Annotated in this window: 56 protein-coding genes and 1 pseudogene (2 of these 57 cut by a window edge); 26 read left to right on the plus strand and 31 right to left on the minus strand. The window is 63.9% G+C overall.

Annotation, left to right across the window (positions count from 1 at the left end; translation table 11 throughout):
• A protein-coding gene (locus GSQ90_RS10075) for a biotin-dependent carboxyltransferase family protein (protein ID WP_158814699.1) crosses the window boundary here: on the plus strand, positions 1-256 show its end. The gene continues 758 nt to the left of window position 1, outside the view; only the last 256 of its 1,014 coding nucleotides appear in the window; its start codon lies off the left edge, out of view; it ends in the stop codon at positions 254-256.
• A gap of 54 nt (positions 257-310) precedes the next feature.
• Here the strand turns inward: GSQ90_RS10075 and GSQ90_RS10080 are convergent, their stop codons facing one another.
• The 7 genes from GSQ90_RS10080 to ehuB form a co-directional block, all read right to left on the minus strand.
• Positions 311-1,543: a hydantoinase/carbamoylase family amidase gene (locus GSQ90_RS10080; RefSeq protein ID WP_158814700.1), complete on the minus strand. Its 1,233-nt coding sequence runs from the start codon at positions 1,541-1,543 to the stop codon at positions 311-313.
• An 84-nt stretch (positions 1,544-1,627) separates the two neighbouring features.
• Positions 1,628-2,776: a Xaa-Pro peptidase family protein gene (locus GSQ90_RS10085; RefSeq protein WP_158814701.1), complete on the minus strand. Its 1,149-nt coding sequence runs from the start codon at positions 2,774-2,776 to the stop codon at positions 1,628-1,630.
• A gap of 25 nt (positions 2,777-2,801) precedes the next feature.
• Positions 2,802-3,977 carry a Xaa-Pro peptidase family protein gene (locus GSQ90_RS10090; RefSeq protein WP_158814702.1) on the minus strand — a complete coding sequence of 392 codons (1,176 nt, stop codon included), beginning with the start codon at positions 3,975-3,977 and terminating at the stop codon, positions 2,802-2,804.
• A gap of 17 nt (positions 3,978-3,994) precedes the next feature.
• A complete protein-coding gene (ehuA, locus tag GSQ90_RS10095) occupies positions 3,995-4,765 on the minus strand; it encodes an ectoine/hydroxyectoine ABC transporter ATP-binding protein EhuA (protein ID WP_305848676.1) in 771 nt (256 codons plus the stop codon).
• Complete coding sequence (gene ehuD / locus GSQ90_RS10100) at positions 4,762-5,427, minus strand: ectoine/hydroxyectoine ABC transporter permease subunit EhuD (RefSeq protein ID WP_158814703.1); 666 nt, start codon at positions 5,425-5,427, stop codon at positions 4,762-4,764. The genes ehuA and ehuD overlap by 4 nt, the downstream gene beginning before the upstream one ends.
• 2 nt (positions 5,428-5,429) lie before the next feature.
• On the minus strand, positions 5,430-6,089 hold the full coding sequence (gene ehuC, locus GSQ90_RS10105; RefSeq protein ID WP_158814704.1) for an ectoine/hydroxyectoine ABC transporter permease subunit EhuC: 660 nt from the start codon (positions 6,087-6,089) through the stop codon (positions 5,430-5,432).
• A gap of 91 nt (positions 6,090-6,180) precedes the next feature.
• Complete coding sequence (ehuB, locus tag GSQ90_RS10110; protein WP_158814705.1) at positions 6,181-7,050, minus strand: ectoine/hydroxyectoine ABC transporter substrate-binding protein EhuB; 870 nt, start codon at positions 7,048-7,050, stop codon at positions 6,181-6,183.
• Between the two features lie 387 nt (positions 7,051-7,437).
• Here ehuB and GSQ90_RS10115 point away from each other — a divergent pair, with 387 nt between their 5' ends.
• The 6 genes from GSQ90_RS10115 (at position 7,438) to GSQ90_RS10140 (ending at position 14,254) form a co-directional block, all read left to right on the plus strand.
• Entirely contained in the window at positions 7,438-8,715 is a 1,278-nt protein-coding gene (locus GSQ90_RS10115; protein WP_158814706.1) for a gamma-glutamyl-gamma-aminobutyrate hydrolase family protein, read from the plus strand.
• A gap of 32 nt (positions 8,716-8,747) precedes the next feature.
• Positions 8,748-9,653: a GntR family transcriptional regulator gene (locus GSQ90_RS10120; RefSeq protein WP_158814707.1), complete on the plus strand. Its 906-nt coding sequence runs from the start codon at positions 8,748-8,750 to the stop codon at positions 9,651-9,653.
• 207 nt (positions 9,654-9,860) lie between these two features.
• Entirely contained in the window at positions 9,861-11,024 is a 1,164-nt protein-coding gene (locus tag GSQ90_RS10125) for a M20 family metallopeptidase (protein WP_158814708.1), read from the plus strand.
• Positions 11,025-11,028: 4 nt separating this feature from the next.
• Positions 11,029-12,129 (plus strand): mandelate racemase/muconate lactonizing enzyme family protein, encoded by a 1,101-nt coding sequence (locus tag GSQ90_RS10130; protein WP_158814709.1) that lies wholly within the window; start codon positions 11,029-11,031, stop codon positions 12,127-12,129.
• Positions 12,122-13,294 carry a Xaa-Pro peptidase family protein gene (locus GSQ90_RS10135; RefSeq protein WP_158814710.1) on the plus strand — a complete coding sequence of 391 codons (1,173 nt, stop codon included), beginning with the start codon at positions 12,122-12,124 and terminating at the stop codon, positions 13,292-13,294. Before GSQ90_RS10130 ends, GSQ90_RS10135 begins: the two co-directional genes overlap by 8 nt.
• Positions 13,295-13,330: 36 nt before the next feature.
• Entirely contained in the window at positions 13,331-14,254 is a 924-nt protein-coding gene (locus tag GSQ90_RS10140) for a dihydrodipicolinate synthase family protein (protein WP_158814711.1), read from the plus strand.
• Here the strand turns inward: GSQ90_RS10140 and GSQ90_RS10145 are convergent.
• The 6 genes from GSQ90_RS10145 to GSQ90_RS10170 are packed head-to-tail and all read right to left on the minus strand — an operon-like array spanning position 14,231 to position 20,383.
• Entirely contained in the window at positions 14,231-14,506 is a 276-nt protein-coding gene (locus GSQ90_RS10145; RefSeq protein WP_158814712.1) for a hypothetical protein, read from the minus strand. The genes GSQ90_RS10140 and GSQ90_RS10145 overlap by 24 nt on opposite strands.
• 25 nt (positions 14,507-14,531) lie before the next feature.
• Entirely contained in the window at positions 14,532-16,130 is a 1,599-nt protein-coding gene (locus tag GSQ90_RS10150) for an ABC transporter ATP-binding protein (protein WP_158814713.1), read from the minus strand.
• Between the two features lies 1 nt (position 16,131).
• Positions 16,132-16,947: an ABC transporter permease gene (locus tag GSQ90_RS10155; protein ID WP_246731508.1), complete on the minus strand. Its 816-nt coding sequence runs from the start codon at positions 16,945-16,947 to the stop codon at positions 16,132-16,134.
• Positions 16,944-17,888 (minus strand): ABC transporter permease, encoded by a 945-nt coding sequence (locus tag GSQ90_RS10160; protein ID WP_158814714.1) that lies wholly within the window; start codon positions 17,886-17,888, stop codon positions 16,944-16,946. The genes GSQ90_RS10155 and GSQ90_RS10160 overlap by 4 nt, the downstream gene beginning before the upstream one ends.
• Positions 17,889-17,924: 36 nt before the next feature.
• The gene (locus tag GSQ90_RS10165; protein WP_158814715.1) at positions 17,925-19,472 is read right to left on the minus strand and encodes an ABC transporter substrate-binding protein; all 1,548 of its coding nucleotides are present in this window, start codon (positions 19,470-19,472) and stop codon (positions 17,925-17,927) included.
• 59 nt (positions 19,473-19,531) lie between these two features.
• Entirely contained in the window at positions 19,532-20,383 is an 852-nt protein-coding gene (locus tag GSQ90_RS10170; RefSeq protein ID WP_158814716.1) for an alpha/beta hydrolase, read from the minus strand.
• Positions 20,384-20,590: 207 nt separating this feature from the next.
• Between GSQ90_RS10170 and GSQ90_RS10175 the strand changes: the two genes are divergently transcribed.
• Positions 20,591-21,271, plus strand: coding sequence for a GntR family transcriptional regulator (locus GSQ90_RS10175; RefSeq protein WP_158814717.1), 681 nt, complete (start codon positions 20,591-20,593; stop codon positions 21,269-21,271).
• Positions 21,272-22,063: 792 nt separating this feature from the next.
• Positions 22,064-23,056, plus strand: coding sequence for a tRNA dihydrouridine(20/20a) synthase DusA (gene dusA / locus GSQ90_RS10180; protein ID WP_158814718.1), 993 nt, complete (start codon positions 22,064-22,066; stop codon positions 23,054-23,056).
• A 7-nt stretch (positions 23,057-23,063) separates the two neighbouring features.
• On the opposite strand, the gene GSQ90_RS10185 is transcribed toward dusA, so the two are convergent.
• From GSQ90_RS10185 to GSQ90_RS10200, 4 genes are all read right to left on the minus strand, one after another.
• Positions 23,064-23,759, minus strand: coding sequence for a TIGR02281 family clan AA aspartic protease (locus tag GSQ90_RS10185; protein ID WP_158814719.1), 696 nt, complete (start codon positions 23,757-23,759; stop codon positions 23,064-23,066).
• A gap of 1 nt (position 23,760) precedes the next feature.
• Positions 23,761-23,994 carry a DUF1289 domain-containing protein gene (locus tag GSQ90_RS10190; protein WP_158814720.1) on the minus strand — a complete coding sequence of 78 codons (234 nt, stop codon included), beginning with the start codon at positions 23,992-23,994 and terminating at the stop codon, positions 23,761-23,763.
• 10 nt (positions 23,995-24,004) lie between these two features.
• Positions 24,005-24,826 (minus strand): adenosylcobinamide-GDP ribazoletransferase, encoded by an 822-nt coding sequence (gene cobS / locus GSQ90_RS10195; RefSeq protein ID WP_158814721.1) that lies wholly within the window; start codon positions 24,824-24,826, stop codon positions 24,005-24,007.
• 274 nt (positions 24,827-25,100) lie between these two features.
• Positions 25,101-26,858, minus strand: a complete 1,758-nt coding sequence (locus GSQ90_RS10200; RefSeq protein ID WP_158814722.1) for a DEAD/DEAH box helicase — start codon at positions 26,856-26,858, stop codon at positions 25,101-25,103.
• Between the two features lie 239 nt (positions 26,859-27,097).
• On the opposite strand from GSQ90_RS10200, the gene GSQ90_RS10205 reads away from it, so the two are divergent.
• Entirely contained in the window at positions 27,098-27,472 is a 375-nt protein-coding gene (locus GSQ90_RS10205; RefSeq protein ID WP_158814723.1) for a DoxX family protein, read from the plus strand.
• A 42-nt stretch (positions 27,473-27,514) separates the two neighbouring features.
• Entirely contained in the window at positions 27,515-28,234 is a 720-nt protein-coding gene (locus GSQ90_RS10210) for an SDR family oxidoreductase (RefSeq protein ID WP_158814724.1), read from the plus strand.
• Positions 28,235-28,263: 29 nt separating this feature from the next.
• On the opposite strand, the gene GSQ90_RS10215 is transcribed toward GSQ90_RS10210, so the two are convergent.
• Positions 28,264-29,538 (minus strand): D-arabinono-1,4-lactone oxidase, encoded by a 1,275-nt coding sequence (locus GSQ90_RS10215; protein WP_158814725.1) that lies wholly within the window; start codon positions 29,536-29,538, stop codon positions 28,264-28,266.
• A 155-nt stretch (positions 29,539-29,693) separates the two neighbouring features.
• Here GSQ90_RS10215 and GSQ90_RS10220 point away from each other — a divergent pair, with 155 nt between their 5' ends.
• The 6 genes from GSQ90_RS10220 to mug all read left to right on the plus strand — a co-directional run bounded on the left by GSQ90_RS10220 (position 29,694) and on the right by mug (position 34,918).
• Entirely contained in the window at positions 29,694-30,092 is a 399-nt protein-coding gene (locus GSQ90_RS10220) for a PaaI family thioesterase (protein ID WP_158814726.1), read from the plus strand.
• Between the two features lie 85 nt (positions 30,093-30,177).
• Positions 30,178-31,518, plus strand: coding sequence for an MFS transporter (locus GSQ90_RS10225; protein WP_158814727.1), 1,341 nt, complete (start codon positions 30,178-30,180; stop codon positions 31,516-31,518).
• A gap of 46 nt (positions 31,519-31,564) precedes the next feature.
• Positions 31,565-32,557, plus strand: coding sequence for an ABC transporter substrate-binding protein (locus tag GSQ90_RS10230; protein ID WP_158814728.1), 993 nt, complete (start codon positions 31,565-31,567; stop codon positions 32,555-32,557).
• A gap of 184 nt (positions 32,558-32,741) precedes the next feature.
• On the plus strand, positions 32,742-33,707 hold the full coding sequence (locus GSQ90_RS10235) for a homoserine kinase (protein ID WP_158814729.1): 966 nt from the start codon (positions 32,742-32,744) through the stop codon (positions 33,705-33,707).
• Positions 33,704-34,168, plus strand: coding sequence for a ribonuclease HI (gene rnhA / locus GSQ90_RS10240; protein WP_158814730.1), 465 nt, complete (start codon positions 33,704-33,706; stop codon positions 34,166-34,168). The genes GSQ90_RS10235 and rnhA overlap by 4 nt, the downstream gene beginning before the upstream one ends.
• Positions 34,169-34,315: 147 nt before the next feature.
• Positions 34,316-34,918: a G/U mismatch-specific DNA glycosylase gene (gene mug, locus GSQ90_RS10245; protein ID WP_158814731.1), complete on the plus strand. Its 603-nt coding sequence runs from the start codon at positions 34,316-34,318 to the stop codon at positions 34,916-34,918.
• Here mug and GSQ90_RS10250 read toward each other — a convergent pair.
• The 3 genes from GSQ90_RS10250 to GSQ90_RS10260 all read right to left on the minus strand — a co-directional run bounded on the left by GSQ90_RS10250 (position 34,899) and on the right by GSQ90_RS10260 (position 37,375).
• Positions 34,899-35,840 carry an aldo/keto reductase gene (locus GSQ90_RS10250; protein ID WP_158814732.1) on the minus strand — a complete coding sequence of 314 codons (942 nt, stop codon included), beginning with the start codon at positions 35,838-35,840 and terminating at the stop codon, positions 34,899-34,901. The genes mug and GSQ90_RS10250 overlap by 20 nt on opposite strands.
• A gap of 126 nt (positions 35,841-35,966) precedes the next feature.
• Positions 35,967-36,452 (minus strand): peroxiredoxin, encoded by a 486-nt coding sequence (locus GSQ90_RS10255; protein WP_158814733.1) that lies wholly within the window; start codon positions 36,450-36,452, stop codon positions 35,967-35,969.
• 89 nt (positions 36,453-36,541) lie between these two features.
• Entirely contained in the window at positions 36,542-37,375 is an 834-nt protein-coding gene (locus GSQ90_RS10260) for a protein-disulfide reductase DsbD domain-containing protein (RefSeq protein ID WP_158814734.1), read from the minus strand.
• A gap of 115 nt (positions 37,376-37,490) precedes the next feature.
• On the opposite strand from GSQ90_RS10260, the gene GSQ90_RS10265 reads away from it, so the two are divergent.
• Positions 37,491-38,099 carry a YqgE/AlgH family protein gene (locus GSQ90_RS10265; protein ID WP_158814735.1) on the plus strand — a complete coding sequence of 203 codons (609 nt, stop codon included), beginning with the start codon at positions 37,491-37,493 and terminating at the stop codon, positions 38,097-38,099.
• A gap of 243 nt (positions 38,100-38,342) precedes the next feature.
• On the opposite strand, the gene GSQ90_RS10270 is transcribed toward GSQ90_RS10265, so the two are convergent.
• Both GSQ90_RS10270 and recF read right to left on the minus strand, forming a co-directional pair.
• Complete coding sequence (locus GSQ90_RS10270; RefSeq protein WP_158814736.1) at positions 38,343-38,861, minus strand: c-type cytochrome; 519 nt, start codon at positions 38,859-38,861, stop codon at positions 38,343-38,345.
• A gap of 352 nt (positions 38,862-39,213) precedes the next feature.
• Complete coding sequence (recF, locus tag GSQ90_RS10275; RefSeq protein WP_246731510.1) at positions 39,214-40,383, minus strand: DNA replication/repair protein RecF; 1,170 nt, start codon at positions 40,381-40,383, stop codon at positions 39,214-39,216.
• A 102-nt stretch (positions 40,384-40,485) separates the two neighbouring features.
• Here recF and GSQ90_RS10280 point away from each other — a divergent pair, with 102 nt between their 5' ends.
• A complete protein-coding gene (locus GSQ90_RS10280; protein WP_158814737.1) occupies positions 40,486-41,466 on the plus strand; it encodes a 2-hydroxyacid dehydrogenase in 981 nt (326 codons plus the stop codon).
• A 354-nt stretch (positions 41,467-41,820) separates the two neighbouring features.
• Here the strand turns inward: GSQ90_RS10280 and GSQ90_RS10285 are convergent, their stop codons facing one another.
• Positions 41,821-42,933 carry an alpha/beta fold hydrolase gene (locus GSQ90_RS10285; RefSeq protein ID WP_158814738.1) on the minus strand — a complete coding sequence of 371 codons (1,113 nt, stop codon included), beginning with the start codon at positions 42,931-42,933 and terminating at the stop codon, positions 41,821-41,823.
• Positions 42,934-43,139: 206 nt separating this feature from the next.
• On the opposite strand from GSQ90_RS10285, the gene GSQ90_RS10290 reads away from it, so the two are divergent.
• The gene (locus GSQ90_RS10290) at positions 43,140-43,490 is read left to right on the plus strand and encodes a YciI family protein (protein WP_158814739.1); all 351 of its coding nucleotides are present in this window, start codon (positions 43,140-43,142) and stop codon (positions 43,488-43,490) included.
• Positions 43,491-43,545: 55 nt separating this feature from the next.
• A pseudogene (locus GSQ90_RS10295) lies at positions 43,546-44,763 on the plus strand (RNA polymerase sigma factor).
• A 64-nt stretch (positions 44,764-44,827) separates the two neighbouring features.
• On the opposite strand, the gene GSQ90_RS10300 reads toward GSQ90_RS10295, so the two are convergent.
• The 3 genes from GSQ90_RS10300 to GSQ90_RS10310 all read right to left on the minus strand — a co-directional run bounded on the left by GSQ90_RS10300 (position 44,828) and on the right by GSQ90_RS10310 (position 48,028).
• Complete coding sequence (locus GSQ90_RS10300) at positions 44,828-45,514, minus strand: hypothetical protein (RefSeq protein WP_158814740.1); 687 nt, start codon at positions 45,512-45,514, stop codon at positions 44,828-44,830.
• A 322-nt stretch (positions 45,515-45,836) separates the two neighbouring features.
• Positions 45,837-46,295: a hypothetical protein gene (locus GSQ90_RS10305; RefSeq protein ID WP_158814741.1), complete on the minus strand. Its 459-nt coding sequence runs from the start codon at positions 46,293-46,295 to the stop codon at positions 45,837-45,839.
• Between the two features lie 449 nt (positions 46,296-46,744).
• Entirely contained in the window at positions 46,745-48,028 is a 1,284-nt protein-coding gene (locus GSQ90_RS10310) for a TIGR03808 family TAT-translocated repetitive protein (protein ID WP_158814742.1), read from the minus strand.
• A gap of 136 nt (positions 48,029-48,164) precedes the next feature.
• Here GSQ90_RS10310 and GSQ90_RS10315 point away from each other — a divergent pair, with 136 nt between their 5' ends.
• Positions 48,165-48,563, plus strand: a complete 399-nt coding sequence (locus GSQ90_RS10315) for a hypothetical protein (RefSeq protein ID WP_158814743.1) — start codon at positions 48,165-48,167, stop codon at positions 48,561-48,563.
• A gap of 205 nt (positions 48,564-48,768) precedes the next feature.
• Positions 48,769-49,479, plus strand: a complete 711-nt coding sequence (locus GSQ90_RS10320; protein WP_158814744.1) for an SIMPL domain-containing protein — start codon at positions 48,769-48,771, stop codon at positions 49,477-49,479.
• 5 nt (positions 49,480-49,484) lie between these two features.
• Here GSQ90_RS10320 and GSQ90_RS10325 read toward each other — a convergent pair whose 3' ends face one another.
• Positions 49,485-49,859 carry an MAPEG family protein gene (locus tag GSQ90_RS10325; RefSeq protein ID WP_158814745.1) on the minus strand — a complete coding sequence of 125 codons (375 nt, stop codon included), beginning with the start codon at positions 49,857-49,859 and terminating at the stop codon, positions 49,485-49,487.
• Between the two features lie 150 nt (positions 49,860-50,009).
• Here GSQ90_RS10325 and GSQ90_RS10330 point away from each other — a divergent pair, with 150 nt between their 5' ends.
• Both GSQ90_RS10330 and GSQ90_RS10335 read left to right on the plus strand, forming a co-directional pair.
• Positions 50,010-50,957 carry a spermidine synthase gene (locus tag GSQ90_RS10330; protein ID WP_158814746.1) on the plus strand — a complete coding sequence of 316 codons (948 nt, stop codon included), beginning with the start codon at positions 50,010-50,012 and terminating at the stop codon, positions 50,955-50,957.
• Complete coding sequence (locus tag GSQ90_RS10335; RefSeq protein ID WP_158814747.1) at positions 50,945-51,610, plus strand: fused MFS/spermidine synthase; 666 nt, start codon at positions 50,945-50,947, stop codon at positions 51,608-51,610. Before GSQ90_RS10330 ends, GSQ90_RS10335 begins: the two co-directional genes overlap by 13 nt.
• Here the strand turns inward: GSQ90_RS10335 and GSQ90_RS10340 are convergent.
• Complete coding sequence (locus GSQ90_RS10340) at positions 51,546-52,691, minus strand: hypothetical protein (RefSeq protein WP_158814748.1); 1,146 nt, start codon at positions 52,689-52,691, stop codon at positions 51,546-51,548. The two genes, GSQ90_RS10335 and GSQ90_RS10340, sit on opposite strands and share 65 nt — an antisense overlap.
• Positions 52,692-52,900: 209 nt before the next feature.
• On the opposite strand from GSQ90_RS10340, the gene GSQ90_RS10345 reads away from it, so the two are divergent.
• The gene (locus tag GSQ90_RS10345) at positions 52,901-53,182 is read left to right on the plus strand and encodes a hypothetical protein (protein ID WP_158814749.1); all 282 of its coding nucleotides are present in this window, start codon (positions 52,901-52,903) and stop codon (positions 53,180-53,182) included.
• 134 nt (positions 53,183-53,316) lie between these two features.
• Here the strand turns inward: GSQ90_RS10345 and GSQ90_RS10350 are convergent, their stop codons facing one another.
• Together GSQ90_RS10350 and GSQ90_RS10355 are read right to left on the minus strand one after the other, a co-directional pair.
• Complete coding sequence (locus GSQ90_RS10350; RefSeq protein WP_158814750.1) at positions 53,317-54,357, minus strand: NAD-dependent epimerase/dehydratase family protein; 1,041 nt, start codon at positions 54,355-54,357, stop codon at positions 53,317-53,319.
• A gap of 5 nt (positions 54,358-54,362) precedes the next feature.
• On the minus strand, positions 54,363-54,910 hold the 3' portion of the coding sequence (locus GSQ90_RS10355) for a TetR/AcrR family transcriptional regulator (protein WP_246731511.1). It continues 1 nt past the right edge of the window; the window shows 548 of its 549 coding nt (coding positions 2-549); its start codon straddles the right edge of the window (only 2 of its three bases are visible, at positions 54,909-54,910); the stop codon is at positions 54,363-54,365.

Consider the following 54,910-nt stretch of genomic DNA (forward strand, 5'->3'; position numbering starts at 1 on the left):
ATCGACGGGCGGTTACCCGAAGATCGCCACGGTCGTCTCCTGCGATATCCGACGCCTCGCCCAACGCCGGCCGCAGGATGTCGTTCGTTTCGCCGCCGTTTCGGCGGACGAGGCCGAAGAGATCGCGAAAGCCGATCAGGCGGCGTTTCATGGACTCTGCAGCCATATCCGAACGGCGATCGATACCGATCCTTATGATTCAGCGCGGCTCTTGCAGCTCAATCTCGTCGACGGCTTCATCGACGGCGAGGTTTGACGCGCCATGAGGCGCGGCGTCTGAGAGATGCGAAGCCGCGGCCACGCGTCGCGCTCACTGCTTCGCCTGCCTGTCGCCGAAAGTGGCGGCGAGCGTTCTGACCGCAAGGGCGAGATCGGCCTCCCGCATCGCCTCGTGTGGATTGTGGCTGCCGTTCCAGTTGCAAAGAAACAGCATGGCGGCGTCCCATCCCGCGGAGGCGAAGGCCGCGGCGTCATGGCCACCGCCTGACAGCATATGGCGCGGCGAGCGGCCGATGCGCGCGGCGCCCTCTGCGATGCGGGTGTTGAGGCCGGCGGATAGCGCGGCGGGCTTGCTGCGCGATTGCGCGCCGAGCGTGAAAATCACGCCGCGCCGGGCCTCGATGGCCGCGATCTCCTCCTTCAGGATGGAATCCATGCGGTCGAGGACCGCATCGTGGCCGGAGCGGATGTCGACGCAGAACGCTGCGTTTCCCGGCACCTTGGCGAAGGCATGCTCGGAGCTGGCCGCGTCGATCCGGCCGAAGGTGACGGCCAGATCGTCGCCTTTTGCCAGAATCGCCGCCCAGTGGCGGTCGAGCGCGGTCACGAGATCGGCGAGGGCAAAGACCGCGTCGGCGCGTTCCTCGCGCGGGGCGCCGCCGGAATGAGCCCAGACGCCGTCGACGCGCGCGTTGCGGTATCGGAGGCCGCCGCGAACGCCGGTGACGAGCGCGAAGGGCTCGGCCGCCTTGTGCAGGACCGGCCCTTGTTCGATGTGCATTTCGACGAAGGTCGCCGCCGCGAGCCCCGGCCCCTTCAGGACCGCATCGGGGTCGCCGCCTTCGCGCCGCATGTGCTCGGCCAGCGTCTCCCCGGTGTCGATGCGACGCGCTTCCAATTCGGGCGCCGTCAGGAGGCCGAGAGCCGCCCGCGAGCCGATATAGGAGACGGGAAACCAGACGCTTTCCTCGGCGCGGGTGACGGTCACGATCAGATCGACCGGCGGCGTCTCGCCGCTTTCGACGAAAGCCGCGGCCAGCGCCATCGCGCCCGCCACGCCATCATAGGCGCCGCCCATCGGCACCGTGTCGAGATGCGAACCGACGTAGAGCGGCGGCGCCGCGCGATCGCGGCCGGGCAAGCGGGCGAAGAGATTGGCCGCGGCGTCGTGCGTCACCGCCATGGCGAGCCTTTCGGCTTCCGCCGCGATGACCGCGTGGGCCTCGGTTTCGAGCGGGCTGTAGGACGGGCGCGTATAGCCAGGACCTGGAAGGCTCAGGGCGTTCACCCGCTCAATGATCCTGCCGATCGTCGCCTCGATCATGGCGCGCCTCCTTTTTTCCTGGTTTGCCGCGAGAGCGCCGACTGGCGCGAAGAGACTTTGGGAGACCGCCTTCCAGGCGAACGTTCAGGGATCCAGCGAAAGCGGCATGCGCCCGAGCCTTTCACAACCGACCGGCGTCACCAGGAAGGTCTCGCCGGGGGCGACATTTCGCGCCCCTTCGGTGACGACCATGTGCAGGAAGATGATCATGCCCGGCTCGACGACGGCCGGATTGTCGCGATAGACCATCGGCCAGTCCATCCAGTTCGGCGAGAAGGTCGTCCCGAGGCTGTAGCCGCAGGCGTTGAGCCGGTTGTTGGGGCCGCCGAGGCCGGCGGCGGCGAGCGCGCCCGTATAGGCTGCGAAGATGGCTCCGAAGGTGGCGCCGGGGCGGATGGTGCCGCTGCAGGCTGCGAGCGCGTCGAGCCCGATGGCGTAGAGTTCGCGAAGGCGCGCGTCGGGCGCCCCGACGCGGTATGTGCGCATCAGCGCCGAATGGTAGTGCCGGAACACGCCGGCGAATTCGATCGCGATGGTGTCGTCGGCCTCCAGACGACGGCGACCCGAGACGTAGCGACCGAGATTCTGCCCCGGTCCGGAGCCGATGATGAATTCGTTGCCGGCATAGTCGCCATCCTGCGCCAGCACGCTCGCCTGCAGGGCGGCCAGAATGTCGCCCTCCCAGGCCTTGGGCCGGATCAGCGGCAGCGCCGCCGCCAGAGCGGCGTCGGCGAGTTCGGCCGCCTTGCGCACATAGGGAATTTCCGCGGGCCGCTTCACCGCGCGCTGACGGGTCACGAGATCGGAGGCGTCCTCGAGTTCGCAGAATCGGTCGAGCGCCGTCGCGAGCTTCCGACCATTGGCCGCGGTAAGGCCATAGGCGTCCCATTCGACGCCAAGACGCTGGCCTCGCGCCTTGTACTCGTCAAGGATGGCCCGCAACTCGACCGCCGGACTCGCGTCCGGGCCGTCGACCCACATGCGCACGTCGTCGATCATCGAGGTATAGGCGGCCGTCCGCACGTCCACCGCGCGGGTCAGCAGCGTCAGCCGCCCATCTTGGGTAAGATAGAGGCACTGAAAGAACACGTAGCCGAAAGTGTCGTAGCCGGTCAGATAGTACATACTCTCCTGGCGAAACATCAGCAGGCCGGCGAGGTCGCGCTCCCGCAAGCGGCGGCAGGTCTCCGCGCGGCGTTCGGCTAATTCTTCGAGGGAGAAGTGAAGCGGCATGGGGCGGCCTTTGCGGATGATGCGGTCAGGGTCGGAGCGGTTCGAGGGGGACGCGACTTAGCGCCTCGCACCCCGTTTCGGTGACGATGACTGTATGGCCCATGCCGACGGCGCGGCGGCTGTCGATCGCGCCGAGCATGACATGGGGAAACAGCACCATGCCGGGCTCCATCACGAGCGGGTTGTCGGCATAGATCATCGGCGGCGCGTCCATCCAGGTCGGAGCGAACGTGGCGCCGAGAGAATAGCCGCAGGCGCCATAGCGGTCGCGGCCGTAGGGCGAGGCGTCGAGAACGCGGCGATGCATGGCGTCGATGGCGCCGAGCGGAACGCCCGCCCGGATGACCGCGGTCATGGCCAGCAGCGTGTCGCGGACGACGCTGAACATGCTTTGATGGTCGTGGGACAAAGGGCCGAGGATGACAGTCCGCTCGATGCAGCTCATATAGCGACGATGGCTGGCGCCGAACTCCACGAGCACTTGATCCTGTTCTTCGAGCCTATAGGCGCCGAGCACCCCACGGCCGTAGACGGCTCTGGGGCCATTGTTAACGATCGGCTGTTCGGAAGGGAGGTCGCCGCCGTGCGCCAACATGGCGGACAGGGCGGCGCCGGCAAGCTCGTTCGAGAGCCGGCCGGGCGCGGCGGCCGACCGCACTGCCTCCATGGCAAGGTCGGCGAGCCGCCCGGCTTGGCGGACGTGTTCGAGTTCGGTCGAGGATTTCACCAACCGCTGGGCGCGCACCACGTCGGAGGCCTCGTCCAGGACGCAGAAGCCGGCGAGTTCGCGCTCCACCGCGCGCCAGTTTCCCGCTGTCAGCCCAAAGGTTTGCAGCTCGATCCCGAGCCTGCCCCCCTTCAATCCCTTTTCCTCGAGAATAGCGCGCAACTCGGCTGCGGGATTGGCGTCCTCGGCGTTGTACCAGACCCGGATATCCTCAATGATCGATGTGTCGCGCGCTTGAGCGAGATCGGGACGGCGCGTCAGCAAGACGATCGGTCCCTCCGTTGGCAGCACGGCGCATTGAAAGAACACATAGCCTGACGTGTCGTAGCCGGTCAGATAGAACAAGCTTTCCTGCGCGAACAGCAGCAGAGCGTCGAGACCGCGGGCGCGAAGCGTCGCGCGCGTGCGAGCCAGTCGCTGTCGGTATTCGGAGACCGAAAAGGCGGCGAGCGGTGGGGAAGCCAAGTCAGGCACGGCGGCGGAGCCTCGCTTCAAGTTAGCTTGACGGCGCGCAGGAAGGATTGGGTGCGCGGATTGACGGGATCGTCGATGACCTGCTCGGGCGGCCCTTCCTCGACCATCATGCCCTTCTCAAAGAAACATACGCGATCGGCCAGAGCGCGGGCGACGCCCATCTGGTGCGTGACGATCAACATAGTTAGAGCGCGCTCGGACGAGAGCGCGCGCATGACGTCGAGCACTTCGCCGACGAGTTCGGGATCGAGCGCCGAGGTCACTTCGTCGAACAGCATCACTTTGGGCTCCAGAGCGAGCGCGCGCGCGATCGCCACCCGCTGCTGCTGGCCGCCCGAAAGCCGCGCCGGATAGCTCGCGAGCTTGTCGCCGAGCCCGACCTTTCGCAGCAGGCTTTCGGCGAGCGCCTCGGCCTCCGCCTTGGATTTTTTCATGACGTAGCGCGGACCGGACGCGACATTCTGCAGCGCCGTCATATGCGGGAACAGGTTGAACTGCTGGAAGACCATGCCGACCTTCGCCCGCATATGCCGCAGATGGCTTTCCGTGACTGGCTCGACGTCGACGCCCTTGCGGACGAACCACAGCGCTTCGCCGTCCACCATCACCATACCAGAATCGATCCGCTCAAGCGTCATCAGAACGCGCAGGAGCGTCGACTTGCCCGAGCCGCTGGGACCGATGAGCACGACCTTCTCGCCCTGCGCCACGATGAAGTCGAAATTGTTGAGAACGACGGTCTGGCCGAACCGTTTGGTGACGCCCTCGAACTTGATGATCGGAGTCATGCGGGCGCCTCTTCAGGGCGAAAACGCTTATCGATGAGATGGATGAGCGCGGTCGCAACGAGGCTCAGGACGAGATAGATGACGGCCGCCGCCGTCACCGGCTCTGTGTATTGGAAGCGTTCGGAGCCGATCTCATTGGCCACGAACATCAATTCCGTGACGGTGATGGCCGATAGGATCGCAGTGTCCTTGACCATGGCGATGGCGATGTTGCCGAGCGCCGGGACGACGGGAGGCAAGGCCTGCGGCAGCACGACGGACAGGTAGGTTCGCAGCTTGGTGTAATTGAGGCTGAGCGCCGCCTCCCATTGTCCCTTGGGCACGGATTCGAGCCCCGCGCGATAGGCTTCGGCGGCATAGGCGCCATAGTGCAGGCCCAGAGCAATCACGCCGGTGACGAAGGGGCTGAGCACGATGCCGGCGCTCGGCAGTACGAAGAACAGGAAATAGAGCTGCGCGAGAAGCGGCGTGGCGCGAAAGAATTCCATGACGAAGCGGGCGAGCGCCCTGACCGGTCGCGAGGGTGTGCGCATGAGCGTGACGAGAACGGCGCCAAACACCAAAGAGAGGACAAAGCCGACCATCGTCGCCTCGACCGTGACGATCGTCGCGAGCAGGAGTTGCGGCAGGATTTCCCAGACGAGCGCAAAGGAGAACTCCATGGTCACGCCGCCAGTCTGTCGCGGCCCTTGGCGAGCGCATGTTCGACCCCGCGCGTCCCTCCACTGATGACGAGCGCGATCGCAAAATAGATCAGGAGCACGACGATCAGCACCGGCGCGGTAACGACGTGAACCAGATTGATGTTCCTGGCCTGGAAGGTCAGGTCGGGAAGCGTGATCAGCGACACGAGCGAGGAGGCTTTCATCACCTCGATGGCCAGATTGCCGAACAGCGGCGTCATGATGCGCGCGGCCTGGGGCAACACGACGATGCGGAAGGCCTGAAAGCGATTAAAATTTAGGGCGATGGCCGCCTCGCGCTGTTCTCGCGCGACTGACCTCAAGGCGCCGCGCACGATTTCGGACCCGTAGGCCCCGTTGCAAAGGCCGATCGCCAGCACGCCGCAGAGCAGGGGCGTCATGCTGACGCCGAAGGCTGGCAGCACGAAGAACATCCAGAATAGTTGCGCCAGCAGCGAAGTGCCGCGAAACAGTTCGACATAGACAGTGGCGGGCGTGCGCAGGAGCCAGACGTTCGACTGCCGCGCGAGCCCAGCCAGCAGCGACAGTACGATGGCGAGCATGGTCGCCGTGACGGTGACCTGGATCGTGATCCACACACCCTGCAGGAGCAGCATACGGTAGTCCCAGACGACCTGCATCGGCGCGGCGCTTCCCGTTTCAAAGATTTCGAGCGGATCGGCTTGAGCCGATCCGTCGCGGCTTAAAGGCCAAGCGCGAGCCTGGCTCGGCTCAGCCCTTGCAGAGGTCGGCTGTGGTTATACCCACGGGAATATCGGACTTCGAATAACCGAACGGCTCGATCATCTTCACGTAATCCGGCGATTGCACGATTGAGATCAACGCCTCATTGAAGGCTTTGAGAAAATCCGCGTCATCCGGCCGAAAGGCGTAGCTGCCGACGCCGAGCACCGGTTTGCCGTCGACGACCGGCTGGACGAAGGGGTCGACGCGCTCGACGCCCGGATCCTTGGCGGCCTTGAGCAATTCTTGGGTCGACAGCGTCGGATAAATGAAGGCGTCGATCCGCCCCGCCTTGACGGCGGCGATCAGCGAGGGGCCGTCGGGTAGCGGGGCTGCCTGCGTCTTGGCGACGCCGGACGCATAGGCATGTTCCACGAGGGCGCCGGCGCCGGTGGTGTAACCGAGCTTCAGCGCAGGGTCTTTGCCGACGTCCGCAAGGCTGTGAAGCTTCTTCGGGTTGCCGGCGGGCACAACGAGAGCGTCGCCGAGGGCGAAGACCGGTTCTGCGAAAGCCACCTGCTTGCAGCGGTCGGGTCGGATATACAGGCCGGCCGCGATAATGTCGAAGCGCTTCGCCTTCAGACCGGGGATAAGCGAGCCGAACGGCGTCAGCACGCCGTCAAAATCCTTGACCCCCATCTTGGTCAGAACGGCGCGCAGCAGCACGATATCGGAGCCGACCAATTCGCCATCGGAGGTGGCCGAGCTGAAAGGCGCCTCATTGGCGAAGCCGATGCGCAAGGCTTCGCCGGCCTTGGCGCGTTCGAGCAAGGTGTCGGCGCTGGCCATGCCGGTCATCAGGGATAAGGCAAAACCGGCGATCGCCGCTTTGCCGAAAGGGCTTTTCAACAGGGACATGCGTTCTCCATTTTCCTTTGCAGCATCCTGGGAGTGATAGTTTACTTTGCAGCAAAAAGAACAATATTGTCTACAACCGTTCCGCATTCCGGCGTCGCGGCCAAAATGCGAGGCGGATCCTAAGGCTTATGCAAAACGCGGGCCATCAAGTTTAGTATGCTACGAAATGCACAATCTCGGACGGCCCGCGAACTTTGTTGACACGTTACGGAGCGCAATGCATGCCACGCCGAATGAGCCGGATCGAAGCCGAATGGCAGGGTTGGTTCTGCTTGATTGCTGCGCATCGATGACCAAAGCGCGGGCGTCCGCAGACCATTGGGCGCGATGGCTTATCCGAAGGGTCGAACCGTCACGCGCGAAGCGGCGCAACCAAGGATCAGTCCCATGACGATCATCCTCGTTGCGCATGATACGCTCATTCCGAGCCTCGATTGCATGATCGCGGGGGAAATGGCCGCCGAACGGGGCGCTCGCTTTGCGCCTCTGGTGAGCGGCGGCGCGGGTTTGTCGCGTTTCGATTGCGTGCAGCATGTGCTGGAGCAGGGCGAACTCGCCCCGAACGGCGTTCTGTGGGCCGAACGGGCCTGCGGCCGCCCGGTCGACGGGCTGGTCGATCGTGGCGCGGTAGCGCGTCTGCCGGACGAGATCGTCCTCGTGCCGCTTAACCCCGCCATTGCGTCGCATGGCGAAGCCGTCGCGCGGATAGAAGCCGGCGCGATCGCGGCCGGTCGACGACTGGAGCGTTATGACGTCACGGAGCGCGAGAGCGCCTTCGAAGTGCGGCGGCAGGGCGCGACGGCGCCGGTTTCGCTCTGGACTCGCGATAAGTTCGGTCGGCCAGTGCGCTCCGGTTTCCAAAGTGCGCGCACGGCGGGCGCGCCGCTGCGAATCCTGATTATCGCGGATGAGATCCTGCAGCGCGAGGTTTATCCCGCGAATATCGCCGCCCTTGGCGATGCCGCCGATGCGCTTGACCTCGACGTCGCCCTGAGTTTTATCGATCCGCGCATGCCTCAGGAGCGCGCCTGGGAGAAGATTTTGGCCGAGGCGGACGGCGTCCTGCTTCCCGGAGGATCGGATATGGAGCAGGTGCGCGGCCAGATCGACGTCGCTCGCGCGGCCCTCCGCACGAATGTCCCGACATTGGGTCTTTGCCTTGGCATGCAGACCATGAGCACCGCCGTCGCCCAGGAGGGCGCCGGACTTAACGACGCTAACCTCGCCGAGGCTGATCCAACGGCTCAGACCAAGACCTTTGTTCGCTTGCGCGACGAGAAGGGACGTCCGGAATTTCGGCTTGGTGTCAGGCCTTGCCGCATCGTTCCGGGGACCTGCCTTTCCCAGCTGCTGGGCGGTGCGGCGGAGATCGACGTTCATTACAACCATCGCTTTGTCCTCGAGACCACTCTGCACGAGCCTCTGGCCGCGGCGGGTCTGCGCATCAGCGGTCTGCACGAGGACCGCGACTTCGCGGACGCCATCGAAGCGCCTGGCCTCACCTTTTTCATGGGCATGCAAGGGCATCCGGAATTGGCGAGCCGGCGCGGCAGACCTCACCCGCTCATCACGGGCTTCCTGTTCGCCGCGGCCGCTCGTGAAAACTCCCAGAAGATCGCCCCGATTGATGGCGCGCCGTTGGCCGCCTCCGGACGTCGCCGCTAGGATACCGACGTTTCTCAAACGAGCGCATGGACATGGATCGCCGAGACAAAAAGCAAGCCCAATATCTCTTGGCGAATCTCATTCTCGACATCGCCCGCACCTTGCGTCTGAAGGTCGGGCATCATTTCACCGAGCAATGGCTCGCCAGGGAGCTTTCGGTCTCGCGCACGCCGGTTCGCTCGGCGCTCCAATTGCTGGCCGTGCGCGGCATCGTCGAAGCGCGCCGCAATCAGGGCTTCTTTCTCGCCATGCCCTGGAGCGAGTTGGACCCGCAGCACACTCTGGATGTGCCCTCGACCCCCGAGGAGACCTTCTATACTACCCTGATCCGAGACCGACTTGCTGGCGAGATCGCCGATTCCATCACCCAGACCGATCTGACGCGACTCTATCGGGTCAATCGCGTCGTTCTGATGCGCACCTTGAGCCGCATGAGCGACGAGGGATTGATCATCCGCAACAAGGGACAGGGCTGGAGCTTTCTGCCGACGCTCGACTCAGCCCGCGCGCTGCGCAGCAGCTATGAGTTCCGCATGACCGTTGAGCCTGCCGGCCTGATGCTGTCCGGTTTCACGATTGATCTTCTCGCCCTCAAACGACTCAAAGCCGATCACAACTACGCGCTGTCGCGCGCCGCCGCGGCGATGTCGGATGGCGCGCTGTTCGAACTCGATTCGACCTTCCATGAAACGCTCGCCGCGTTTTCCGACAACCCGTATTTCCTTCAGGGAATTCAGCAGCAGAATCGTCTGCGCCGCTTGCTCGAATACCAGGGCTACAGCAACCGGCGCCGCGTCCGTGAATGGGTGCGCGAGCATCTCAGCATCATTGAATCGCTTGAAGCCAACGATCGCCTGAGCGCCTCAAAACAGTTGCACGGGCATCTCGTCAACGCGATCGCGGCCTCGACGCGGAGCGCGGCCCGCTTGATTGCCTAGACAGGAGGCCACGGCCCGCAGGGCTTGACGAGGACTCGCTTGCATTTTGTACATTATGTATCAATATAAGCAATACAAGCGGATCGCCGGACAAGTCTCCGCTTCCGCTTCGAGTTAGGAAACGGAACTCGTTCTTGCGGTGCGAGGGTCAATTGCTGGGCGCCGCGCTCGTTTAGAAGCAAGGCCGGACATCAGGAGTGCCCAAAAATGTCGTCGTGTCCCGATGTCGCGCGCATGAAGCGGGAGCTGGCGGGCCTTGTGGCCATCGACACGCAAAACCCGCCCGGCGGCGAGGCGGCGGCGGCGCATTTCCTTCGCGATCTGCTAGCGGGGGAAGGCTTCGAGGTCGCCCTGCAGGAATACAAGCCAGGGCGCGTTAACGTCATCGCGCGGATCGAGAACGGCGCTGGCCCGGTCTTCGCCTTCAACACGCATATGGATGTCGTGCCGGCGGGCGAGGGCTGGTCGTCCGATCCGTTTGCCTTGAGGGAAGCGGATGGCAGGCTCTACGGTCGCGGCGCCTCCGACTGCAAGGGGCCGCTCGCCGCCATGCTGGAAGCCCTGCGCATGCTCGCGGCCGACCGATCGACCTGGTCTGGCACGCTGCTTGGCGTCTTCGTCGCCGACGAGGAAATCGCGAGCGAGGGCGCCAAGTTCTATGCCGCTGGCCGCCCGAGGATCGACGCGGCGGTGATCGGCGAGCCGACTTCGAACGCCGTCTTCGCCGCCCATAAGGGCAGCCTCCGCCCCATCGTGCGCGTGCATGGGAAGACAGCTCATTCTGGCGCGCCGCATCTCGGGGAGAACGCGATTTTGCGCGCGGGCGCACTCCTCGGCCTCATCGCCGAACATCACGAGACGATCGTGAAGCACAGAACGCATCCGCTCGTCGGCGCGGCGAGCCTCACCGTCACCCGCATCGATGGCGGCCATGCCGACAATGTGCTCCCCGACGCTTGTGACCTTCTGCTCGACCGTCGGATGGTGCCGGGCGAAGACGAAGACATCGTCAAGCGCGACATCGACGATCTGCTGGCTCTCGCTCACACGCGTTTTGGCGTCCGAGCTGAGGTCGTCGCCTACAAACCGACGACCGGCGGCGCGACGGAGACCGCGGCGGATGCCCGCATCGTGCAGGCGAGCCTTGCCGCGAGCCGCGCGCACGGCGTTGCCGAGCCCGGTCCGTTCGGCTTCCAGGGCGCCTGCGACCTCGTGCACTTTCGCAGCATCGGCGCCCAGGGCGTGGTGATCGGCCCCGGCGACCTCGCCGTCGCCCACAAGCCCGATGAGTTCGTGCCTGTGGATGAGTTCATCGCCGCGAGCCTGATCTATCGCGACGTCGCGCGGGCCATGCTGAGGGGTGGAAACTGAGCCGATGCGCGTATCCCTACACAAGGCGGAGCTTCATTACGGCGCCGGCCTCCTGCTGCATACCGCCTCGTCCGGCGCCGTGCCTCATCTGGCGGAGATCTATCTGCGGCTCGACGACGGCGAATCCGTCGGGATCGGCGAGGCGCGAGCCAATATTGCCTATCTGAATGGTCTTGCCGAGGGCGATGTCGTCGCCGGCGCCGTCGCGGCGCTCAAGGTCGTCGATTGGGCGCGCGATCCTGCCGAGCTTCTTCGCACGATGGAGGACTGGGCCGCGTCCTTCGCCGCGCCCGTGCGCATGCTGATCGACGTCGCGCTGCATGATCTTGCGGCCCGCCGCGCGGGCCTGAGTGTCGCCGCCTGGTGCGGCGCGCCCGCGCCGGACATCGTTCGGGCGACCAACCAGACACTATTCTGGTCGCCGCTCCAAGAATTCCTGGCGCAGGCGCAGAACTACGTCGACCGGGGCTTCCGCGATCTCAAAGTGCGCGTCGCGGTCGGCGACTTCGACGCGGATCTGCGCCGGATCGCGGCCTTGCGGGGGCGCTTTGGCGATCGTGTGACGATCGCTGCCGACGCCAATGGCCGGTGGGCAGCGACGGAGGCGCTCGACAAGCTTCAGGCGCTCGCCCATTTCGATCTCGCGTATGTCGAGCAGCCGGTTCCGCCCGGCGACTGGACGGCGCTCAACCGCCTCGCCGATCGGAGCCCGGTGCCGGTCATGCTCGATGAGAGCGTCGCCACGCCAGGCGACATCGCGCGCATTTGCGCCTATGGCGGCCGCGTCCTCGCCCATCTCAAGCTCGTCAAGCTCGGCGGCGTCGCCCCAACTATGGCCGCGGCGCGGCGTCTGTCCGCGGCGGGCGTTCCCTTCATGATCGGCCAGATGAACGAGGGCGCTGCCGCCACCGCCGCTGCGCTTCACGTGGCCTGCGCGACCGAGCCAGCCTTCTCGGAACTCTACGGCGCCGACGGGCTCCTCGACGATCCGATTTCGGGCGTCGCTTACGGCGAGGGCCGTGTGCGCATCGATCGGCTTTCTGGTCTCGGCGTTGCCTTTGACGCGGCGGCCGCCCAATGCATCGGAGAATTCGGACATGGATAGATCGGGCGTCGCGCAGGGTTCGGAATCGGCCTTCCCGAAGGCGGAATACGATGGCCGCGTGGCGCGGGCGCGCGAGGGCCTGACCAAGGCCAGCATCGACGTGATGGTTGTGACCGGGCCGGAAAACATCTTCTATCTCACAGGGCAGCAAACACCCGGCTACTACACGTTCCAGGCGCTCGTCCTGCCTGTGGAGGGCGACCCGGTCTTCGTCGTCAGAGAACTTGAAGTCTTCAACTTCATCGCCAACACCTTCATTGCAGACGCCAAGGTCTATCAGGACGGCGACGAGCCCGTAAAATTCCTGGTGGAGGTCATCGAGGCGCGCGGCTGGGCGGCAAAGCGCATCGCGATCGACAAGCGCGGCTGGTTCCTGCCAATCGCAACCTACGAGGCCCTCCAGAGCCGGCTCGGCGCGATCCACGATGCGGCAGGGATCGTGGAAGCGCTGCGCATGGTGAAATCCCATGCCGAGATTGAAAAGCTGTCGAAGTCCGCCGCCTATGTAGACGCGGGCCTGCGCGCCGGCCTGGCCGCCGTGAAGGTGGGGGTGAGCGAGAACGACCTCGTGGCCGCCATGATGGGCGCGGCCATCACGGTTGGTTCCGAATATATGGGCATGGAGCCGCTGGTGTCCGTAGGTCGTCGCACGGGCGTGCCGCATGGCACCTGGAAGCGCAGCCGGCTTGGCGCGGACGAACCGGCATTCCTCGAAATGGCCGCCAGCCACGACCGCTACCATGCGGCCCTGATGCGCTCCGCCTGGGTCGGCGCCATGCCTCAGGCGGCGCAGGATATGGAAAAGACCTGCCGCGACGCGCTTCAGGCCGCCCTCGACGCGATCCGTCCGGGCGTCGCCTGCGAGGACGTTCACTTGGCCTGCCAGACGGTGATCGATCGCGCCGGCTATACGGATAATTTTCGCAAGCGCACCGGCTACAGCGTCGGCATTTCCTTCGCGCCTGACTGGGGCGAAGGCGGCATCCTCAGTCTCTATAAAGGTGTCGCCACCGCGCTTCAGCCGGGCATGACGTTCCACATCCCCCCAGCGCTCCGCGCCTATGGCCAGTTTACGGTCGGCGTCAGCGAGACGGTCGTAGTCACCGAGACCGGCTGCCGCGTGCTTGGCGCCGTGCCCCGCCCCATCCTGCGCCTCGCCAGCTGAGGCCGACGTGGCTCAACATCATCCAGGACCTGCATCATGAAGGACTTCTCAGAGTGCCATGCGCGGCTCCGCGGGCTATTCAACATCACGGTCACGCCGTTTCGCGCTGACGGCGCCTTCGACCATGAGGGCCTGGCGCGCAATGTGGAGCGGGCGATCGGGCTCGGCTTCAATGGCGTCCTGATCGGCGGAACCTATGGCGAGTTCCCGGCCATGTCGACGGATGAGCGCGCCAACATGTTCCGCCGCGTCATGGACGTCGTCGGCGATCGGGCGCCGGTCATGCTGTGCAGCGCTGGCTCCGACACCCGTGTAGTGCGTGAGCTGACGGCGCTCGCCGGCGACCTCGGCGGCCTGCCGATGGTGACGCCGCCCTTCGTCTCAGAAGTAACCGACGAGCAGATCGTCGCCTTCTTCCGCGATATCGCCCCACTCTCGCGCACCGGGGTCCTAGTCTACAACGCGCCCGGCGTCGGCATCACACTGTCGCCCGCCGTGTTGGAACAGCTCGCTGAAATCCCCAACATCGTCGGAGTGAAGCAGGGCGACCTCTCTCCCACCGCCATCGATCGGATCGCCAACCGGCTCGGCGGCCGCATCCGGCTGTTCTGCGCTTCGGACCTAGCTTTCCTTGGCCCGATGATGGCCGGCTTTGACGGCGTCAGTTCGACCAACAGTTGCGCGTTGCCGGAATTGATCCTCGCCGCCTACCGCGCGCTGGAGGCGGGCGACGCGGCGACTGCGCGCGATCTCCACCGCCTGTGGTATCCGTTTCGGGCGCTCGCGCGTGAGTTTGGGCAGCCCCAGGTCGCCAAGGCCGCGATGACCCTGCGCGGCTTTGACGGCGGCTCGGTCCGTCCACCGCTGCGCGATCTCGATGCGGCGCAGGTCGAGCGTGTCGCAGCCGTGCTGCGCGATCTTAGCGCCGATCCGCGATCAGGCGTGCGCCTTGCCGGATGAAGGAATGGGGCGCGCTGGTCGGCGACTTGCGCGGGCCGTGTTCCATTCAAGACTTCCACAGCGGGTCATTAAATACGAGTTTCTTCGTGGCGCCCGAATTTGAAGCGCGAGCCTGCCACTGGCGTCGATTTCCGTGGCGCCCTCGGCTTCAAGCGAGGGCTGTAGCACGGCGATATGTCCCTGCCGGACGTCGATATCAATGTTTATGCGGCCATCGGGCAGATTGGCGCGATGGATGATCAAGTCGAGCAAGAGGTCTCCGGGTCGAAGGTTATGCTCAGGTCACGAATGCTTCCAACCGAGGAACCGCCATCAGGAGCTGGCGCGTGTAGGGGTGACAAGGGCTGTCAAAGACTTGGTCTCTATCCCCTTCCTCAACGACTTCTCCATCGCGCATGACGACGACACGATCGGCGATCTGTTCGACTGCGCCAAGATCGTGACTGATAAACAGGCAGGAAAATCCATGTCGAGCCTGCAGATCGGCGAAAAGATCGAGGATTTGCGCGCGAACGGTCACATCCAGGGCCGAAACCGGCTCGTCGGCAATCAGGAACGCCGGGCGCCTTGCAATCGCGCGGGCGATCGCCACACGCTGACGCTGCCCTCCAGAGAGTTCGTGTGGGTAACGGGTCGCGAGGTCTTCAGCGAGCCCAACCTCCCGAAGCGTCTCACGGACGCGCACATTTTTGGCGACCGAGGTGAGGTTCCGCGCGGCGCGCAGCGCCTCTCGCACGAGGCTGTGTACGGTCATGCGCGGATCAAGCGACAAAAAGGGGTCCTGGAACACCATCTGGCATTGCGGACGATAGCGCCGCCAGCCTTCAGTCCCGCGCGCGATCGTTTGGCCCTCAAAGAGGATTTCGCCTTTGGTGGGGTCGAGAAGACCGGCGATGGCCCGCCCCAACGTTGTCTTGCCCGACCCAGACCCTCCGACGAGCGCCACCACCTCGCCGGGGCCGACGCGAAGACCAACGCCCTGTAGCGCTCGCTTGCCTGGGCGGTTGAGAAAAAGCCCCGCGCTCCCCTTATAGTCGACGATCAGGTTGTTGACCTCGACCAGCGGCGGCCCCGACGGCTTCGGTCGCGTCGGTCCGCGATGCGGCATCGCCGAAAGTAGGTTGCGTGTGTAGGGTTCGCGGGGTGCGCGTATTAGCTCGGCAGTCGTATTGTCTTCGACGATCTCACCGTGGCGCATGACGAGAACGCGGTCGGTGTAGCGAGCGACCATCGATAGGTCGTGACTGATGATGAGAATCGCCGTTCCGTATTCGCGGGTCAGATCGACCATGAGTTCGAGCACGTCACGCTGAACGACGGCGTCCAACGCCGTCGTTGGCTCATCGGCGATCAGCAACGCCGGCCGGAGCAGCATGGCGGAAGCGAGCATGATGCGCTGCCTCATGCCACCGGAAAAGTGATGCGGGAAAGCGCCGAGGGCCGCTTCGGGATCCGCCAGCGCGACGCGCGCCAACATTTCGAGGATTCGCGTGCGTCTCTGGGGACCGCTGAGCTTCGTGTGTAGGACGAGTCCTTCTTCGAGTTGTCGCCCGATGGTCATCGACGGATCGAGCGATGTCATCGGTTCCTGGAAGACCATACCGATGCGGGCGCCGCGCAATTGCCGAAGGGCTCGAGCGTTCAGGCGCGTGAGCTCCTGTCCGTCGAACTGGATCGTTCCCGCCGTTCGCCGGATGGCCGGCGGCTGCAGACTGAGGATCGCCCGCGCCGCTAGGGTCTTGCCGCTGCCAGACTCGCCGACGATTCCGACAATCTCGCCCGGACGGACGGAGAATGTAACGTCCTTGACGATCTCTTTGCCGTCGCGAAGCGCGAGCCGAAGACCGGCGACAACAAGCAAGTCGGCGTTCGCCATTTCAGACCCCTCGCATCCGTGGATCGAGCCGGTCGCGTAGGGCGTCGCCCAGGAGGTTGATGCCCATGAGCGTCAGCGAGATGCACAGGCCTGGGAATAAGCCGAGCCAGACCGCCTGCGCGATAAATGGTCGGCTGGCGGCGAGCATGTTGCCCCAAGTGGCGGCCGGCGGCGGAACGCCCAGTCCGAGAAAGCTCAGGGCGCTTTCGGCCAGCAGGGCCCAGCCGAACATCGAGGTGGCGAGGACAATCAGCGGGGCGATGCAATTGGGAAGGATGTGGCGTACGATTGTGTATATTTCGGAGTTGTCCATGATTCTGGACGCGGCGACGAAGTCTGTCTCGCGTAATGACAGGACGGCGCCGCGAACCACTCGGGCGACCGACGGCGAATAGGCGACGCCAAGAGCGAGAATGATACCGTATTCATTTGCGCCCATGATGGCGAGGAGGCCGAGCGCCAGGAGGATTCCAGGAAATGCGAGCAGCGCGTTGTTCAGCGCCATCAGGATCCGGTCTGTCCACCCCTGAAAATACCCGGCGACAAGACCCACCGTCGTGCCCGCGAAGAGGGCCCCGACAACCGTCAGCAAGCTGATCCGCGCGCTGGTCGCCGCGGCGACCATCAAGCGGCTCAAGACATCGCGGCCGAATTCGTCGGCGCCAAGCCAGTGAAGCTCACTGGGCGGCGCGAGACGGGCCGTGAAGCTGACAGCAAGCGGGTTGAAGGGCGTCCAGATCATGCCCACGAGGGCGGCCAGCGCGACGACGCCGACAAGCACGCCGCCAATGACCACGTTTGGCTTCAGGGCGCTCACTGCGCGGTCACTCGCGGATCGAAGAGCGGGTAAAGCAAATCAACGACGAGATTGGTCCCGACATAGGTGAATGCGATGAAGAGCAGGCAACCCTGGATCACAGGATAGTCACGGCCGAAAATCGAATCGACGAGGAGCCGCCCGAGGCCAGGAATCGTGAAGACGGTTTCGATGACCGCAATGCCGGCGAATAGGTTGCCAAACACCAGGCCAATCAGCGTCCACGTTGGTCCGAAGGCGTTCCTGAAAGCATGGCGCACGAGAATCGCCGGTTCCGACAATCCTTTGGCGCGGGCATTCGTGATGTAGTCGAGGCGCAGGACCTCGAGCGTGCTCGCCCGCGCCATGCGGATGAGGACGCCGGTCTCGTGGAGAACCAGCGTGACGACGGGGAGGACGATATAAAGGAGAGCCGCAAAGGGGTTTTCCGAGAACGCGACATATCCAACCACAGGGAGCCAGCCGAGCTTGAGGCCAAAGGCGTAAAGCAGCAGGAGGCCGAGCCAGAAGCTGGGGATCGACAAAAGCAGGGTCGCTGCGCTGACGATTCCGACATCGAGCGCCTCGTTCTGGCGCCACGCCGCGATCATTCCCGCCGGAACCGCGATCAGCGCGGCCAAGGCGACGGCGGTCACGACAATGCCGGCACTCACCCAGAACCGGTTGACAACCAAAGGAAGAACCGGCTCGCCTGTACGAATGGAAGCCCCAAGATCGCCTCGAAGAACATGTCCGAACCACCGGACGAATTGCGTCGCGATGTTCTGGTCGAGGCCGAGGCGGCGGTGCAAGTCCGCCAGACTGGCGGGGTCCGTCCGATCCCCCAGCATCAGAGCCGCAGGGTCGCCGGGTATTAGACGGATCATGACGAAAACCAGCATCGCGACAATCAGCAGCGTCGGCAATGCCGTTAAAAGCCTCTTCGAGATGAACCGGATCATGACGCTCCGCTCCCGTCCTCTCGCCCGCCGCCGCTGTCAATCATCGACGCGCATGTTCCACAGACGCGGCTTCCCCTCCCAGGGCTTAAAATCGGAGATAAGCTTGTTATGCACCCAAACCGTCAAGCCGTTATAAAGCGTCAACAAAGGCGCATCGTTGAGCGCCATCAGATGCAGCGCATCAAAAATCTTGCGCCGCTCGTCTTGATTCGACACCAGTTCGGCGCGATCGATCAGCGCGAGGGCCTTCGGGTTGTCCCAAACCTTGCGCAGTTGCTTGGTTTTGTCACCCGCGAATTGCTCATAGCTCATGGCCGGGTCCAATCGTCCTGAATAGGAGAAGGACATCATCTGATAATTGCCTGAATTGTAGCGGTCGAGCTGAGTGGCCCATTCCAGAACTTCGATCTCGACGTTGACGCCGATCGCCTGAAGCATCGCCTGCGTGGCCACCGCGACCTGGAAGCTAGGCATAGGCGAGCGTTTGTTGGCGATCAGCTTGATCGTCTGGCCTTTGTAACTGCTCTCCCGCAGCAATTTTTGCGCCTCGCTGAGGTCCGTCTTGAAACCCTCGCGCTGCACGTCGTCGAAATAGATCGAACCCTGGAAGACCGCCGAATTGTTAGGACGCGACAACCCGTCGCCGGCCATGTCAACCAGCTGCTCGTAGTCGAGCGCCGCCGCGATCCCTCGCCGAAGTTTCTGATCCGCTAAAAGCGGGTCCTTGGTTTGGAAGAGAAGAACATTCTTGGATGAATCCGGGATCGACAGCACGACGAGATTAGGGTCCGCCTTTAGCTCTTTCACATCCGAAGATAGCACCTGGGCGATGTTGATAGACTTTGTGGATAGTGCGAGTTTCACCGTCGCCGGGTCCGGCACGACCTGGAACTCAATGTTGTCGATATGTGGCGTCTTAAGGCCGACATAGCCGTCGAAGCCCGCACCTGCGGGAGAGACGTAGGATTCGAAACGCGCTAGCGTAACGCTGCGACCGCGTTTCCAATCGACAAACTTGTAGGGCCCAGTTCCGATCGGGTGGTCCCAGGATCCATCGGCCTTGATCGACGCCTTGTTTAGAATCGCCGTCATGCCGCAATCGGTCCGCGCCATGGTGTCGAGAAACATCGCACTCGCGTGGTCGATGTGCATGATGACGGTCTCAGCGTCTGGCGCCTCGACCGAAACAACCTTGAGCCCGTTGCGACCGTCGAAGTCCGCGAGGCAGCGCCATCCGGTCTTGGGGTCCATGTAGCGGTTCCAACTCCAGATTACGTCCGATGAGTTCAGCGTCTCGCCGTTGTGAAATCGGACGTCTGGCCGAAGCTTGAATGTATAGGCGAGTCCGTCCGGGGAAACATCGACCGTCTTGGCGAGCAGAGGCTTTACATCCCCTCCTTCGCCGTAGCCGACGAGGCCTTCGACAATGTTCAGAATGACGCCGTCGGTGTTGTCGTCCCGGTTGACGCCGGGGTCCGTGCTCCGGATGTCCGCGGTCAGCGCCACCGTGACGCGCGTCGCAGCCTGGGCCACGCCAAACATTGAGAGAGCCACGACGATCGCCGTCACAAGCATACGTTTCATTGTCGATCCATTGCGTAATGGCCGAAGCCTTAGGCGCGCGCGCCAAAGGGCCGCGACGTTCAAAGGCTGGAAGACCTCTCTGTCGCAGCTTTGCGGCGAAGCTCTCCGAGCTGCGCAGCCAGAAATGGCTTGGCGCGTTCGATGACTGACGCGGCGTCATGGGATACGCCGAGGATAACTTCGTGGGTGACGCCGACGCCGGCGGCGGAAAGGGTCTCGTGCAGCGCTCCGAGGCGCTCTGGCCTGGAAGCTCCTGCGTCGTTCGCGCCGGGCATCCAATTCCGTCCGCCTTCGCGGTGGGTTATCTCGCTTGTGTCCAAATCAGCCGATCCGACGAGCAATTGGACTGGCACGCGTCGCAAGGCGTCGAGATTCGGCGTGACGCCGAACCGCTCTTCAAGATTGCGCGTGCCAACCCACCAATCTCGATTGTGGTCGAGCAGCGTGACGGAGCCCGGGGCCCCCAGAGAAGCGGCCCAGAGGCGTTCGGGCCTGACGAGAAGGAAGCGGTTCGCAAATTGAGCGCCGCCGGAAAAGCCGAACAGGGCGAACCGATCGAAAGAGCAGGTCCACCGCTTCGAGACCTCGGAGACGATATCGAGCAAGATCTGGTCGTAACGTAATTCCGGCTCGCTCAGATATTTGTATCCGTCGGGATTGCCGTCGCCGCCTGGGCCGACCGGAAACAGCGGGCTGAGGATCATGACGTTGTTCGCGAGACCGAAATCCTGGAAGCGATCCCTGAAATCCATGAACGTCCGTGGACTGCCGTGAACGACGACGACCAATTCCGGCGGAACGGGGGCCGAGCGCAATTCCGGCGGCACGTATAGGCAATAGGAAAATCGAGGGTCTCGGCGCCCGGCATACACGGTCGTGCATCCGCTGTCATAGGGGCCGAAATTCGTCATCCGAATGCTTTCACGGCATCGCCTCGACTAGCCATTCGCGCTCGCTCTAATTATGATCCAAAATGTGATCCAATTTGCTAGCGCCTTTTTCCCGCCGATGCAAGCGTTGACCGTCCCACGCGCGCGTTATGAATTTGGGCTAACGATCGCTGACAGACCAGCGGCGCCTCACGATCGATGATGAGACCATGGCAGGGGAAATGAACGATGGTCCGGACGAAAAAGGTGACCACTGGCAAAAAACGGGACTCCAAGGGAGCCGACGCAATAGCCGCCGCGATCGCCAGGGACATCCATTCCGGCCAATTCGGCAACGGCGCCTGGCTCAAGCAGGTGGACATCGAAGGTCGCTATCGATGCACTCGCGCCGACGCCCGCCGCGCGCTGGAGGCGCTTGCCCTAAAAGGCGCTGTGCAGCGAATTCCACAACGGGGCTATTATGTCAGCGTCATCGACGAGCGGAGCCACCGCGAACTGGTGGAAGTTCGGGTAATTTTAGAAACGGCGACGATCCCAAGCATCGTCGAACAGGCCACGGAAACCGACGTCGCCGACCTCAAGCGACTCGCGGAGCGATTCGCTGTATCGATCCGACATGGCGACGCGGCCGAAAAATATAACGCCAATCGGGCCTTCCATGTGCGTCTGACTCAGCTTTGCGAGAATCGCGAACTCGTTAAGCTCGCTCTGGATGTCCGCGGTCACTTGCCTGCTACCCCGATTGCTCAATGGCGATCCCAGGCTCGGATCGAGCGTTCTTGCGAGGAGCACTTCATGATGATCGACGCGCTCGCCGCTCGCGATATCGCGAGGCTCATGCATCTTATTGCCATTCACATTCGCCAGCCAGAGGGCGAAGACCGCTCAGTTCCACAGAGCCAATCATAGCGGCGTCGACCTCAGCGGACGTCGTTGTGCAATTGTTCTGGGATCGACTTCCATTGGTCTATGTTCGTGAGCGGTCTCGTGGCTGCACCAATATGTGGCAGACGGCACTGTCAGATATGGAGCCGAGGCGCACCGCTCGACGGTTGGCGATGGCTGTCCGCGCGACCTGTGCTGTTCATTCCTCCTGTCCGATTCGCATAATGCTGTGTAAGGAACGGAGGATCTGTCGACATGAAGTAGGCCGCCCGCTCATTACCGAGTCCCGATCACGCTCAATCATTGCCCGAGAATGACAATCCGTGATCGAGCGTGAAGTCGGATTTCGAGACGGATTGTTGTGGAGGACGATTATCGCCTGTTCGGCACAGGCCAGCGCATGAGACCAGAAGTTAGGTAATCTCGCCGCATGTTCGTCTTTTCACGACGCGGCCGCCGAATCTACGATCGAGGCGTCTTAAGTGTAGGCGAAAGCAGGGGGCCTTGCTATTCTATGCCTATCTTCGATCGGCTTTCCATTGCCTGCCAAGCGGATCGTAGCATAGGGAAATATCGCACGCTGGCGCGCAGCATCGTGTCCTGGCGTAGAAACGACCTCGGCCCCGCGCGCTGAACGAAACTGCGAACTTTGTGCGCACTATATGTGCAGTGTGAAACCTGATAGCAGCACGAGATTACCGGGTCCTCTTCGCCCCCGCCGCGCGAATGGCGGCTTTCGCAAAGGCGCGGCGAGGTGGAAAACTCAATCGCTCCAATGGCGCATTGGACGGACGCGAAAACAAATAACGTAATGAAATGAATGAATTAGAAATAAAATTCTCGGTTGCCCCCATGATGGACTGGACGGACCGGCATTGTCGGTTTTTCCATCGCGTCATGACGCGCCGCGCGCGGCTTTACACGGAAATGCTGACGGCCGATGCGGTGGTGTTTGGGCCGCGCGAGCGGTTGCTCGGCTTTGACGCGTTCGAACATCCGCTCGCCCTGCAGCTTGGCGGCGCCGATCCCGCGCGTCTCGCGCAAGCGGCCCGCATCGGCGCCGATTTTGGCTATGACGAGATCAACCTGAATTGCGGTTGCCCGTCGGACCGCGTGCAAAGCGGCCGCTTCGGCGCCTGTCTGATGCGCGAACCGGCGCTGGTGGGCGATTGCGTGGCGGCGATGCTCGGCGCGGTCGCCATTCCCATAACCGTCAAATGCCGCATCGGCGTCGATGCGCAAGAGCCGCGCGAGGCCCTGTTCGGACTGGTCGAGGCGGTCAAGGCGGCGGGCGCCTCCGCCGTCATCGTTCACGCCCGCAAGGCGTGGCTGGAGGGTCTGAGCCCCAAGGACAATCGCGACATTCCGCCGCTCGATTATCCCCTCGTTTACGCCTTGAAGGCGGCCCATCCCGATTTGCCAATCGCCATTAATGGCGGCGTCGTGGATTTGACCGCGGCGCCGGAGCATCTCAAGCACGTCGACGGCGTGATGTTCGGCCGCGCTGCCTATCAGTCGCCCGAATTGTTGCTCGGCGTCGATCCGCTGTTGTTTGGCGAGCCGGCGCCGGTCGCCGACGCTTTTGAGGCGATCGAAGCCTTTACGCCTTATATCGCGCGCGCCCTGGAGCGCGGCGTGCGCCTGCACGACATCACGCGTCATATGCTCGGCCTGTTCGCCGGGCGGCCCGGCGCTCGCGCCTATCGCCAGAAGCTCGCCATGCTGGCGCCGGCGCGGGGGGCGGGCCTGGAGGTGTTGCGCGAGGCGGTGGCGCAGGTCTCGCGCGAATTTGAAGCGATGACCGTTTGAGCGGCGCCTATCGCGCCTTCAGCACAAGCCGTCCGCGCTCGACCGAATAGCTTTGCAGGCGTTCGAGGAAACTCATGCCGAGCAGGTTTTCGCTCAGGGCGCCGGGGCGCGCGATCAGCGCGCGGACATTGCGAACGACGATCGGCCCGACCGAAAGCTGATCGAGCCTCGTCTCGGCGGCCATGGCCGCGCCGTTGGCGGTGGTGACGCGCACGTCATAGTCGAGCGCGGCCGTCTCGATGCCCATTTTCTTGGCGTCCTGCGCGCGGATGACGACCGTCGACGCGCCGGTGTCGAACAGGAATGAAGCGGACGTATTGTTGACCTTGCCTGCGACGACGAATTCGCCGCCCAGACGCTGGCTGATGATCACCTCGCCGCCCTGGCCGACCACCGGTTCGGCGGCGTTTAGCTCGGCCAGCACCCGGTCGGCGAACTCGGAAAATTCGAAACGATAGGCATAGAGGCCGGTCAAAGCGACCATCAGCACGGCCCAGGTCAGGGCGCCGCTGAGCGCCCGCCCGATATTGGCGGGCCCGAGGCGCCAGGGTCCGCCGAGCAACAGCCACAGAACGAGCGCGCCGGCGAGCGCGGCTTGCGCGAAATGCCCGTGATCGAGGCCGAGGATGAGCGCATCCGCCGGCGTCAGGCATAGCGCGAGCGCGGCGAGCGCCAGCAGGCCGATGGGGAGGATCAGGCGCATTTCAGCTTCCCTCCTGCGCCTCCAGCTTGCGTCCGCGCGCCTTTCGCGATCGCATCGTGACGAGCCGCGCCGACAATCCGGCCATGATTTCCAGCCGGGCCGGCTCGTCGAGGCCGCCCCAGGCGGCGATTTCGCTGAGCGTTCGGCCGCAGCCGATGCAAAGCGCGGCGCGCGGATCCACGACGCAGACCTGGATGCAGGGGGTCGAGGGCGGGTGGGTTAGCGGGGCGCTCATAGGGCAATATTTAGGCGGCCGAGCGCCCAATGAGAAGGCCGCACAGGCAGGCAATTTCGGCGAACTGCTGCGTTGCGCCGATGACGTCGCCGGTCTGGCCGCCGATCTGGCGTCGCGCGACCATCGTCATCGCTATGGCGGCGGCCAGCGCCAGGGCGAGCGCGAGGATCGCGCGGCCGAGACCGAGCGCGCTGAGGCCCAGCACGCCTGCGACGATCAGGGCGGTCATTCCTGCCGCCAGAGCGCTGCTCGCTTCAAGGGGTCCGGCGCTGGCGCCCAGGCCGTCCGCGCGGGCAGGGGGCAACAGCGCCAACGGCAGCAGCCCGAAGGCGCGTGACGCGGCGGCCGCCAGGATGAGCCCCGCGGCCGCGGCGGCCAAGCTGTGTTCAAGCAGCGCGCTCAACGCCGCGATGCGCAGCACGAGCGACAGCGCCAGAGCCGCCGCGCCATAGACGCCAATGCGGCTATCGCGCATGATTTCGAGCTTCCGTTCGCGCGTTTTGCCGCCGCCAAAACCGTCGGCGACATCGGCGAGGCCGTCTTCATGCAAAGCGCCCGCGACGAGGACAAGCACGCTGATCGCGAGCGTCGCGCAGACGAGGGGCGGCAGGCCGAGCGCATGGCCGAGCCAAAGCGCCAGCGCGCCGATCGCGGCGATGACCGCTCCGGCGATCGGAACCATGCGCGCGAGGCGCGAAAGATCAGGCGCGGCGTGTGGGTTTTGGTCGAAGGGCGAAGCGGGCAGCGGCAGGCGCGAAAAGAACCGCAGGCAGGCGAGAAGATCGTGCGCGGCGTTGCGAAGTGAAGCGGGGACGGGAGCGAGATTGGGCATGGCGCGATCTTATCTGCTTCCGTCGACGCGTGACGAATCAACGCACCGGCGGGAGTTCACCCCTTGGGATCGCGGCCATACGGCCGCCTCTTGCACGGTGAGAGAGGCCCGCGCCGCCCCTCATCCGGGCGCCATCCGGCGCCCACCTTCTCCCGCTTCGCGAGAGAAGGAAGACGCGCGCCCCTTCGCCCCGCGTAGCGGGGAGAAGGTGGCCGGCGGAGCCGGCCGGATGCAAGGGGCGGCGCGGCGTTGGCGGCGCTTTCACTTGCGCCGGCTACGTCGCGAGCCGCTCTTTCTTGCCCAATGGCCTGGGGCCGCGCTTCCTGGCCGCGCCCTTGGCGCGCGGCTCAAAGCCCGCGCCGAAGGGCTGATCGTCCAGCGGTTCGATACGGATGTTTTCCGGCGACCGGCGGCGGATGTCGCTGGCGAATTGTTCGGCGGCCGAGGCCGCCACTTCGAATTTCGTTTCATTATCGAAAATGCGGATTGTGCCGATATCGGCTTTGGTGAGGCCGCCGGCGCGGCAGATCATCGGCAGCAGCCATTTGGGATCGGCGTTTTTCGAGCGCCCGATGTCGAGCCGGAACCATACGCCCTTGGCGGTGGGACCGAACGCATGCGGCTTGCCAAAATCCCGCGCCTTGCGCTCCGGCGGCCGATAGGATTCGGCGTTGCGCGGCGAAGCCGGGCGCTGGCGCGGCTCGCGGCGCTCTGGCTCATGGCCGGGATCAGAAATCTCCTCGAGCGCCGGAAGGCGGGATCGGTAGATGCGGGCGAGGGCGGCGGCGACCTCTTCGGCGCTGCGGCGCGCCAACAGGAGCTTCGCCATCGCGATATCGTCGTCGTTTGGCGGTTCGGTCAGCAGCGGGTCTTGCAGCAGACGCTCCTGATCGAGCAGGCGGATTTCGTCCGCCGATGGCGGCCCGCTCCATTGCGGGGGAATGCCGGCATTGGCGAAGAGTTGCTCGGCGCGCCGGCGCCGCGCGATCGGAACCAGCAGCGCGCTGACGCCCTTGCGCCCGGCGCGTCCCGTTCTGCCGCTGCGATGCTGCAGCGTTTCGACGTCATGGGGAAGGTCGGCGTGAATGACGATGCCGACATTGGGCAGATCGATGCCGCGCGCGGCGACATCGGTCGCCACGCAGACCCGCGCGCGCCCGTTGCGCAACGCCTGCATCGCCTGATTGCGTTCATGCTGGCTGAGTTCGCCCGACAGCAATACCGCCGAAAAGCCGCGCTCCAGCAGTGTGGCGTGCAAATGGCGCACGGCTTCGCGCGTGTTGCAAAAGACGATCGCGGTCGGCGCCTCGATCAGCCGCAGCAGATTGACGACCGCATGTTCGGCTTCCTTGGGCGCGATGCGGATGGCGCGATATTCGATATCGACATGGCCGCGCTTGCCGCCCGCCACTTCGATGCGCAAGGCGTCGCGCTGATAACGTTTGGCGAGAGCTGCGATCGCCTTGGGCATGGTGGCGGAGAACAGCAGGCTGCGCTTGTCGGCGGGCGCGGCGTCGAGAATGAATTCGAGATCCTCGCGAAAGCCGAGATCGAGCATTTCGTCCGCCTCGTCGAGAACGACCGCCTTCAGTCTGGAGAGATCGAGGCCGCCGCGCTCGATATGATCGCGCAGCCGCCCCGGCGTGCCCACGACGATATGCACGCCCTCCGCGAGGCGCCGGCGCTCCTGTCGCGAGTCCATGCCGCCGACGCAGGCGGCGATGCGCGCCTGCGTATATTGATAGAGCCATGTCAGTTCGCGCTCCACCTGCATCGCCAGTTCGCGGGTCGGCGCGATGACAAGCGCCAGAGGCGCGGCGGCTTGTCCAAAGATCGCAGCTTCGCCAAGGATCGTCGGCGCCATGCCCAAACCATAGGCCACTGTCTTGCCCGAGCCGGTCTGGGCCGACACCAGGAGATCGCGGCCCGCAGCTTCGGGCGCAAGAACCGCCGATTGAACGGGCGTCGGATCGGCATAGTTGCGCTCGGTCAATGCGCGCGACAGCGATGGGTTCGTCTGGAAAAAAGTCACGGAATGAATTTGCCTTCGGGATAGGGGCGCCGGGAATTGGGCGCGCGCGGTATGGACCGGGGTTGTGTTGGAAATGCGCTCCGCGAGCATAAGCTTATCACACCGACGGCGGCGGGTCTTACCGAATAAGGAGCTGCTGCGAAGCCGAAGACGTCCGAGGTCTCGCCGAATATGGTCTTGAACGCCGCCGTGAAATAGGGCATCGCAGATAACGCATTGCTAGGAACAGGGTTTATAGCATGTCCAGTCTTTTTAGCGCCGTGGAGCCCTATGCGGTTTTGCGGGTCGCCTGCGGCGCTTTTCTCATCCCGCATATCTGGGGAAAACTTCAATTTCCGCCGCCGCTTGTCGTGTTCTTCGAACAGGCGGGTCTGAGGCCGGCGAGAGCTTTCATGATTCTGGCTTCGATCATCGAAGCCATCGCCGCCGCGGCGCTGATCTTGAACCTCTTCACGCCGATAGCGGCGTTGCTGGCCGCGATCATGCTGGTTATCGCAACGATCTGCCTGTATCGCGTGCGGGGCTTTCTCTGGATATGGAACAGCGGGGGCTTCGAATTCCCGCTGTTTTGGACAATCGTCAGCCTCGTCGTGGCGCGTATCTATTGGATTTGAGTTCGTCCCATCGCAAGCAAGATTGGTTAGCGAGGTCTCATAATGCCCGGTTCGACGGAACATCTTGTCGTAGTTGGCGGCACGTCGGGAATTGGATTGTCGGTCGCGCGGGCAGCTCATGCGCTCGGCTGCCAGGTCACGATCGCCGGCCGCGGAGCGCAGCGCGCCGCCGACATCGCCGGATCTATCGGACCCGGCGCGACCGGCCTCCACATTGACCTGGAAGACACGGCCTCGATCCGAGCGGCGTTGGCGGATGGGCCGGCGATCGACCATCTCGTCCTGACGCCGATCCGTCGGTTGGCGACCAGCGTGAAGGATTTCAATATTGTCGAGGCCAACAGGCTCGCGCATATCAAGCTCACCGGCTATGTCGCGGCCGTCAGCGCCGCGCTGCCGCGCCTCAAACCGACGTCCTCGATCGTGCTGTTCGCGGGCCTCTCCAAGGCCAATCCCTATGTGGGCTCGACGATGATTTCGATCGTCAATGGCGGCATTGTCGGCATGACGAAAACCATGGCGGTCGAACTGTCGCCGATCCGGGTGAATTGCCTGTCGCCAGGTCTTGTTCCGGACTCGCCGACTTGGGAGCGCGCCATCCAGCAGGGCGCCACAGCCATTGTCGATGCGATGGCCGCGCGGACGCCGGCGCGGCGGCTGGCTTCGAGCGCCGACATTGTCCACGCGGTCTTTTTCCTGCTCGACAATCGCGCCGTGAACGGCATCGATCTGGAAATCGACGGCGGCATCCAGTTGGTGTGACCTGTCTCGCGGTCCGGTCCGGAAGACCGTTACGCGAACAGGTTTCTCAAATGATCGTTGAGAAACCGGCCCTCCGCGTCGAGGCGGCGGCGGATGGCGCGAAAATCATCGAAACGCGGATAAAGCGTCGGCATGTCCTGCGCATTGTTGAAATGCAGCTTCCCCCAATGCGGCCGCGCTCCGTATTGTCTGAGGATCGCGTCGACGTCGAGAAGATAGTTCCAATAGTCGATCCCCGGGCCGCCCGAGACGGAGACCGTCACGCTGTCGCGCTTGTAGTAGGGGCTCAGCATGCCTGAATCGCCGCCGACGAAACGATATTCGACGGGATAGATGCAGTTCGTGTGTTTCGTCAGCATCAGGTCGCGGACCTGCCGCAGCGCCTCCTTGCCGTTTTCGACCGGAATCGCATATTCGAGCTCGTGGAAGTTCGGGACATATTCGATCGGATAGATTTCCGAGGAATAGGCGACGCGCTCGAAGCTCTTCTCGTCAGAGAACGGCGGCTCGTCGGTGATATCCATCACCTTCATTTCGCAGACGTCATGCTCGTGTTTTGTCGGCGAGACCGCGGCGACGTCGGGCAGACAATAGAGATGCCGGGATTCTGGAACCGGACACCAGAAGAAGCTGAAATGGCGATGGCGCGCGGCCAGCTCATCGTGTTGCGCCATGCAGGTCTCGAAATCATCGCGCCACAGCTTCTCCTTCAGATTGTAGGCGTCGACCGTCTGCAATGTGACGGTGGACATCACGCCGAGCATGCCGATCGAGACCTGGGCGGCGGCCATCGTCTCAGGGTCCGTGTCGGCGTCGACGCTCAGCGCCGAACCGTCCGCCTGAATGAGGCGCATGCCGACCGCCTGCGACGACAGGCAGCCAAGGCTGATCCCGGTGCCATGCGTGCCGGTCGACAATGCGCCGGCGATCGCCTGGGTGTCGATGTCGCCCTGGTTGGCGAGCGACAGCCCGATCTGTTTGAGGGCTCTGCCGATGTCGCCGATTTTCGTGCCGGCGCGCACGACGACCCGCTTGCGGTCATGATCGGCGCTGACGATTCCCTGCATATTTTTGAGGCTGAGCAACAGGCCGCTGGTCGCCACCACCGGCGTGAAGGAATGGCCGGAGCCGGCGACGCGCACGCCGAGATTCCGGCGCGAAGCTTCATGCACCAGCGCGGCCAGTTCGTCCTCCGAACCCGGTTCGCTCATGTGGCGCGCGATAAAAGACTGGTTGCCGACCCAGTTGCGCCAATGACCGCCCGCTCCGAGTGGGACCGGCGGCGACGGCAAAGGCTCATTCATGGGGCGCTCCTGATGCGGCGATGAGGCGACAGCTTACCCAATGCGTTGCGATGGGGGAATGTGGCGGACGATTTCACAAACCATGACCTCGCAAGTCATCGACGCTTTCGCCGTATCCTGAGAGAATGGGCGCCGCCAAAGCCGGAGCCGCCGTCATGTCCCCTCTCGAACGCATTCGCGCCAACCCGCTGCCTTTCGCCGATCACCTGCGCATCGAATTCGTCAGCGCCGATCTCGACCGGATCGTCGCGACAATGCGCGTCGCGCCGGAACATTGCACTTTGGGCGGAAGAGTTCACGGCGGCGCCTTGATGGCTTTAGCCGATACGATGGGCGGCGTCGGCGCTTTCATCAATCTCGACGCGAAAGCCGCGGGCACGACGACGATCGAAAGCAAGACCAATTTTCTCGGCGGCGCCCCCGCCGGCGCCGTCCTGGTCGCGACGGCGACGCCAATTCATCGGGGGCGGCGCACCCAGGTCTGGCAGACTCGCATCGAGACGGAAGACGGAAAGCCGGTCGCCTGGGTGACGCAGACGCAGCTCGCGCTCTAGCCCCCACCGCCAAGACGCGCGTTGGGAACAAAACATCCGTGCTATCCTGAACCCGTCAGGCGCAAGCGAAAGTCCGGAGGAGCTGATGTCGGAGCCGCCCCTGGTGCAGGTGACCCAGATGATCGAGCAGCAAAAGCTCGGCGGCGCCCAGGGCCTCATCATCGCATTGTGCGGCCTCGTGGCTTTGCTGGACGGGATGGATCTGCAATCGATCGGTCTTGCCGCGCCGGTTATGGCCGACGCGCTGCATGTCGCGCCGCAAGCGTTCGGTCTTGTCTTCAGCGCGGCTCTGGCGGGATTGGCGCTCGGCGCCTTCGCGCTCGGACCGCTGGCGGACCGGCATGGCCGCAAGCGGGTGCTGATCGTCGCCACCGTCTGCTTTGGAATCTTCACCTTATGCACGGCCTTCGCCGACAGTTTTGGCGAACTGCTCGTCTGGCGGTTCCTGGCCGGCGTCGGTCTCGGCGGCGCGATGCCAAGCTTCATCAGTCTCGCCTCGGAATATGTTCCCGGCCGCATGCGCGCGGCCATCGTTAGTTTGCTCTGGGCCGGATTTCCGTTGGGAGGCGTCGTCGGCGGCCTTCTCGCCTCCCGTCTCATTCCCGCCTTTGGCTGGCGGTCGGTTTTCTTCGTGGGGGGCGCGCCGCCGCTTCTGGTCGCCCTCGCTTTGATATGGGCGCTTCCGGAATCTCTCAGCTATCTCGTCAATTCGGGAGCGACGCACGAGCGCATTGCGCGAACGCTGAAGCAGATATTCCCCGAGGTCTCCATTCCCGACAACGCCCGTTTCGTCGTCATCGAGAACGCGAAATCCGATGCGCGGATGAGCCAGTTGTTCGCCCTCGGCCGCGCCAGCGGCACCCTCCTTCTTTGGACGAGCTTCTTCTTCGCCTTCATGATCCTGGTCACCAATTCCGCCTGGAGCCCGACGCTGCTGGGCGCCGAAGGCGTGCCGATTGGCCATGCCGCGGTTGCATTGGCGACGTTCAATTTCGGTTCGCTGTTCGGGTCGGGCGTCGCCGGGCTGCTGCTGACGCGCTTTGGGATCATCGCGGTTCTGCCCGGCGCGCTCGCCGGCGGTGCGCTTGCCTACGCCCTGGTCGGCTATACCGCGCCTTCGGTCGCGGCGATCACGGTTTTTCAAGGCCTGTTCGGCCTGTTCACGGGTTGCGCCAGTTCCGGCCTCATCGCGCTCGCGGCGATCCTCTATCCCTCTGCGATCCGCGCCACCGGGATCGGCTGCGCCATGGCCGCCGGACGCTGCGGCTCCATCGCCGGCCCGCTCATCGTCGGCGCTCTCGTCGGCGCCCGCTGGGCGACTCCGAGCATTTTCTCCGTCATGGGCGCATCCGTTCTGGTGGGGACGCTCGCCGTCTTCGCGCTGGGCTTGCGCAGGCCCCTGTCCGGGCGCGCCGATGCGGCATAACCTGGAATGCGATGCATCATCAGTTTAGCAGACAAGGACAGCGGCGTTGACCAAACTCCAGCTTTCGGTCGCGATTGGCGATTACGACCGCATGCGCCCGCTCGTTGACGGCGCGGTTAAGATCGACGCCGTCGATCCTCAATTCATGCTGCTTGAGCCGGAGGAAATATTCTTTCGCGCCTTTCGCCGGGCTGAATTCGACATCTGCGAGCTCTCGCTCAGCAGCTATTGCGTGCAGGTCGCGGCCGGCGGCTCCCCCTATATCGCGGCGCCCGTTTTCCCATCGCGGGCGTTTCGCCATTCCTCGGTCTACATCCGCGACGATCGCAACATTGCGAACCCAGCCGATCTCAAGGGAAAGCGGATCGGCCTGCCCGAATACCAACTGACGGCCAATGTTTGGGTGCGTCTATTTCTGAACGACGATCACGGCGTTGCGCCGTCGGACATTTCCTGGGTGCGCGGGGGATACGACGATCCTCGCCGGGTCGAGAAAATCCCTCTCAGCCTGCCCGCCAATGTGCGGCTGGAGGACGCGCCCGAAGGCAAGACCATCTCGGGCATGCTGGCCGCGGGAGAGCTTGACGCGATTATCGGGCCGCGGGCGCCGTCCTGTTTCCGCGACAATCATCCAAACATTCGCCGTCTGTTTGCCGACCCCCAGGCCGCCGGCGTGGACTGGTTCAAGCGGACGCGGATATTTCCGATCATGCACCTGATCGGAATCCGCCGCAGCCTCGCCGACGCGCATCCTTGGCTACCGTTCGCCATATTCAAGGCTTTCGAGCGTTCCAAAGCGATCGCGATCGTCCGTCTCGACGATTCCTCCGCCGCCAAGGCGACCCTGCCTTTCATCGAGGAGCAGCTTCAGGCGGCGCGCGCGTTGATGGGCGATGACTTCTGGTCCTACGGCCTCGCGCCCAACCGCCACGTGTTGGAGCGCTTCCTGCGACAGCATCACGAGGAAGGCCTTTCCGCGCGTCTGCTCGCCGCCGAGGAGCTGTTCCATCCCTCGACGCTCGAAGCGCATCGGATCTGAATCCGCCGGGCCTGCATCATGATGCTCATTCCCTCGTTGCTTGAATGGACGAGATTTGACGGATTCCGACGCCGTCGCTAACACAGAATCCATTGGGGTCTAAGGGACTGACCACAGAGCCGCGCCTTGCTGGAGCGCGGCTTTTTTGCCGTCCGTAGGCCGCGTACCTCAAGCCGGACAGAAGATGGCCGTCTATACGGAAGTCACGGACGAAGCCCTTGGGGCGTTCCTCGCCGATTATGATCTTGGCTCTGTCTCGTCCTTCAAGGGCATCGCCGAGGGAGTCGAGAATTCGAACTTTCTCATGCACACCGAGACCGGCCGTTTCATCCTGACGCTCTATGAAAAGCGCGTCAAAGAAGCGGATCTGCCCTTTTTCATTGGCTTGATGGAGCATCTTGCGAAGAAAGGCGTCACTTGTCCGCAGCCGGTGCGCAGCAACAAAGGCGAGGCGCTCGGCCGGCTTGTCGGCCGGCCGGCGGCGATCGTCACGTTTCTCGACGGGCTATGGATTCGCCGCCCCAGCGCGCGCCATTGCGCGAGCGTCGGCGAAGCTTTGGGCCGAATGCATAAAGCCGGCGCCGATTTCAACCTCCAGCGACCTAATGCTCTTTCGATCGGCGGTTGGCCCGCCTTGTTCGAGGCCGCGCAGGCCCGCGCGGATGAAGTGGCGCCCGGCCTCGCCAGCGAGGCGGCGAATGAGTTGGCCGCGCTCCAGCAGATATGGCCGACCGGCTTGCCAGCCGGCGTGATCCACGCCGATCTCTTTCCCGACAACGTCTTTTTTCTCGGCGACCGGCTGTCCGGCCTGATCGATTTTTATTTCGCCTGCAATGACGCGCTTGTCTACGATCTCGCCATCGCCTTGAACGCTTGGTGCTTCGAGCCTGATGCATCGTTCAACATCACCAAGGGCATGGCGCTGATCAATGGCTATGAGCGGGTGCGTCGCCTGACCGATCGGGAGGTCGCGGCTCTGCCGATCATGGCGCGCGGCGCGGCGTTGCGCTTCATGCTGACGCGTCTCGTTGACTGGTTGAACGTGCCGCCGGGAGCCAAAGTCGTGCCCAAAGATCCGATCGAATATCTCAAGAAGATGCGCTTTCATCGAGCCGTGGCGAGCGCGCGCGACTATGGCTTACTGCGATGAGTGGGCGCGTTGCGATCTGGACCGACGGCGCCTGTTCGGGCAATCCGGGCCCTGGAGGCTGGGGCGCAGTGCTTTGCTACGACGGGCGTGAAAAGGAGCTTTGCGGCGGCGAGGCGCTGACGACCAACAACCGTATGGAGCTTCTGGCCGCGATCAGCGCGATCGAAGCGCTAACCCGTCCCTGCGCGATCGACCTGCATACGGATTCGCAATATTTGCGCGGCGGCGTCACCGGCTGGATCAACAATTGGAAGCGCAACGGCTGGCGCACCGCCGACAAGAAGCCCGTCAAGAACGAGGATCTCTGGCGCCGCCTCGACGAAGCGACGACGCGGCACGAGATCGCCTGGAAATGGGTCAAGGGCCATGCCGGCGACGCGATGAATGAGCGCGCCGACGAGCTTGCGCGGCGGGGCATGAGCCCGTTCATGCCGAAGTCCCGCAAGGCGGCCGAGGCTTAGGGGCCAAATCTGACGTTTGGCGCCCACCAGCCTCTCGGGCTCTCAGTCTCATCGAGACGATCCGCGTGACGCAATCGGCGCCGGCGCGTTTGCCAAGGAAGCGACGAAAAATCTATCTTGGCTGTCTCTGAATTTGTGAGGCATGTTATGGTCGGCGCCCTCCCGGATATCATCGCCGAACGTCTTGCTGTGGTCTTCTGCGGCATCAATCCTGGAATGGCCGCGGCCGCCGCGGGTCGCCATTTTGCAGGAAGGGGCAATCGCTTCTGGCGCGCCATCCATCTCGCCGGCTTCACGCCTGAGGAAATCCTTCCCGACAACGACCGCACGATCCTGCAGTACCGATGCGGCCTGACGACCGTGGTCGAACGGCCGACAGCGCGGGCCGATCAACTGTCGGTGCAAGAATTCATCGCAGCCGCCGCGCATTTTGAACGAAAGATCGCGCGCTATTCGCCACGCTTCGTCGGCTTCCTCGGTAAGGCGGCCTATTCCGCATTATCCGGACAGCGAGAAATCGCGTGGGGGTCTCAGCCGGTCGCCTTGGCCGGCGCCGTTGTATGGGTTCTGCCCAATCCCAGCGGGCGCAATCGCGCGTTTCCCCTCGATCAATTGGTCAGCGCCTACCGTCAACTTTATCTCGCGGCAGGCCTGAGCCAACTTCCGGCGCAAATCGCCGAAAGAATGTGCGGCCCATGCTCAGAGCGAACGCGACCTCGCGCCGGCGAATTCACTTGGCGCGTGGAATAAAGCCAGGCACGCCAGTCTGCACCACCGTATTGAACCTGATGTTCGCCGTGATGCCCTCCCGCATCTCCCGCATGGCGTCTTCGGGCAACGCCGATATGTCAAAGCTTGCTTGGATATTGTGGGGCTTGGTCGAGGTGGTCAGGAAAGCCGTGCCGCGCTGCACAGCCCAGGCCAACGCAACTTGCGCCGGCGTTTTATGGACGCGCTGCGCAATGCTTGTGATCACGGGATCATCCAGCACTTTGGGACTCATGCCGTGTCCCAATGCTGCAAACGCCAGCAGCACGATCCCGTGCTCCCGACAGAATTCGAGCAACTCCCATTCAGGGAGATACGGGTGGGATTCGACCTGCACCACAGCAGGCTTGATCCGCGCGGCTGCAACGACCTCTCGCACCTTTTCCAAGGTCACATCGGATAGGCCGATCGCCTTGCACTGACCCTCGTCCACGAGGCGCTCGAGCGCATGCCACGTCTCGACTAACGTCACCCCGGAATCATAGATGACCTGACCGCGTTCGTCCCGCGGATCCTGCTCGTCGCCCGGCCGAAACGCAAAGGGGGTGTGGATGAGATAGCAATCGATCGTGTCGATTTGCAATCGCCGGCGGCTGGCGTCGAAGGCGGGCTTGACCCGCTCAGGGCGATGATTGGTGTTCCAGAGCTTCGTAGTGACAAAGACGTCCTCGCGCCGAAGCGTACCGGCCCTGAACGCCGCCTGCATCGCATCGCCGACCGCTTCTTCGTTGCGATAGCGTTCGGCGCAATCGAGATGCCGAAATCCCGCCTCAAGCGCGGTCTCAGTCGCTTGTTTCGTTGCAAGAGGATCGGGTATCAGCGTGCCAAACCCGACGGCGGGGATGGCGCCAGATCCATGCGTAAGAGGAATTCTCGTATAGCGAAGCGCATCGGGGGTCGCCATGGTCATCCTCCTTTGTTCCAGGCCGGCCGCCGCGTAAGCAGCAGACGGATTGCCGGCGAATTTCGGCAATCCATCTGAGCCAAGCCATGGACTGGCCGCCAAATGTCAGATTTTGACCGCAAGCCCTTACAATTGCGCGAGCAGATGTTCCGCGCTGGAAACGTCGGCTTTACCTGGCGAATCCTCGATATTGAGGGTCTTGACGACGCCGTCTTCGACCAGCATCGAATAGCGCTTCGAACGTATCCCGAGGCCGCCCGCCGACGCGTCGAAATCGAGCCCCGCCGCCTTGGCGAAATCGGCGTTGCCGTCCGACAGGAAGCTGATCTTGTCCTCGACGCCGGAAGCCTTGGCCCAGGCCGTGAGGACATGGGGATCATTGACCGAGGTCATCGCAATCACAGCGACGCCTTTGGCCTTGATCGCCGCTTCATTGGCGACAAAGCCGGGCAGATGATTCTTGTGGCAAGTCGGCGTGAAGGCGCCGGGCAGGCCGAACAGCACGATTTTTTTGCCTTTGAAGAACTCTCCCGTCGTCACCGGCCGCGGTCCGTCGCCGGTGATGAGGCGAAACGTGGCTTCGGGCAGATGGTCGCCGACCTTGATCGTCATGGATTTTTCCCTGGGCTCAGAAAGAGAGCGGCAGCCCCGCTCTCTACATCTTTGTATCGCGAACCGGCTGGCGCGCAAACCCTGTGCGATTAGGGTTTGGCGCCGGCCTTCAGGGCGATCGTCGTTTCGATCGGCCCCTGGCCGCCGGTGATCGTGAGCCGCGCGACGACCGGAAGCTCGGCGTCGGGCGGCTTTTGCATCAGGCTCAGACCAAAACATTCCGTTCCGGCGGACCCGCTCGCATCCGGCTTGATGTCGAACCACCAGGCCTCCGGCGGCTCGATGAAGAGATCGCGCTTGGGGCCCGCTTGCGGCGCCAGACAAACGCGCCAGCTCCGCTCGCCTGTGGCGGTCAGAGCGGCGGCGAGATCGCTCCATTCGATGGGCCGCGGGGTCAGCGCCTTGGCTTTGGCGATGGCTTCGGCGAATGGCGAAGGCGACCCCTCGCTGGTTGCCAGGACCAGGCGCAAGCTTGCCTCGGCCGGCACGCAGATTGTCTCGCAAACCGCATAATTCAACTTCAGCGCGAGTTCCACGGGCTTGGACGGGTCGATCACTTCAACGTCGATCGGCAGGATCAACGCCCGATCATAACCAAAGGCCTCGCCGCCGCCGCCCTCCGGCAAGCGCCGCGGCGCGGGAAAAGAGGTGCGGGCCTGCGCCAGATTGGCGGAGCCTTCGAAGGACAGCGTCGGGGGCAAGCCCGCATCGCCCGGATTGCGCCAATAAGTGATGGCGCCAGGGGCGAGCTTGATCTCGACGCCGGCCTGCAAAATGCCGTCCCTCGGCCCGGCGGCGATCAGACGCGCCGAGGATTTAAGCCCTTCGGCCCAGTCCGACGAATAGGCGTCGGCAGCCAAGGTCGGCCGTGCAATGCCGAAAAGCGCGGCCAGAACAATGAGAAGAGGACGGCGTCTAAACATGCTTTCCTCTAAAGCGATCGGCTTGACGGCGCCAGCAACATTCGCGTGAGGCGCGGCCCGGCCGGCTACAAAAAGCCTGCTTTGACAGAAACAAGCGGATGCGTAGCATAGGGCCATGAAAAGCGCTCCGAAAAAGCCGGGCGGCTCCGCCAGCCTCGAAGGTCAGATGCTGATCGCCATGCCGACCTTGCGGGAGGGGCCGTTCGCGCGCGCCGTCGTTTACCTCTGCGCCCACCGCGAGGACGGCGCGATGGGGATCATCGTCAATCAAAAGGCCGAGACGATCAACTTTCCTGAATTGCTGGTCCAGCTTGACGTCGTGAAAGCGGCCGATTCGATTGTCCTGCCGCCGCGCGCCGGCGACGTCCGCGTCTTGCGCGGCGGACCCGTGGAGAAGGGCCGCGGCTTCGTGCTGCATTCGAGCGATTATCTCAGCAATGATTCCACAGTCTCGATCGGCGACGGCATTTGCCTGACCGCGACGCTCGACATCCTGCGCGCCATCGCGACCGGCAAGGGCCCGGAAAAGGCGGTTCTGGCGCTCGGCTACGCCGGCTGGTCGTCCGGCCAGCTCGAGAGCGAGATCCTCGCCAATGGCTGGCTCAATTGCCCCGCCGATCCGAGCCTCGTCTTCGACGCCGACCTCGCCTCAAAATACGATCGCGCTCTGGCCAAGATCGGCGTCAACGCCGCTATGCTGTCCTCCGAAGCGGGCCACGCTTAGAGCGAGATGAGAATTGATTGAATCGAACTGATATCGGCGACAGCTTCGTTATTGAGCCATTGTTCGCATGGAGGCATTTTTTTTCACCCTTGAGGACCTGTCAATGACGCGCAAAGCGCGCCGCCTTCGGCGGTGGCCCGAAGGGCCATCATTGACAGGTCCTCAAGGGTGAAACACGCTCCGCCATGCGAAACGATGGATCACCCTCGACCGTTTCGATCAAAAGTCATCAGGCTCCAGCGCCTATGGCGGCGGTTGCGGCATCGCGGCATAGGCGTCGCCCGAGACGATGACGGAGACAGAGACGCTTGGCTTGTCTTTGGGACCGAGGGGTCCCGGGATCGCATTTTTCACGGGCGGCAGGCTCTTCAGATAGGCCGCGATCGCCTGCGCGTCGGCGCCCGTCAAATGGGACAATTCCTGCCATGGCATGACGCCCGACAGAAGCCGTCCATCCGGGCGTTTCCCCGTCGTGATCGCCGCGATGATCTGGTCGGACGTCCAGGCGCCAAGGCCGGTCTCCTTGTCCGGCGTGAGGTTGGGGCCGATGAAGACGCCAACCCCTGGGATGCCGAAACCCACATCAGCGCCGCCGAGCATCCGCGTCATGTCCGGACTTCCGAGCATGCCGCCGGGCGTGTGGCAGTCCGAACAGCCCGAGATCGTCACGAGATATTTGCCCCGTTCGATCTGGTCTTCAGCGGCGGCTGGCGTGACGAGGCCGGCGATGGCGAGAAGGGCAAGCGAGCAGCGGCGCCACATAGATTTTCTCCCGGCGATGTCCGTCAGCCTGCCTCGATTTGATCATCCGGGCAAGCATCCGAGTTCACCTCATTTGAGACGATCAACTGAGGCGGAATTGTCCATTGTTTGCATGGCGGAGCGGCGCGCGGGAGGAATTCGAAGTCAAGGACGGCCGCGAAGCGGTCGCCGCCATTGCTGACAAGTTTTCGCAGTCAGCAAGCTGACTGCTATGGGCGGTCGCCTGAAAGGCGATCCTTGAGTTCGAATTCCTCCCACGCATAATCGCCTCCATGCAATCAATGGATAGGCGGCGCTGAGATCAGCGCCGCCTCACGTGTGTCGAACCCGCGCAGCGCGGAACGCCGGCCCTCTATGGACGGCGCGTGACGCGTCCTGACGCGACATCGAGGAGCTGCGCGCGCCCGGCAAGACCCGCGAAGGCGGCGGGATCGGCGCCGGTCAGGAACACCTGGCCGCCGATCCGCTCCAGCGCCTCGAACAGAGCCGCGCGACGGCGCGGGTCGAAATGCGCGGCGACCTCGTCGAGCAGCGCGAGCGGCGCCATGCCGCTCATATCCGCGACGAGGCGCGCATGGGCGAGCACGAGGCCGACGAGGAGCGCCTTTTGCTCGCCGGTCGAGGCCTGGGCGGCGGGGACGCCCTTGGGCCCATGCCAGGCGCGGAGATCGCCGACATGGGGGCCGATCAACGTGCGCCCGGCGGCGGCGTCGCGGCCGCGATTGTCGCGCAGGACCACGCGATAGCGCTCTTCGGCGGCGAGCGCCGGCATTTCGGCCACAAGGCGTTCGACGTCGCCTTCCAGCGCGAGATCGGCCCAGGGGAATGGCGAGGCATCGTCGCGCTCCAGCGCGATCATGGCTTTGAGCCGGCTCACGCATTCGCTGCGCGCCGCCGCCATTGCGACGGCGAGTTCGGCCGCCTCGCGTTCGATCGCATCGAGCCACTGGAAATTGCGCGCGCCGTCTTCCAGCAGGCGGTTGCGGCCGCGCAATGCGCGCTCGAACTGGTTGACGCGCGCGCCGTGATTGGGATCGATGGCGAGCACCAGCCGGTCGAGAAAGCGCCGCCGCTCGCCCGCCGAATCGGTGAACAGCCCGTCCATCGCCGGCGTCAGCCAGACGATGCGCAAATGGTCGGCGAAGGCGCGCGCCGAAGCGACGGGCGTCCTGTCGATGCGGTTGACGCGCGCGGCCGCGTCGGGCCCCGGCTCGAGGCCCGTGCCGAGCTGGCGCGGCTCGCCCTGGTCCTCGATGAAGATCGACACGGCAAAGCCGCCGGAGCCGCCGTCGCGGGCGCATTCGCCGATTGGCGCGCGGCGCAATCCTCGCCCAGGCGCAAACAGCGACAAAGCCTCCAGCAGATTGGTCTTGCCGGCGCCGTTCTCGCCGACCAGCGCAATGACGGATCCCTCCAAGGCGAGATCGAGCGTCGCATAGGAGCGAAAATCCTGAAGGATGATGCGCCGCACGAGGGGGCGGCGATTTGTCGCGAGAACGGCTGCGCTGGGCATGAAAGGCATGTGCCACGTCCCGCGCCCGGGCGAAAGGCTCAGCGCTGGCCAAACGTTCGGTCTTGGCGGCGGCGGCGTCTCGGGGCATGGTGCGCCCGGGGATTGACGACGATGGCAAGGAATCAAAAGGTGGCGGAATTTGACGTTCTGGTCCCGGTCGAGGGCATCGCGAAAATCGGCGGCGAAATCGAGCAGCGCGTGACTCTGCATCGGCTCTGGCAAGTCCCCGATCGCGAAGAGGCGCTGGCGCGGCTCGCGCCGAAAATCAAGGCGGTCATCGCAACCTCGCATCACGCGATCGTCGATGCCGCGCTGATGCGCCGCCTGCCCAATCTGCAGATCGTCGCGAGCTTTGGCGTCGGCTATGATCATATCGATGCGGCCTGGGCGGGCGAGCACGGGATTATGGTCACCCATACGCCGGGCGTTCTCGACGACGAGGTCGCCGACATCGCGATGGCGCTGACGCTCGCCGCCGTGCGCCAATTGCCGCAGGCCGAACGCTATTTGCGCGAGGGGCGATGGCCCGGCGGCGCCTATCCGCTGACGGCCTCGCTGCGCGGCCGCACCATGGGCATCCTGGGGTTCGGGCGGATCGGCAAAGCGATCGCGCGCCGCGCCGCCGCTTTCGGGCTCGACGTCGTCTACCACGGCCGCGCCCAGCAGACGGGCGCGCCCTTTCTCTACTACCCCTCCCTGATCGGCATGGCCAAGGCCTGCGACATTCTGATGGTCGCAGCGCCGGGCGGCGCCGGCACGCGCCATATCGTCAACCGCGAAATCATCGAGGCGGTCGGCCCCGAGGGAATCATCGTCAATATCTCGCGCGGATCGCTGATCGACGAGGAGGCGCTGATCGTGGCATTGCGGGAGGGCAAGCTTTTGAGCGCCGGCCTCGATGTCTTCGAGAACGAACCGAATGTCCCGCCGGCGCTGCTGGCGCTCGACAATGCGGTGCTGCTGCCCCATGTCGGCTCCGCCTCACGCCACACCCGCCAGGCGATGGCCGACCTGATGATCGACAATCTCAATTCCTGGCTCGACGGCAAAGGCCCGCTGACCCCCGTGCCGGAGACGCCGTGGAAGGGGTGAGGGCGGTTGGAAGAGGGGCCGTTCCCAACCACCCCGTCATGGCCGGGCTTGTCCCGGCCATCCCCATGCGAATGAGGTGCGTTCATCTGCACGCGGCACGGTTGTAAATCACCGTCGACGTTAGCGCCGGCGACCCGGCGTGGATGGCCGGGACAAGCCCGGCCATGACGATGGAGGGTCAGTCGACAACGCGAGTTTTGTCCCGCGAAACGTGGAATATCAAAGCGTTGCAGGGTGGTTTAGTTTCCTCTTGCTCTCCCGCTCGATGCCCGGCCGTGCACAAATTTGGATTTCCGAGGAATATTCAAATATTCACAAATATCTATTTGATCGAAGCTAAATATATCAATAGAATCAATATGTTGCTGCGTGATCAGCGAGTGGCCGCACTCGCGCAACCAGTTCCGACAGAAACTCGTCGGGACGATCAAACGGAATGAAATGATCCCCGCCATGGATCCGTACAAAATCCTTGCGCGGCGCCACGATCCGATTGAAATAATCTTCGGCTGGCGCACTTGGCGTGTTGTAGTCCTCATCGCCTTCGATGAAAATTATCGGTATCGCAAAGTCGAAACCCAATGAAGCCAGGTCTCGCTGAAACATAGGCCCTCCGCGGCCACGTAGATACTGTGCTGAGAATGTCATTCCCCTATACCAGTTATACCAGTCAAGCAGAGTGAAACCTGGCATGAAAGGCGGCGGAATCGGGCCGACCAATGTGAAGCTCTCGATCGATGGGAGCTTCAATGCCGTGCTCCACTTTTCTGCGACGAGCCGATTGCTTGGACTCATGACAGGTAGAGCCGCGATGGGTTCCAGCTCCGTCAACGCTTCTTTGTTGTCAGCCGCTCGCGCCAGAGCTTGCAACTGCGCGATGGAAATCTGAAACGACGTTTCGAACGTCACCCTGCCAACGACTTGCCCGGCGCCGACATAGGCGTAGAACAGGTCTGGACGTTGCTTGACAATGTGGATTCCCAGGAACGAGCCCCACGAATGGCCAACGAGGATAATCTTGTCCTTGTGCAAATAAGTTCTGAGATATTCTGCTAGCTCGATCCCGTCCTGCGTCATCCTTTCTATGGTCATGGTCGGTGCGACCGCGGTCCCGGTGGCGCCATAGGTCCGGCCCGTTCCGCGCTGGTCCCACTGCACAACGGTGAAGTATTTTTCCCAGGGGCGCCAACCCGACGAGATCGGGATCGTGGAGCCGCCGGGACCACCGTGGACGAACAGAAGCACCGGGTTGTTGCGATCTTCGCCACGGATTTGAATCCACTGGCTGATGTCGCCGATGGTGACGAACCTCCCCTCGTCGATTCCGTCCGGGGATTGGATCGAAAGGGCTTGTGCGGCGATATGCTGGCGATAGGCGCGAAAACTTAGCCCGGCAGCCGCCGCTAAAACGACGGCGCCGACAATGCAATAAAGAATGACTACAACAACCCGTGCGAGTTTGCGCATCGGCGCCTCAAGTCGTCTGCTGTGGCGTGGCGTCAGCTTAACACGGCGTCAAGATGGTTGCTGACTGCTTCCGACACGCAATGGACTGCAATTCACGGAACGCGCTTTTCGTGTGGCGACCCCGAATTCCGATGACGCGGAATGTCGATTGGGCGCATCGCCAATCGACTATGATGCGTCCCATCCCTCTGAAGAAGGAGCCTCCCATGAAATATCTATGCCTCGTCTATTTCGAGCCCCATGTCTTCAGCACGCTGTCCGACAGCGACAAGGCGGCTTTGGACCGCGATTCGCTGAATTACGACAAGGAGCTCGAAAAGAACGGTCATTACATCCTCGCGGCCGCGCTCCAGTCGGTTGCGACGGCGACGACGGTCCGCATGCGCGGCGGCAAGATTTCGATGACCGATGGCCCGTTCGCCGAGACCCGGGAGGTCTTGGGCGGATTCATCTTCATTGAGGCGCGCGACCTGAATGAAGCGCTCCGCATCGCCGGCAATATCCCGATGGCTAGATATGGAAGCATCGAGGTGCGGCCGGAACTGAACATTGGCTAGGCGAGCGCCCCCGCCCGAACTGGCGGCCGGCGATGCGAAGGCCGCGCGCGCAGACATCGAGGCGATCTACTGCGGCGAGGCGCGCCGCGTCTTCGCCTCGCTGGTGCGCCTGCTCGGCGACTTCGACCTGGCGGAGGAGGCGTTGCACGACGCCTTCATCGCCGCGTCGGAGCAATGGCCGCGCGAGGGCGTTCCCGCCCATCCGCGCGCCTGGCTCACCTCCGTCGGCCGGTTCCGCGCCATCGACCGGTTGCGCCGAAAGACGCGCTTCGACGCGGCGCAGGCGGACATCGCGGAGACGCTTTATGGCGAGTCCGGAGAAGACATCGAAACTGGCGACGCCATGGCGGATGATCGTCTCGGCCTCGTCTTCATCTGCTGTCATCCAGCGATTTCCGCCGACGCGCAGGTCGCGCTGACGCTGCGAGAAGTCTGCGGATTGACCACCGAAGAGATCGCGCGCGCCTTCCTGACCGCGCCCGCGGCGATCGCGCAGCGCATCGTACGCGCCAAGACGAAGATCCGGGAAGCCCGCATTCCCTTTGAGGCGCCGGCCCCGTCGGAACTCGGCGAGAGATTGGCCGCCGTGTTGCGCGTGATTTATCTCGTGTTCAACGAGGGCTATTTCGCGACATCGGGCGCATCCGTGACGCGCGCCGACCTTTCAGGCGAAGCCATCCGGCTGGCGCGATTATTGGCGAAACTGCTGCCCGAGCCGGAGGCGAAAGGCCTGTTGGCCCTGATGCTGTTTCATGAATCGCGCCGCGCCGCCCGCACATCGCCGTCCGGAGAGCTGATCCTCATGGACGAGCAGGATCGCTCGCTCTGGGACCGCGAACTCATTAGCGAAGGCTTGGCGCTGCTCGACAGCGCGCTCCTATCGCGCCGGTTCGGCGCCTATACGCTCCAGGCCGCCATCGCAGCGCTGCACGCGCAGGCGACGCGCGCATCGGAGACCGACTGGCTCGAGATCGTCGGTCTCTATGACGTGCTCATGCAAACGGACGGCTCGCCGCTGATCGCGCTGAACCGCGCCGCGGCCGTCGCGATGCGCGACGGTCCCGCGGCTGGCCTGACGCTGATCGACGCCATCCTTGAGCGGGGCGACTTGCGCGACTAGCACCTCGCTCATTCGGCGCGCGCCGACCTTTGCCGGCGTCTCGGACGCAACGAAGACGCGCGCGAATCCTATGAGAAGGCTCTTATGCTGGCCCGGCAGAATCCCGAGCGCCGGTTTCTCTCCCGTCGTCTGGCGGAGATGCGGGGGCTGTGACGAGGCAGCGATCGAGGCGGCGCTATGACCGCTCGTCGTTTTAAATGGCTCCCGTCGACAATCTTTATTCGAGCGGCGCCACCGGCACATCGTTGAGCTTGGTCGATGGGGCTTTTTGCGCTGGCGCGCCTGGCGCGGCGGCGGCGGTTTCGGGCGTCGGCTTGGCGACCGCCGCAGCCGGCGGCGGCGCCCCCGATCCCGCGGGCGGCGTCGCGGCCTGCCCCGCCGCCGGCGGCGCCGATGTCGCCGGATTGTCGCTTGGGGCCGTGACCGCCGGCTGGACGACGGGTTTGGGACGCCTGGCCTGCGCCTTGGGCTTGGGCGTTTCCAAAAAGTCGGAATCCGGCGGGGGCGACAGCGGCGCGGCGTCCTCCGGACTGCCAAACAAACGGTCGAAAAAATTGGTCAGCGGCGATTCCTCGGGAACGGCGGCCTGACGGCGAAGCAGGGACGCCCTGCCGGGATAGCGCTGCAGAACGCGCCCGTTGCGCGCATCGACGACCAGCCGCAGCGGATCGTCCCCCTGTCCCAGGACATTGGCGAGGTAGACCCGGCCGTGGCGGGCGACCGGACCAGTCAACCGATAGCCGCTGTCCGAAATGATGCGCTCGATCTGGGCCGGCGACAGCGCCGAATCCGGATTGAACGATTGCGCATGAGCGGGAGACGGACCCATCCACATCACGCAGGCGGCCAACGCGAGCGCGGCAAGCGTTGGGCGCGGGAAAGACGACTTCGAACGCATGTTCATCGCACGCACCTTCCTCAGGCCTGAAGACCTCCCGCCCATTCTTCTGCGATAATTGCGGCATGCTCGCGACGCAGAGTCAATCCGGCATGCGCGGCGCGGCGCCTCTGGATTGCGAAAGGATGACGGGCGGGCGTGAAAGGAACGCGCCCGAAGCGGCCTTTGCACGCTTCAGGGATTCTATCTTTGCAGGCGGCGTAGCGAGAGAAAGGCCGCCCTCAATCGGGGGACGCGCGGCGCAAAAATCGGCGATAGCGCGGAGAAGACAGCGCCTCGCCGAAGCCGGTCCAGTTGGAAAAATGCGTCCCGTTTCCCGCGACGCGCTCTAATTATGTTGTCCCATCAAAGGTCTGTGATAGGCGACCGATGCGGCGAGAGCGCCGCCGGGCTTGTTGAGATTGGCGGAGGCCCCGCCCGGCGCGGGCGTCACGGGCTTTGGCGTCGTATCCGCGAAGCGGGAATCAGAGCGCGCATTGGCCATGGCGCCGCCGCCCAGCAAGCCCTTGAGACCGCTGGCGCCAACCGTCGCGCGATCGGGGACGGTGCCGGTGCATTTGCCTTTGGAGTTGCAGGAAATAGAGGCGTTGGCCGTCACGCAACCGTACCCGCCCTTGCCTGTGCCGTTTGTGAACTGCCCGTCCATGTGAACGCAAGCCATTTCGACCGCCTCGACGCTAACCGTCCCCTTGACCACGACGGGTTTGGAGAAGGCGCCATGCGGCGCGAGGCTGACGAGAGATATCGCGAATGCCGCCGCGAGAGATAAATATGCCGCTTTCCTCATGAGACTCTCCTTGCGTTGCAGGCGCTTGGCGCCCGTCCGGACTTTCGGATGGCGGCGAGAATAACAACCGCATCTCCCCACCGCGTCCGCCGATCGGTGGACCCGCGAGCCGATGGCGACGGACAGGGCGTCGGCGTGAGTCACGGAGCCGTCGCCGCCATATTCGCGCAAGGCGTCGCTGGAAGCGCTAGCGCCATCTGAAATCATCGCCGGGAATTACGAGCTAACGCCGATGGAGCGGCGCGCGCTGCTCGCCATCGTCGAGATCGGCGGGTCGCGGCCGCATCGACGAGAAGACCGGCGCCAACCGCCAAGCCGATTTCGTCAAGGTCGTCGCCGCATTCGTCAGTCCGCTCGGCCGGACGAATGCGGATCGAACTGCGGACTACGGCGATGGCGCTCTAACGCAACCCCCTTCAGCCTTGTTCCGTGCTTCAGGCCTCCGCGCCTCACCCCGCCTCGTTCCCCGCAATCGTCAGCAGCGGATATTTCGCCGCGTCCTTCGCTAGGTCCGCCGAGACGACCGCATCCCAGGCCATGCCGACGATCGCGCCTCGCCTCGCGCGAATGCGGTTGTCGCGGATCGTCGCGCCGCCGGCGCCGGGCGCGACCGACACGGCGATGCCGAAGCCGCAATCGCTGAGGACATTGTCGGCGGCGATGACGTCGCGCAAGCCGACGCCATAGCCAAGATGCAACCCGGCGAAGTTCACGCTGTCGACGGCGTTGCCGCTGACGATCGTGTCCGCCTCGACATGAATGCCGATGCCGTAAATGTCGCCGCCTTGGGGGAGGCGCTTGACGCAATTGCGCATCACATTGCCGGTGACCGCGGCGAGCCTACCGCCGGAATCGAAATTGGTGACCGAGATTCCGGTGGAGGCGCCGTCGACGACATTCGCCGAAACGATCGCGCCCTGAAAGCCGAATTCGACATAGATCGCCGTCTCGCCGCTCTCGAAGCAGCTATTGCCCGAGATCAGCGCGTCCGAGCCGGAATTGTAGCGGATCGCCGAGAAGGCGGCGTCGCGGATGACATTGCCCGCACAGGAGACGCCGCCGGCGCGAAAAACGCTGATCGCATTGCCATAGGGCCCGTCGCCGCCGGGGTCGGCGCGGATGCGCGCGATGCGGTTGCCACGCACGATCGCGCCATCATAGCCGGGCGCCGAGCGCCAGACCTGCACGCCGTTGGCGCCGCAATCTTCGACGCTGTTGTCAATGATGGCGAGCCCCGTGGCGTCGAGACTGTGGATCGCCGATTGCGCGAGATTTCGGAACGAGGAGCGCGCGATGCGGCCGCCGCAACGCTCGGCTCTGAGGCCATAGCCCGCGCGTTCGACGCTGCAATCGACGAAATTAAGATCGGCGACATCGCGCGCCTCGATCAGACCCGCTTCGCCGCCGGACGCATGGCCGCCGCCATCGAAGGCGACGTTCTCGATCGCGACGCTATCCGCATGCGCGATCGCCAGCATGGGTCCGGGCCCGATCGCCACCAGACGGCTGGAGCGTCCCGCGCCCACCAGCCGGATATTGCCCGCTATGCGCAGATGCGAAACGGCGCGCACGCCCGGTGGAATCGTGACGATTCCATCGCCGCGCTGCGCGACATCGATGGCGTGCTGCAGCAGCGGCGCGCCATCGCCCGACGCCTGCGCCCATGCGCCGCGCGTCCGCCACGCCGCGGCAAGCGCGGGCGCGGCGGCGATAAAATCTCGTCGATTGATCATCGGGCGCCGTTCAACCGCTTGCTGGGAGGGGCGAACATATCATGGCGCCCCCTTTTTGTGCGGAACTGGAATGAACCCATTGGTCGTTGGTGCGTTGCAACATGCTGGGGGCGCCCGGATTTGAAAGGAAAGCGCCATGTTTACGATATATCGCGCCAGCGTGGTTGCATTTGCCGCTTTGACGTCGCTCGGCCTAGGCCCGCTTCCAGCGCATGCGCATGAGGCCGCGCTTTCGGTCGGCCGCGGTTTCATTTGCGATACGGCAACGGAAGTCGCGGCGGTCGTCACGTCTGACGACAACGCCATCCGCGCACGGGTGGCGAGCGTCAACAACCAATTCGGAAAAGACGCCTGCACCTTCGCGACCACCATCTTTTACAGCGATGCCGACGCCAAAACAGTAACGACGCCCGAGGGCGTCGCGAGCATCGAAAAAGTGGAGATGGTCGGCTATCTCGTTGGCGACGAATTGCAGAAGATCGCCAAGCCGAAGGAACAATATTTTGGCGTGATCGCCGCGGCGCCCGCGGTTTGACGCCTTCCGACGGGAGCAGCGGCGAGACGTTCGCGGCGCGTTCGCGCGAAGCGGCCTGAGCGCCCCATCGTGACAGTCGAGGCGGCAAAGATTCAAAAAAGCTAGCGGCGCCGGGACTCTTCAAACCGGCGTCCCGTAACCGTCTTGGCGCCGCCGCAATCGACGGCGATCGTGCGCCCCTCCTCGATTGCCCGGAGTTCGCCCCATGCTCGCTCACCCTGTCCCGCGTTCGTTCCTTATTGCCTTGATGCTCGCCTGCTCCCTCGGCGTCGCGCAAGCCGATGAGGCGGCGCGCCCGACGATCGAAACGACGGGCGAAAGCACGGTCGGCGCGCGGCCCGATTTCGCGACGATCACGATCGGCGAGCAAAGCGCCGCCAAGACGGCGCAGGCCGCGCTGGCGGACAATTCCAAGGCGACGGCCGCATTGATCGAAGCGTTGAAAGGCGCCGGCGTCGAGGCGAAGGACATCCAGACATCCGATTTCTCGATCCGGCCGCAGATGTCGAACGTCGGCCGGAGCGGCGGCGAGCCGACGACGATCGTCGGCTATTCCGTCTCCAATCGCGTCAGGGCGACGCTCCATGACCTGACGCGCCTTGGCGACGTGCTCGACAAAGCGGTGGCGGCGGGCGCCAATTCGGTCAACGGCATTCAATTCGGCGTCGCCAACGCCTCCATCCTGCTCGACGAGGCGCGCAAGGCCGCTTTCGCCGACGCGCGGCGCAAGGCCGAACTTTATGCGGGCGAAGCGGGCGTCAAGCTCGGCGCCCTCGCGAGCCTCGAGGAGACGGGCGCCGCCATGCCGGTCTACGCCAACGCGGCTGGCATGCCGGCCGCGATGGCGGCGCCGATCGAGTCCGGCCAAAGCACATTGAGCGTCGGCGTCCGCGCCCGCTTCGAGATCGCGCGATAGCGCGCTTAATGAAAGGCCGGCGTGACGAAGATCGCGATCGCGACCAGCAGGCCGAGGAAGAACGAGGCAGAGCGCAGCGGCTGGCGATCCGTCAGATACATCGCGGTGTAAAAGAGCCGGATCACGATATAGGCGACCGCCAGCCAATTCACTGTGGCGCTCGCGCCTTCCAGCATATGCGCGACAATCACCGCCGCGGCGAAAAACGGAAACGTCTCGAAATGGTTGAGATGCGCGCCATAGGCGCGCGCCGGCAGGCCTTCGAGCTGCTGAGCCGACGAGCCCCGCGGCAACTTGATATTGAGCTTCGCCGACGCGGGACCAAAGACCAGATAGGGTAGGAGCGCGGCGATCAGAATGCACCAGATGGCGATTGTCATGCGATATCCCCCCGTGAAGCCTTGGTCCTGACTTAACGCATGTGGCCTTCTTTTGACAGGAGTGCGCGCCGATCGCCGGCGCAGCCGCATCCCAATGTCCGACTTTGCTCTTGACGCTCGAACGCCGGCCATCGCACTTGGCGGGCGTGAATGTCGACGCGCCGGCGCCGGCAGGGAGAGAGCGAAGTGCAGGCGATGCGCACGCGCAGATCGATATTGCAATCGGCGGCAGCGGCCGCGGCCGGATCATTCCTAGGCGCGCGCGCATCGGCGCGGCCGAAGGAAATCGTGCGGGAATCGGCTTACAATTACATCATCGTGTCGCAGGACGGTCCCGTCGTCTCTTTCCGGCGGATGGAGAACGGCGCCGCCATTTCTGCGATCGATATGAGTCGGCCGAGCTATCAGGTCATCCCCTATACGAAATTCCTGTTCGCGCCTGCCCTCATCAACCCGAATCCGGCGGCGGTTTTGAGCATCGGCCTGGGCGCCGGGTCCTTCAACCGGCTCTTTAATGTGATCTATCCGGACGCGACGCTGACAAGCGTCGAAATCGACCCGATGATTCGCGATCTGGCGTTGGAATTTACCAACTTCCAGGAATCGGAACGCAACAAAGTCGTTATCGAGGACGGCCGGCGGTTCTTGCGGCGCAGCCGCGACCGCTGGGACTGGATCATCATCGACGCGTTCGTGCGCAACAGCCAATATCCTCCGCATCTGGCGACGCATGAATTTTTCACGCTCGTTGCGGACCATCTCAGCGATGATGGACTTCTCGCGATCAATGTCATCAGCGGCAACAAACTGGTCGATTGCCTGGTCGGCGCCATTATGGCGGCCTTCCCGAGCGTTGTTTTATTCGCCGTGCCAGGCACGGCGAATGTCGTCGTCGTCGCTGCCAAGAGCGCAAGTCCCCCGCTGGAAGAAAAATTCAAGACGGCCTCGGCGCCATTTTCGTCGCCGATGAAGGACAACGGCGTCGACCCCTTCGCGATCAGCGCATTGGGCAAGGCGCCGGGCTCCCTGGCTTGCGCCAATCCGCTCACCGATGATTTCGCGCCGACCGAGTTTCTGGGTGCCCAATGGCAGAAGTAGCGGGCGGCCGGACAATGGGGATCAGCCTGCTGGTTGGCGTTTGCGCCTTCTTCCAGGGCTTTCTCAGCATGGGATTTCAACTGGTCGCGACGCGTCTGCTGGCGCCCTTTTTCGGATCGACCCTGTTCGTCTGGTCTTTCGTCATCTCGACCTTCCTGGCGGCTTTCAGCATCGGCGCCATTGTTGGCGGCTTGTTCTCGCAGCTTGCCGCCAGACGCTTGATGACCAACCTCGTCGCGCTCGTCGCCATCGGTCTTGCCGGCTATCTCGTCACCGCGACGCAAGGACATGTCATCCTGCAAAGCATCGATGCGAGCTTCGATAATTCCTTCCTCGCGCTCGGCCTGTCGTGCTTTGCGCTGTTTTTCTTCCCGGTCGTTTGCTTGTCGGCGCTGCTGCCGATTTTCACCGAGGCCTTGATGAGCTCGGGTTTCCGAGGTGGCATGTCGACCGGCGTCGTTTACGGGATCAGCACGCTGGGCAATATCACCGGCGTGATGGTCACCGCCTTTGTCCTGATCCCGTCGTTTCCGACATCGACGATTTTGCAGGGCTGGACGGCGGCGGCGGCGATCTGCTTCGCCTTGTTCATCGGGCTGATTGGCCGGGCGGCGCCGCATATGGCGGCGCAGAGGGGTTCGTCAAATTCATGAAGCTTCGGGCGACGTTCAGCGCAGTCGCGACGATGACGATCAGCGAGGCGCCGTCGAGCAGGAAGGGAAGACGCAAGCCCGTCAACAGCCATTCTCCGCCGCAGCAAATCACGATCTGCGCGAGCGCCGTCAGTCCCACTGGGCGCGTCGCGCCGCCCGGAGCGGCCCCGGTGCGCATGATAGCGAATCCGGCGATCAGCACGGCGGTGACGAGAATATGGACGGGCTTGCCAACGGCGAGGAAAGACGTGTTCATCGATTTGTCGAGGCTCAAAATCAGGGCGCCGAGTAAGAGGCCGCCGACATATTTGGCGAGCAGCGGCGGCCAGACATCGAAGAGGCTCGCCTCGTTCGCGCCGCTTTCCGCAGCTTCGCCCGCGACCGAAATATTGGAATTTCGACCCGGCGCGCCACGCGCCATGGCGAGCGAGACAATGAGAGCGACCGCCGCCAGGGAACAACCGATAACGACAAGAATATCGCCCTGGCTCACCACGCCCTGACGCAAAAGCTCGACGATCGCCGCGGCCGCGTGCGGAAGTTTCGTGAGATAGGGCGCGACCAGCAGCAGCCAGAAGCCGTGGCCCAGACCGCGAAGCGTGATCCGCTCGCCGAGCCAGCCGAGCAGCGCGGTCGCCGCCACAAACGTCGCGACGATGCCCGCCTGAAACGTCCAGTCGGGATCGTCGACAAGACCGGGGGCCAGCTCCAACGCATGGGCTATGCCTAAACCCTGAAACGCGGCCACGACCAGAGCGGCGATTTGCGTCGCGCGATGCAGCCGCGCCGCTTTTCTCTCGTCGGCCGCCTCCCATCGCGCGAGCGCCGGAAAAGCGAGTTTCACGACCTCGACGATCAGCAAAACGGAAAGAATCGGCGTGACGCCAAGCGCGAAAATCGAGAGGCGCTCGAGCGACATCCAAGGCGCGCCCAGAAAGCGGCTTATGGCTTGCGGATCAAGACCGGGAAGCGGAATCTGGCATCCCAGGCGATAGAGCAAGAGGACGCCGATCGTGATGAATAATCGACGCCATATCCCACTCTTCAAAGCAGGCTCGCCGATCGCCATCCTGGCATTCACCTGAGGTTCGACGCGCATAACAGCGAGTCACGGTTGGCCTTGCCTCGCCCTGTCGAGACAGCCTCCCATTCGCGCGCGGATGATGCGCCCGTGCGAACGGGTCTGGCAAGCCCGGCTTACGGGACGCGAGGCGAATGAACTTGTTGAACGCTGCGGCCCTTGCCTCCTTTGCGCCGATGCGTCAGATTCGGTCCGCGGAGGATGGGGCCATGCGGATGGAATTCAGACGGATGACGGGCGTTCTCATTCTTGAAAGGGCGTGGCCGGCGCACGGGCGTCCGGTCGAGGAGATTGCCGCGGAAGCGAAAGACGCGCTTGCGAGCTGTTATGAGGGCGACACATTCTCGTTCTGGCCCAAGAAGGAATTCGCCTCCAATGCGCCAGAAGAGGTTCGGGTCGTCGACGGCGAAGGCCGGGTGATTGCGCAATATGATCTCTGCAGCTTTCTTGCAGAGACGCAGCGCTCGATGACGGCGAGGCCCAACGCCTAGAGGCGTTGGACGCACGCGACGCGCGATGTCCTTGGGGGTTCATGTCGCGCTCGCCGTTGGCGGCGCCTGACGGCCGCCTTACCGCGACGACCCGATGAAGCGCCGGCTAATCGATTATCGACAGAGCTAAAGCGCTAGCTGTTTGATCCTAGGCTTTGATGGCGGCGGGCTTCAACGAATGATTCCGTTGAAGAAGTTTCTGGTGAAATTGCTCGCCCATAACTGCGCAGGCCAACAGCGCGCGAAGTCCTTCCGGCATAGCCCAGTTCGCGCCGTGCGGCAGCATCATTGACGCTGAACTCCCGGCCGATCATGCGCATCATCGAACGAGACACCGGCGGGTCGCCCGCTTTGCGCGCGATGGCCCAGACAGCGTCCATCAAACGACCCAGAGTCATGGCGAGCCAGTAGGGGATCGAGCGCAATTTCTCGATGGACAGGCCCTGAACGTTTGCGAGCGAGGCGACGAATTCGCGGAAAGTCTGCTTTTCCGGATCGGCGATGAAGTAGGCGCGGCCGCCCTCGCCGCGTTCCAATGCGCATTGAATGGCTTCGATGACATTGTCCACATGGCAGGTGGCGAAGGCATAGTCTCCTCGGTCGACGAATGCGAACTGCCCAGAGTTGATTGCCTGTGGGAGCGCCCGGCTGAATGGGTCGCCTGGGCCCCAAAGCGCCGGTGGGCGAAGTGCGAGCGTGCGGAAACCAAGCTTGTTGGCCGCCAACACGATTGTCTCGGCCCGCGCCTTGCTTGCCAGGTAGGCGGAAAAGTGGTTCGGGAACGTCGGCGCGCTCTCGTCTGCATTACGGACAGGGGCGCCTGGATTGTCCATGACGATTCCCGCCGCGCTGATGTGGACGAAAGTCGTCGCCCCGGCTTTCTCGGCCGACGCCAGAAGCCTGGCCGTACCCTCTACATTCGTTTTGAAGAACGGCTCCCGGGGGCCAGAGAACCGGAACAGCGCCGCTGCGTGCACGACGGCGTCCACCGAGGGCAACGATAGCGGCGCTTCGCTTTCCAGATCCCCTTCGACGGGGAATGCGCCCAATGCTCGAAGTTTCGCGTGGGAGGACGCCGAGCGCGCGAGGGCAAACACTTGATCGCCATTCTCCACTGGTTTCGGGATCAGGCGGCCTCCGAGAAGACCTGTGCCTCCGGTGACCAGAATTCTCATGATGATCAGCCTTTCGATTCAGGGGTGAGGATGGCTTGCATAGCGTTCTCGCGGATGTCTTTTAGGACGGCCGGACTAGGCATTGCCGTCTTGCGTAGTTGAGCCGTCACGTAGAGCAGAGAAGCGGCGTTCGCAGAGGCCCATGCCAGATCGGCCGCCGCCGCTACGGCGAGCGCGAGCCGTCCATCGGCAGCGATGGCCGCAATGCGTTCGATCAACAGCGCGAAAGCTTGTTCGGCAGCGGGTATCTGGGCGCCATTGAGGACGCGACTCATCATTGCCGCATAGAGTCGGGGCCGCGCCGCGGCGAAGCGCACATAGTCGTCCCAGCCCTCGCGCAGGGCCGTTACAGGGTCGGGGGATTGCTCTGCCGCCTTCTTGCCTTCGAGGAACTGCGAGAACGCCTCAGTCATGGCCGCGCTCAACAGGCCGTCGGCGCTACCGTAGTGGTGGCAGAGCGTGGGCGCGGTGACGTTCGCCAGGGCGCATACGGCGCGCGTCGAAAACTGAGCCTCTCCTTCGTCCTCAAGAACTTTCAGAGCGGCGGTGAGCA

It is taken from the genome of Methylocapsa sp. S129 (assembly GCF_009765995.1).
GTDB lineage: Bacteria > Pseudomonadota > Alphaproteobacteria > Rhizobiales > Beijerinckiaceae > Roseiarcus.

What these genes read in the sequence shown, in the direction of transcription:
- GSQ90_RS10080 (WP_158814700.1), bottom strand. Translation starts at nt 1,543, where the DNA reads ATGATCGAGGCGACGATCGGCAGGATCATTGAGCGGGTGAACGCCCTG.
- GSQ90_RS10085 (WP_158814701.1), bottom strand. Translation starts at nt 2,776, where the DNA reads ATGCCGCTTCACTTCTCCCTCGAAGAATTAGCCGAACGCCGCGCGGAG.
- ehuA (WP_305848676.1), bottom strand. Translation starts at nt 4,765, where the DNA reads ATGACTCCGATCATCAAGTTCGAGGGCGTCACCAAACGGTTCGGCCAG.
- ehuD (WP_158814703.1), bottom strand. Translation starts at nt 5,427, where the DNA reads ATGGAGTTCTCCTTTGCGCTCGTCTGGGAAATCCTGCCGCAACTCCTG.
- ehuC (WP_158814704.1), bottom strand. Translation starts at nt 6,089, where the DNA reads ATGCAGGTCGTCTGGGACTACCGTATGCTGCTCCTGCAGGGTGTGTGG.
- ehuB (WP_158814705.1), bottom strand. Translation starts at nt 7,050, where the DNA reads ATGTCCCTGTTGAAAAGCCCTTTCGGCAAAGCGGCGATCGCCGGTTTT.
- GSQ90_RS10115 (WP_158814706.1), top strand. Translation starts at nt 7,438, where the DNA reads ATGACGATCATCCTCGTTGCGCATGATACGCTCATTCCGAGCCTCGAT.
- GSQ90_RS10120 (WP_158814707.1), top strand. Translation starts at nt 8,748, where the DNA reads ATGGATCGCCGAGACAAAAAGCAAGCCCAATATCTCTTGGCGAATCTC.
- GSQ90_RS10125 (WP_158814708.1), top strand. Translation starts at nt 9,861, where the DNA reads ATGTCGTCGTGTCCCGATGTCGCGCGCATGAAGCGGGAGCTGGCGGGC.
- GSQ90_RS10130 (WP_158814709.1), top strand. Translation starts at nt 11,029, where the DNA reads ATGCGCGTATCCCTACACAAGGCGGAGCTTCATTACGGCGCCGGCCTC.
- GSQ90_RS10135 (WP_158814710.1), top strand. Translation starts at nt 12,122, where the DNA reads ATGGATAGATCGGGCGTCGCGCAGGGTTCGGAATCGGCCTTCCCGAAG.
- GSQ90_RS10140 (WP_158814711.1), top strand. Translation starts at nt 13,331, where the DNA reads ATGAAGGACTTCTCAGAGTGCCATGCGCGGCTCCGCGGGCTATTCAAC.
- GSQ90_RS10150 (WP_158814713.1), bottom strand. Translation starts at nt 16,130, where the DNA reads ATGGCGAACGCCGACTTGCTTGTTGTCGCCGGTCTTCGGCTCGCGCTT.
- GSQ90_RS10160 (WP_158814714.1), bottom strand. Translation starts at nt 17,888, where the DNA reads ATGATCCGGTTCATCTCGAAGAGGCTTTTAACGGCATTGCCGACGCTG.
- GSQ90_RS10165 (WP_158814715.1), bottom strand. Translation starts at nt 19,472, where the DNA reads ATGAAACGTATGCTTGTGACGGCGATCGTCGTGGCTCTCTCAATGTTT.
- GSQ90_RS10170 (WP_158814716.1), bottom strand. Translation starts at nt 20,383, where the DNA reads ATGACGAATTTCGGCCCCTATGACAGCGGATGCACGACCGTGTATGCC.
- GSQ90_RS10175 (WP_158814717.1), top strand. Translation starts at nt 20,591, where the DNA reads ATGGTCCGGACGAAAAAGGTGACCACTGGCAAAAAACGGGACTCCAAG.
- dusA (WP_158814718.1), top strand. Translation starts at nt 22,064, where the DNA reads ATGAATGAATTAGAAATAAAATTCTCGGTTGCCCCCATGATGGACTGG.
- GSQ90_RS10185 (WP_158814719.1), bottom strand. Translation starts at nt 23,759, where the DNA reads ATGCGCCTGATCCTCCCCATCGGCCTGCTGGCGCTCGCCGCGCTCGCG.
- GSQ90_RS10190 (WP_158814720.1), bottom strand. Translation starts at nt 23,994, where the DNA reads ATGAGCGCCCCGCTAACCCACCCGCCCTCGACCCCCTGCATCCAGGTC.
- cobS (WP_158814721.1), bottom strand. Translation starts at nt 24,826, where the DNA reads ATGCCCAATCTCGCTCCCGTCCCCGCTTCACTTCGCAACGCCGCGCAC.
- GSQ90_RS10205 (WP_158814723.1), top strand. Translation starts at nt 27,098, where the DNA reads ATGTCCAGTCTTTTTAGCGCCGTGGAGCCCTATGCGGTTTTGCGGGTC.
- GSQ90_RS10210 (WP_158814724.1), top strand. Translation starts at nt 27,515, where the DNA reads ATGCCCGGTTCGACGGAACATCTTGTCGTAGTTGGCGGCACGTCGGGA.
- GSQ90_RS10215 (WP_158814725.1), bottom strand. Translation starts at nt 29,538, where the DNA reads ATGAATGAGCCTTTGCCGTCGCCGCCGGTCCCACTCGGAGCGGGCGGT.
- GSQ90_RS10220 (WP_158814726.1), top strand. Translation starts at nt 29,694, where the DNA reads ATGTCCCCTCTCGAACGCATTCGCGCCAACCCGCTGCCTTTCGCCGAT.
- GSQ90_RS10225 (WP_158814727.1), top strand. Translation starts at nt 30,178, where the DNA reads ATGTCGGAGCCGCCCCTGGTGCAGGTGACCCAGATGATCGAGCAGCAA.
- GSQ90_RS10235 (WP_158814729.1), top strand. Translation starts at nt 32,742, where the DNA reads ATGGCCGTCTATACGGAAGTCACGGACGAAGCCCTTGGGGCGTTCCTC.
- rnhA (WP_158814730.1), top strand. Translation starts at nt 33,704, where the DNA reads ATGAGTGGGCGCGTTGCGATCTGGACCGACGGCGCCTGTTCGGGCAAT.
- mug (WP_158814731.1), top strand. Translation starts at nt 34,316, where the DNA reads ATGGTCGGCGCCCTCCCGGATATCATCGCCGAACGTCTTGCTGTGGTC.
- GSQ90_RS10250 (WP_158814732.1), bottom strand. Translation starts at nt 35,840, where the DNA reads ATGGCGACCCCCGATGCGCTTCGCTATACGAGAATTCCTCTTACGCAT.
- GSQ90_RS10255 (WP_158814733.1), bottom strand. Translation starts at nt 36,452, where the DNA reads ATGACGATCAAGGTCGGCGACCATCTGCCCGAAGCCACGTTTCGCCTC.
- GSQ90_RS10260 (WP_158814734.1), bottom strand. Translation starts at nt 37,375, where the DNA reads ATGTTTAGACGCCGTCCTCTTCTCATTGTTCTGGCCGCGCTTTTCGGC.
- GSQ90_RS10265 (WP_158814735.1), top strand. Translation starts at nt 37,491, where the DNA reads ATGAAAAGCGCTCCGAAAAAGCCGGGCGGCTCCGCCAGCCTCGAAGGT.
- GSQ90_RS10270 (WP_158814736.1), bottom strand. Translation starts at nt 38,861, where the DNA reads ATGTGGCGCCGCTGCTCGCTTGCCCTTCTCGCCATCGCCGGCCTCGTC.
- recF (WP_246731510.1), bottom strand. Translation starts at nt 40,383, where the DNA reads ATGCCTTTCATGCCCAGCGCAGCCGTTCTCGCGACAAATCGCCGCCCC.
- GSQ90_RS10280 (WP_158814737.1), top strand. Translation starts at nt 40,486, where the DNA reads ATGGCAAGGAATCAAAAGGTGGCGGAATTTGACGTTCTGGTCCCGGTC.
- GSQ90_RS10285 (WP_158814738.1), bottom strand. Translation starts at nt 42,933, where the DNA reads ATGCGCAAACTCGCACGGGTTGTTGTAGTCATTCTTTATTGCATTGTC.
- GSQ90_RS10290 (WP_158814739.1), top strand. Translation starts at nt 43,140, where the DNA reads ATGAAATATCTATGCCTCGTCTATTTCGAGCCCCATGTCTTCAGCACG.
- GSQ90_RS10300 (WP_158814740.1), bottom strand. Translation starts at nt 45,514, where the DNA reads ATGAACATGCGTTCGAAGTCGTCTTTCCCGCGCCCAACGCTTGCCGCG.
- GSQ90_RS10305 (WP_158814741.1), bottom strand. Translation starts at nt 46,295, where the DNA reads ATGAGGAAAGCGGCATATTTATCTCTCGCGGCGGCATTCGCGATATCT.
- GSQ90_RS10310 (WP_158814742.1), bottom strand. Translation starts at nt 48,028, where the DNA reads ATGATCAATCGACGAGATTTTATCGCCGCCGCGCCCGCGCTTGCCGCG.
- GSQ90_RS10315 (WP_158814743.1), top strand. Translation starts at nt 48,165, where the DNA reads ATGTTTACGATATATCGCGCCAGCGTGGTTGCATTTGCCGCTTTGACG.
- GSQ90_RS10320 (WP_158814744.1), top strand. Translation starts at nt 48,769, where the DNA reads ATGCTCGCTCACCCTGTCCCGCGTTCGTTCCTTATTGCCTTGATGCTC.
- GSQ90_RS10325 (WP_158814745.1), bottom strand. Translation starts at nt 49,859, where the DNA reads ATGACAATCGCCATCTGGTGCATTCTGATCGCCGCGCTCCTACCCTAT.
- GSQ90_RS10330 (WP_158814746.1), top strand. Translation starts at nt 50,010, where the DNA reads ATGTCGACGCGCCGGCGCCGGCAGGGAGAGAGCGAAGTGCAGGCGATG.
- GSQ90_RS10335 (WP_158814747.1), top strand. Translation starts at nt 50,945, where the DNA reads ATGGCAGAAGTAGCGGGCGGCCGGACAATGGGGATCAGCCTGCTGGTT.
- GSQ90_RS10345 (WP_158814749.1), top strand. Translation starts at nt 52,901, where the DNA reads ATGCGGATGGAATTCAGACGGATGACGGGCGTTCTCATTCTTGAAAGG.
- GSQ90_RS10350 (WP_158814750.1), bottom strand. Translation starts at nt 54,357, where the DNA reads ATGAGAATTCTGGTCACCGGAGGCACAGGTCTTCTCGGAGGCCGCCTG.